Genomic DNA, 54,593 nt, shown 5'->3' on the forward strand with positions numbered 1-54,593 from the left:
CTGCTAGAGGCGCCTAAGCAGTGGCGCGGGTGCAATGTCTATAATATCGCGAAGCTATTTTTAAACGAAGCGGAGCAGACGGAGCTACAGGCTCGCTACGAGCGCGGAGGCGAGGGGCATGGGCATTTCAAGGCGTATCTAAACGAGCTAGTGCAGGGCTATTTCAAAGACGCGCGAGATAAATTCGAATACTATCAAAGTCACCGCGAAATTTTAGATGAGATGCTAAGACAGGGCGCGCAAAGAGCGGCTGCGACGGCTGCTTCATTGATGCAAAAGGTTCGCGCCGCCGTAGGGATTTATCGCTAAGGAGGGTGAGATGACGGATTACGCTAGAGAAATTTTATCTGACGGTAAGCTGCTTCGACAGAAGCTGGAAATTTTCTTGCAAACTCCTAGCAAGGTTGAAATTTACGCACGCGCCTGCGAGAAATTTTTCGCCGCCGGCAAGCAGCGCGAGCTAAATTACGTAAGCACGTGGAGTTGGTGGGCCTTTTTCGGCACGCTGTTCTTTTTTCTGTACCGCAAGGAGTATAAAATTGCCGCAGCCCTATTTGCCGTTATGGTGGCTAGCTGCTTTATTCCGTTTTTAGATGGGCACGACAGAACCATAGGAACGGCGATTAGCGTCAGTAGCGGGACTATGGCGAAATATTACGTTTGCGATAGTTTTGTTTCTTTGCTGGATAAACAGGACGATGAAGCCCTAAGAAAGGGCGGCGGCGTGAATAGATGGGCGATATGGCTCGCGGTAATATTTTACGCTTTGGTCGCAATCGTGTTTGCGCTGATAATTTCAAACGGCGGCAAAGCTTAGTCATTTTAAACGGCTTCCGCGCTCAAAAACGCTAAATTTTAAAAAGGAGTAAGAATGAAAGCGATCGTAACGGTGATCGGTAAGGACAAGGTCGGCATTGTGGCGGGCGTTTCGGCCAAGCTTGCGCAGCTTGGGCTAAACATAGACGACATCAGCCAGACGGTTTTAAACGAGTTTTTCACGATGATGGCGGTGGTTTCCAGCGAGGAAAAGCAGGACTTCACGGCTCTAAAAGGGGAGCTAAATGAGCTAGGCGAAAAGCTAAAAGTAAAGATCAACATCCAAAGCTCGGCGATATTTGACGCCATGCACAACATCTAAGGTGCCGATATGGACATCAAAAACGTAACCGAAACGATCGCGATGATCGAGGAGCAAAATTTCGACATCCGCACGATCACGATGGGCATCAGCCTGCTTGACTGCATCGATCCCGATATGGGCAAAGCCGCGGAGAAAATTTACGCCAAGATCACCGATAAGGCGCGCGATCTGGTAAAGGTCGGCAATGAAATTTCAGCAGAGCTCGGCATCCCGATCGTAAATAAACGCGTCTGCGTAACGCCTATCGCCATCATCGGCGCGGCGACGGATACCGTGAGCTACGTCCCGCTGGCAAAAGCGATGGACGAGGCGGCGCAAAAGGTAGGTATCGACTTTATCGGCGGCTTTTCGGCGCTAGTGCAAAAGGGCTACGCAAAGGGAGATAAAATTCTAATCAACTCCATCCCCGCCGCGCTCGCCGCGACGCAAAAGGTCTGTGCGTCCGTTAATATCGGCTCGACCAAAACGGGCATAAATATGAGCGCGGTCGCCGACATGGGGCGCGTGATCAAAGAGACGGCGCGGCTTTCCGATCTGGGTGCGGCAAAACTCGTCGTATTTGCCAACGCCGTCGAGGATAACCCCTTTATGGCGGGCGCATTTCACGGCGTGGGCGAAGCCGAGGTCGTCATAAACGTGGGCGTCAGCGGCCCCGGCGTCGTTAAGCGCGCGCTTGAGAAGGTGCGCGGAGCGAGCTTTGACGTGGTCGCCGAGACCGTGAAAAAGACGGCGTTTAAGATCACGCGCATCGGACAGCTCGTCGGTCAAATGGCGTCCGAGCGGCTGGGCGTGAAATTTGGCATCGTCGATCTATCGCTAGCTCCGACTCCTGCGGTGGGCGATTCGGTCGCGCGCGTACTTGAGGAGATGGGACTAGAGCGCGTCGGCACGCACGGCACGACGGCAGCTCTAGCGCTGCTAAACGACGCGGTCAAAAAGGGCGGTGTCATGGCGTGCAACCAAGTAGGCGGGCTTAGCGGCGCGTTTATCCCCGTTTCCGAAGACGAGGGCATGATCGCCGCGGTGCGCGCAGGCTCGTTAAATTTGGAAAAGCTCGAAGCGATGACCGCGATCTGCTCGGTGGGGCTCGATATGATCGCGATCCCGCAGGATACGCCCGAGCAGACGATCGCCGCGATCATAGCCGACGAGGCCGCGATCGGCGTGATAAATCAAAAAACGACCGCCGTGCGTATAATCCCAAAAGGCAAAGAGGGCGACACGCTGGAATTCGGCGGGCTTCTGGGCAGCGCGCCCGTGATGAGCGTAAATAAAAACTCATCCGCCGATTTCATCGCCCGCGGCGGCCAGATACCCGCGCCTATTCATAGTTTTAAAAACTAAATTTAACCGGCTTAAGGAGGAAAGATGAGAGCGTTTGCGTTATTTGCGGCAGCTTTGCTTTTTAGCGGCTGTTCCATAATCTCTGCGTTTTATAGCAAGGAGAAAAAATTCGAGCTGGCGGGCTTGGGGCAAGACGGGGTCTATAGGACCTCGGACGGCAGCACAGACACGCTAATAAAAATAATGTCCGCCCGCACAAAAGAGGGCGAGCCGTATCGGATAATCCACACGCTGGAAATTCCTAAAAATTCTACCCAGACGGATTTTGATAGCAACGATAAAGAGGTATTTAAAATAGACTGCTCAAAGAATTATTGCGAGCCCAAATACGACGAGGAGCCGAAAAGAATTGCCATTTCTTGGCCTGCGCCGAATGGGGGCGGCGTTTTTGACGGCGTCATATATCTAAAAAATTTACGGCTCGTAAAGGCGTATTAAATTTGCAGATTTAAAAGCGGACAAATTTATAAAATTTAACGAGTAAAATTCTAAGTCGCCGCGATGGAATTTTTTGGGTTTTAAATTCTGTGCTACAGGCGTGGAATTTTGAGTTAGAATTTCAGCGTGAAATTTTACGGCGTGCTGTTTCTACGACGAGCTAAATTTTAAAATTTCGCCGTAAGACGCGGCGTTAAAATTTCATCTCCGCTCACGGCAGACAGCGGCAGGTCTTTTGAAATTTTAAATTTTTAAAGCGGCTTTCATTGAAATTTTAAAATTTAAAAGTAATTTACTTCGTTATCATTGCTCGTCCGCTTAAGAAGCGAGCGGGATTCTATTTCGGCGCGGATTTAAACACGGCGCGCAAAAACGGGCGCAGCATCAAAATTTTAAAAGACGACACGCAAATATGAGGCGGAAATAAAATGCAAAAAATAGCTTGGAAATTTGGCGAACTTGAAAAAGTCGCGACGAACGAGGGCTTTATTTGGTACGCGGAGCTAAAAAGCGAAAGCTCTAGCGAGGTGCCATTTTGTCTCGTGTCTGCAGATACGGCGGATGTGGACGATGCGGGGTCTTGCTCGCGCAGCGACGCCTGGGACATCGATCGGCACATAAAAGACGCTCTTGTCTTCCTGCGAGACGAGCTTAGGCGCGAGTATCGTTTGGGCGAGGATGAGCTTGGGCTGCTTGACGTGCCCGTTTGCGATCTGCCGTTTGAGCTTCCGCAATGCACGTTTTACGCGCGCGATACGCAGTGGCTACTGAGATTTGCCGAGGATGCGCTTGATATTTGCGAGCCTTTCGGCATCGGGGTGATTTTCGAGGGTGAAAAACCGCTGCGCGTGGAAAATTTAGAGCTTTGCGGGGAGTATTAACCGCGAAAATTTTAAATTTAGAGGCGATTTTAAAATTTATACAGCGCGCAAATCGGCGCGTTATAGCGCGCTCCCGCAGGTAAATTTAATCGCGGCTCTTACCATTTTAAAATTTTGTAGCGCACCGCAGCGGCGAAGACACGCTTCGATAAACGCCGTCTAAATTTCATTTCCTGCGCCGTGTCGCGCAAATACTTCGTTTGTGCCCTTAAACGAGCGTTTATGACCGCGGCGCGAATGTAGGTGCAGGCAGTCTTGGAATTCTGCGTAAAATTTTGAAAGTATCCGCGCACAACGGTGCGTAAAAAACACGCGAAAATTCGGCGTCTGGGCGCATGTCCGCTCATAGCCGCTACGGATTGAGCGAGAGAAGCGACAGAATTTAAACGCGGGGCGCGCGCGGGAAAAAGTCGAAGATGGGTGCGGAGAGATGCAAAAAAGCGAGAAAAAAGCGTAAAGGCGCGCGGCGGTATAGAGTGCGATAGTGCGGGCTGCCGTAAATCGGGCTCGTAAATTGCGGATCGAAAGCGGGCTGAAATCAAAAGCTCGGTGCGTAGATTTGTGGATAAGGCGTCCGGTGCAGCAAGGGCGCGGAGTGCAAATTTAGCGAGAAAATCGATATATAAATTTCGCGCGTAAACCATCCTAAAATTTAACGAACAAATTTTAAAACTCGCCTCGCAGAATTTCACGCCCAAATTTACGCTCTATTTTGCGGCATTTAACGCGCAGATCGCGCAAATTTAATGCTCTGCCTGAGACGGCATTTGGCGCGTGAATTCTGCTCTGTGTTGCGCCTGCAAATTTCACGCTCCGCCAGGTGGAATTTAACGCGCAAATTCCGCGACGAAATTTCACGACGTTTTGAGCCTTGTAGCTTACAGCTTCCTAAGCTTTGCGATCTCATCGCGCAGCGCAGCGGCCTTTTCAAACTCCAGCGCGGCCGCGGCGTCGAGCATCTGCTTGCGAAGCTCCTTTACGATCTTGGCGCGCTCGGCGGCAGGCATCTTCTCTAAATTGGCGCCCTTTCTTAAAATTTCGGTGCCGTCCTCGATCTTTAGGCTCTCTTCGATATTGCGGCTCGCAGAATGCGGCGTTATGCCGTGAGCGCGATTGTATTCATCTTGAAATTTACGGCGCTTTTGGGTGATGTCGATCGCCTCTTGCATCGAGGCGGTGATCTTTTTGCAAAACATTACGACCTGCCCGTTCACGTTTCGCGCGGCTCGCCCCATCGTCTGAATGAGGCTCGTGCGCGAGCGCAAAAAGCCCTCCTTCTCGGCATCCATGATCGCGATAAGGCTTACTTCGGGCAGATCGAGCCCCTCGCGGAGCAAATTTATACCGATTAGCATATCGTATTCGCCGCTGCGTAGGCCGCGGATGAGCTCGTTGCGCTCGATTGCGTCGATGTCCGAGTGCATATATTTGACCTTAAGACCAAGCTCCAAATAGTATTTGCTCAGCTCCTCCGCCATCTTTTTGGTTAGCACGGTTACTAATATCCGTTCGCCGCGCGCGATGACCTCCTTTGCCATATCGTGTAAAATTTCGACCTGGTTGTCGCTGTCTTTTAAGATAATCTGCGGATCGAGTAGTCCCGTCGGGCGCAATATCTGCTCATATACGGCTCCGCGGCTAAGATCCAGCTCGTAATCATTAGGTGTTGCGGAGACGAATAGGAATTTAGCCTTTTTATTGATAAACTCATCAAACATCAGCGGGCGGTTATCAAGTGCTGACGGCAGGCGGAAGCCGTACTGCACGAGCGTCTCCTTACGGCTGCGATCTCCTGCGAACATCCCGCGAAACTGCGGCAAGCTCACGTGGCTTTCATCGACGATGACGAGGTAGTCCTTGCCCTTGCTCTCGTAGTAATCAAAGAGCGAATAGGGCGTTTCGCCCGGCTTTTGGCCGGTCAGATAGCGCGCGTAGTTTTCGATCCCCTTGCACATCCCCGTAGCGCCCAGCATCTCAAGGTCAAATTCTACTCGCCCTTTCAGCCGCTGCGCCTCTACGAGCTTGCCCGCATCCTCGAAAAATTTCAGCCTCTGCTCAAGCTCATCCTCGATCCCTTTGATCGTCGATTTCAAGCGCTGCTCGCCCACGATGAACTGGCTCGTCGGGTAGAGAATAAATTTTTTGACGCTCTGCGTCTTTTTATTTTCGAGCACGTCCAGATGATACATCGCCTCTATCTCGTCGCCGAAAAATTCGATCCTAAACGCCTCGTCGTTAAAATACGCAGGGTAGATGTCGATCACGTCGCCGTTTACGCGAAAATTTCCGCGATCAAAAAAGTCGTCGTTGCGTTTGTAGCCCATATCGACGAGCTTGCGAAGTAAAAATTTAGTGCTAAATTTTGATCCGATCTCAAAAAACAGCACCATGCCTTTGTATTCGGCGGGATCGCCCAGGCCGTAGTTTGCCGAAACCGACGCTACTGTGATGACATCGTCGAAGCTTAGCAGGCTCGCCGTGGCGCTTAGTCGCAAGCGCTCGAGCTCTTGGTTTACGTCGCTGTCCTTTTCGATGAAAAGATCCTGCCTGGGGATGTAGGCCTCGGGCTGATAATAATCGTAGTAGCTGATGAAATACTCGACGTGGTTTTGCGGGAAAAAGCCCTTAAATTCGCTATAAAGCTGCGCCGCGAGAGATTTATTATGCGTCATTACGAGCGCCGGAATTCCAAGCCTCTTAATAATATTTGCCATGGTAAATGTTTTACCCGAGCCGGTGACTCCGAGAAGAGTTTGGTATTTGTTACCGCTTTGAAAGCCCGCGACGATGCCTTCGATCGCTTTTTCTTGATCCTCGCTTGGGGAGAATTTGCTCTCGATTTTAAAATTTTGCAAAATTTTTCCTTTTTTAAAGCCAAAATTGGGTAATATTTTCATTTAAATTATATCAGAAAAGGCGAAATAATGGAATCAATCTTTGACGAAGAGAAAAAGGTCGAGGGCTTAAGCAATAAAGTAGCTGAGCTGATTAGACGATACACCGAGGCTAGAGACGAGAATGAAAAGCTACGCACTGAGCTAGCGACGGTCAAGGCGCAAAACGAGGCTTTGGGAATGCAGCTTGGCACGCTTGAAAACGATCTGGCGTATCGCAAGATGAGTGATGAGGATCTAAGCAAGCAGATCGACGATATTTTGGCAGGCGATAATTTAGGCGAGAAATGAAAGAAATTTCCGTTCAGCTGACGAGTAAGTCTTTGACGAAAAAATACGCGATAAGCCTGGATGATGACTTTGCAAAGGTCTTCGGCAGAGACTGGCGGATTTTAACTCGTGGCAGCGATCATCTGGATGCGGGCGAACTACTTGAAGCCTATATCCAAAAAAGCTATGAAAATTTTATGCTGAACAAAAAAATAGATGCCTTGGTAAAGGACATCGACGAAGGAGTAAAATGATGAAAATGAGAAAAGGTGCGGCAGTAGGCGGCGGCGTAAGCGGGATAATATTTTTAGCTATTATAATCTTCGTGATAGTAAAAATAATATATCCTAAATTAAGCGGTGCTAAGGATGAGGTTTTAGTAAAAGCTTATGCAGTCGAGCTTGAAGGCGTATTTAAAGATATACAACGCGACTACTTAAATCAAGGAAATTTTCGCGAGCTAAAGAGCATGACGGGCTCCAGACAGTTTAGTGATAGTGATCTAGAAAAAACCGTCACTTTAAATCAATCCTTTGATTACGGCGTAGGACCGAAACTCAAAAACGATATGATCTTTTGCGCGACGATCACCTTACGTCAAGATAGTGATGGATATTTTTTCGAGACCTCGAATATCAATCGCAACAGGGAGCGATGCGAAGCATTTCATAAAGATACGACTTATATGAAGTTAAATGGCTTTAGGATAGGCAAATAATTTTTAAAATTTAATCGCGCGACTGCTATGGATTCGTAAAGCGTCCGTGTAGCAAAAGCGCGATAGTGCTAGTGAAGTGCGATAAGCTGTCATTGGCTCGCACCTCGTGCCAAAAACATGCTAATATTTCAAGAATTCATCTTTATAGGTATTTTTTAAAATTTAGCTTTAAAATTGGCATTTTTACATTTATATTGACAGCTTATCGGCTAAATTTTAATCATATTTTAGTTTGTAATTCATATCGGTCATGATTTATGCTATTGCGGTTAAATTTATGAGATGGGTGCTTTGAAGCTATGCCCCTCGCCGTGACGCGATGCGAGCTGAGATTTACGAAAAGCGCCTTATAAAACAAGCGTATTAAAGCAAAATATCAAGATCATCTTAAATTTATGAAATTTGTACCCCGAAAACGCGCGGAATTTTATCGGCGCGGGCTTGGGCGCGAGTTTTAAAATCTCTCATAGAATTTTATCGCCGATTCTCAACCGCCGATTTGATCCATTTGCGCAAATAATCTAGCTGCTGCGGTGTATGGAACCAATGCTCGCCGTTTTTCATAATGCTTAAGGTGCAATCAAATTGTTGCGTAAAATTTTTAGCGATGTAAAGAGGGGTCATATCGTCGTTTTCTGCGTATAGAATTCTACTGGGCGTTTCCCACTTAGTGATCGGATTATTCAAAACAAAACTCCAATATTCCCAAAAAAGCGGTTGCCCGACATGAGTCAAAATCATCCGCTCTTGCTTCAATCGCTCCTGGCTGATGCCAGCCCTACGCATTATATTTGAAATAACGCATTTCATATCAAGTATCGGCGAGACGAAGAGGCAGTCGCTAAATTTTTCATCGCGGAAGCTTTGCAGGCTGAACCAGGCTCCTATGCTAACGGCAAACAGCGCGATTTCTTCCCAACGCTTCTTTGCATACGATAAAATTTCGCGAAATTCAAAAATAGCGCGTCGCGGATCGCAAGAAGCGGGCTCGTGCCGCCTCTGTCCGTGACCGGGCAGGTCAAAGCTAATTACCTGCCAGCCTTGCTCACAAACGACGGAAGCCAAAAGCTCCGCATCATCTTTGCTTCCGCCTTGCCCGTGAGCGTAGATATAAACTTTTTTCGAGCAGCTCCCCCAAACGGCGGCGGGAATGCCACGTATCTCGATCGTGCTCTTTTGCATTTTTCGTTCCTTTAAATTTTTTGCGCCGCTTACCCGCATTTTGCGGCAACGTCGCAAACTTGAGTAATAAATATTGCTAAAAATTTAATAGCACGCCCTGCTAGACTGTCTGCGATTAGCGATAAATTTTAAAATTTTACGCGCGAGCTGCGCCTGCCGCTTTGTTTTAAAATTTAGCCGCATGAAATTTCAGGTGGCATAATTTTTATTCTTGCAGCGCAATTAAATTTTTATGTCTTAGATTTCTGCAAGCTGAGAAATTTAAAATTTAAGCTCACGCAAATTTTATCGCGACTCGTGCAAAATTTTAAAATTTTACGCCTGCTTTATTTGCAGGCTGCGCGAATAAATACCGCTTAAATTTTAAATTCCAAGCGGACTCACGCCTTAGAAGTTAAAATTTGCACTAATTTCATAAGCCCCGCTTAAGATGCGGTTTTTAAAATTTCGGTGCTCGATAGCGCCCGCAATCGCGCCGTGTTCGCTACAATCGCGCCTTAAAAGCTTAAAAAATCAATCCCGCGGCGCCGAGCTTGACCCCTAAAGAGATAACTATCAAAACCCCAAGCCCCGCGAAAAAGCCCGCCAGCACGTCATCTAGCATCACGCCGAGCCCGCCCTTTACGTCGCGATCCACGCGCCCGATGATCGAGGGTTTGCGGATGTCAAACGCCCTGAAAAACAGCAGCGCCAAAATCATCGAAAGGATCGATATCCTGCTGCTCTCAAAGCCCGCGATCAGCTCTCGTAGCGGCAGCGAAAAGATCTCGCCCGCGGGCGCGGCGACGCACATCGCGATCCACACCCCCACGACCTCGTCGATGACGATCTCGCTGTTATCGTGTGCGCCTACCCGCCTTTCGTAATCGCTTACGATCTTAAGCGAGACGAAAAAAACGAGACCGGCGCACAAAAACAGCGTCACCTCGCCCGCCAGCATCAAGACCACCAGCCCCACTATCCAGCCTGCGATGCTGCCCCAGGTGCCGGGCGCAGGCTTTAGCAGCCCTGCGCCGAAAAATGTAACGAAAATTTTATCCATAATTGTCCTTTTAAATTTTGCTTTTTAAAATTTTACCGCTTATTTTAATTAGAGCATCTGCTCGCGTGCGAAAATTTTAAATTTCGTTCGTGCATGTAGAATTAATTTGTCCGCCTACACGAAATTAATTTTATCCGCTCTCCACAAAATTTTGCTCACTAACGTAGGAATTTTAAAATTCTACTCATTTGCGTAAAAATTTTAAAATTTTGCTCGCCTGCGTGGAGATTTCAAACCCGTCCGCAAACACACGGCATTTTGCGTGGGCGAGCAGTCGTTGCGCTGCATCCGAGTTTTGCGCTGTAACTCGCAGCAACTGCTTAATTTTAAAATTTTAGGTTCGCTTGTCGAAAACTTAAAATTTAGATTTGCCGTACTGCTTTACATATCCATCGCACCTTAAAATTTTAAATCCGCTTCGCCGCAAAATTTTACTGCGCCGTTATAAATTTTCTACGAAGCCAAGACTTTAAAATTTAAAGCTCGTTTTATCGTACCGCTGCTAATGCTCCAACAATTTAGTTTCATTGTACCGCAAAATTTTATGCCAAATCTGCATTCGCCGCTCTTTATTCTACAAAATTCCGCGCAGTCCTTTCTTTCTGCACTATGAAATTTTACTTTACGTCTAGCCGCCGTAAATTCTAACGCCGCGAAATTTTACCTTTTGCCTAGATGCCGCAAATTCCACGTCATTTTTGCGTTGCGCCCTCAAACGCTACGTCTTTAGCGCGCTGGTTTGATACAGCTGCATCAGCTGCTCGTAAAACTCGCTCTCGCCGTGGCTCTGTAAGATCCCGCTGTTTGGAAAAAGCTCGTCGTAGAGCTTTTGCAGATCTGAAAACCGCGCGGGAAAGAGCTCGCTTAAAATCATCGCCGAGATCTCTTTACGCATAAAAATCGCGGGTGGCAAAATCCCCGCGCGCAGCAGTGCTTTTAGATTTTGCGTGCGGTAATGCACGTGATGGTGAGCGCCGTGAGGGCAGTTTTTCGTGCTTACTAGCACCTTACACTTCTCGCAATAGACGTATTCGGGCATCAGCAAAATCTCGATTTCGCCGCGCTTTTGATACTCGTCTAGCACCGAATGCACGCCGCCACCTTCGAAAAATAGCTCCATATTTGCGTGATTTTGCCCAAAAATTATTTTGTTTATACCTAAATTTTTCGCAATCGTGCACTGTAGGGCGGGCTTGCCGTCAAAAATCGCAAGCGAGCCCAGATCGATCATCATGGCGCGTTGCGCAACCAAAAAATTTTGCAGCAAATAGCTTAGCGTTTTTTTGCGTAGCTCGTAGGGTAGGGCATCCGCACTGTTCGTACCGGTTAAAAAAATCACCACGAAATCCGCCTTATCGATCATATGCCTAATCAGCCGCTCATGCACGCGGTGGATCGGATCGGCGCAGGTAAAAAACGCTGAAATTTTAGGCGCGGCAAGCGAGCTTGCGACTTTTTTTATGCGCGCGATTTGCTCTGCAAGACCATTTTTTAGCAGCGTGATGCGCCCCTGCACCGCAGTTTGCTCTGCGTATGCGTTTTGAAACACCGAGTCTACGACCTCGCTTGCGCTTGGGGCATAAACGTCGCTAACGTCTATGCGCGCGACAAGCTCACAATAGGCGGGATTTGCAGCGGAATTTTTGATGAAATTTTCGGTGGAATTTGAGATAAAATTTCCCGCCGAATTTGCTACGGATTTTGCATCTGCGCTGCAAACGCGATTGAGTGCGGAATTTTCGGCAAAGCTCTGCGCGGAATTTACCGCAGATTTTTCACTGGAGCTTTTCTCCGAATCCAAAGCGGCGTTGTTTGCAGATTTTACATCTGTGCTGCGAGTAAAAGTTTGATCATGGCACGCAGCAAGGCTTTCTATATGGTCTAAGCCCTCGCTTGTGGCGTTTATAGCGCTTTGCGCACTTGCAGTGCGCGCAAAATCCGTGCCGCTTTTCGCAAAGCTCTGCTCGTTTTGCGCCGCGGCAGAAACTCCATCCTGCAAGTTGCGCGATTCTTTAGCTAGCAAATACGCACCACTTTCGCCGCTAAGCGAATTTTTGGCGCGTTCGGCTATGCCGTCCTTGCTAAGATAAAGCTCTAAAATATCGCCCTTTTTTGCGTCCGCGCAGGAAAAAACGAAATTTATGCCACATACGCTTAGCTTGCTTGGGCGCAGTAGCTCGCAGTTCTTGCCGAAAGCGCCGTTTGCGAGCAGGCTCAGGACATTTAGGTCGGAGCGCGAGATCACTATCTTGCGGATTTGCGTTGCGCTATTATTTGCGCCTTTGCTCTCGCTTCCGGCTTGCTCTGCTTTTAAATTTCTTGCCGCGCCCTTAGCTCGCGCCTCGTCTTTTCTGGCATTGCTCGTCTTTGACATTTTTAAATTCCGCATCGTTTTTAAATCACGCTTTGCTTTTGAGTTCTGCGATGCTTTTAAATTTTGCTTTGCCTTTAAATTTAGCGCCGCATCGCTCGAAGCTCTTGTAGCATTTAGAGTTTTTGTGCCATTTGAAATTCCTTCACTTTCAAGCGGTTTTATTTCGTGCAAATTGTCCGCATCGCGCGAAAATCCCATCTCGCCTGCGATCCGTACTGGATGCGCGCGGCTATTTTTTTCTTGCGATACCATATTTTTTCCTTTTCTCCCAAAGCGATTTTCGCGAAATCCCAAGTGCCGCCGCCAGATCGGAGTCGAAATACTCGTCTTGGTGCGCTACGATCGTGAGCTTTACGTATTCTTCGATACTTAAAATTTCACTGCGTTCTTTGTTGCTGCCAAGCGTAATTTCGTCGTTAAAGCCCTTTTGCGCGCCGATGGATCCGGCGATTATACGCATGGATTTGGTTTTGCTTAGAAATTTTTCCTTCTGTGCGCCGCTTAGGCTATCGAAATCTGGTGCGTAAAAAATCTCCGCGCCGCGTTCTAGCGGCTCAGGGCTTTGCGCGGATAGAATTTTAAGGCGCGATTTTAGCGCGAGTGCGATCTTAAATACCGTCGCAGCTCGCGCTGCCGCATCGCCGCGCAAAAGAAGCGGGAATTTTATCTGCGCTAAACGCGTGGTCGGTATTTCGCACGAAAGAGAGATCTCTTTAAGCAACGCTTCGTAGGCTTCATTTTGCGATTTTAGCGAGCGAAACTGCGCGTAGTGCTCGATCTTTTTTATGAGCTCCTCTATCATAAAAGGCTTTTGGATATAATCCGTAGCGCCCGCTTTTACGGGGTTTAGCACCGTTTCGCTATCGACGTAGGCGACCATCAAAATTATGATCGAGCGCCTAAATTGCTCGATCAGCGGATAAAAGCTCGCGCCGCTCCAGCTCGTAGAGAGTAGCACCGCCTCAAACTCCTCCGCAAGGCCCGCCGCGGCTGCTAAACTCGCCGCGTTAGTGCATTCATGCCCCAGCGCGCCAAGCTTGTTTGCGATACTTTGGGCGAGATAGCTTTCGCTCTCGATTATTAAAATTTTCATACGTCCTGCGCCTTTGCTGCGTGCTTTTGCCAGTCGTAAAATTTTAAGCTTACCGCAGCCTGCGCGGCGATGCCTTCGCTTCTGCCCGTAAATCCCAGCCCTTCGGTCGTGGTCGCTTTGACATTGACGCGGGCACAGTTTAAAATTTCGCTCAAAGCCTCTTGCATCTGCGCTTTGTGGGCTCCGATCTTCGGGCGTTGTGCGATGATCGTAATATCGGCATTTACGAGCTCGTAGCCGTAGTCTCTGACGCGCCGCATTACATTTCGTAACAGCTCCTTGCTGTCCGCGCCTTTAAATTGAGCATCGCTGTCGGGGAAAAGCTCGCCGATGTCTCCCAGCATCGCTGCGCCGCAAATAGCGTCGATTAGGGCATGGATTGCTACGTCGCCGTCGCTGTGCGCGATCAGCGCGAACTCGCATGGAATTTGCACGCCGCCGAGCACGATGCCCGCGCCTTTTTCAAGCGCGTGTACGTCGTAACCCGTACCGCAAAAAATATCGCGCGAGCATGGTTTTAAATTTAGCGCCGCCAGATCTCTTGCGCGCGTGATCTTAAGCGCGCCCGCTTCGCCTTTTATAAATTCCAACCGTCCGCCCGCGCTGCCGATCGCCGTGCTGTCGTCGGTAAAAATTTCGCTTCCCTCAAGCGCCTTTTTAAGTAGCGCCGTGCGCGAAAGCTGCGGCGTTTGGATGAGGCGCAGCTCCTCCCGCTTTACTACGTCCTCGCCGAGATAGGTCGTGTCGTTTACGCCAAGATATGGGCTGATGCAGTCTGCGCCTCCTAAATTTCGTATCAGCGAGGAGATTAGCTCTGGCGAAATTTGCGCGCGTGCTACGTCGCTTACGAGCACGAGCTCGCTCTCTACGAGCCGTAGCGCGTTTTTTAGCGAGCTTTGGCGATTTGCGCCGCCCGGGACGAAGTGAAATTTTAAATTTGCAGAGCCGCATTCATACGCGTTGCATTCGATCCCGCCTCGCTCGCTTTGAAATTTATGCTCGCTCGTGTCGCACTCCGCGCTTTTGCCGCGCGCCGAGGCCAAGCTGCACGCATAGAGGCGCTCGCAATAGCTCACGTCCTCCTCGTTTACGGCGATTATGATTTTTTTAAATGGGTGCGCCCGCGCAATGCTCTGCGCGACGTATTGCCAAAGCGGCAGCTCTCCCACGCGCAGCCACTGCTTTTTGACGCTCAGCTCAAACCTGCTCGAATCGCCCGCGGCGAGCAAAATCAGCGATATATCTTTCAAATTTTATCCTTGAAATTTTGTTACGAAATTATACGTATTAAAAATGAAAGCAAAATTAATTGCGGCTTGCACTCTAAATTATCTTAAGCTTAGGTGTAAATTTACGCGGTGCGGCGGTAAAATTTCATCCTACGTTACGAAAATAAACGGCAAAAGAAAAGTAAGGATTAATGAAATTTGTTATATTATACGCGCATTTTTAAGAAACGAGGCGAAAATGACCGAAAGCTGCGTATCACAGATCTATTTTGCAAAAAGAGGTGAGCCGACGCCGCAGATGGGAGAGGTCGCGCAAAGCGAGCGCATGGACGTGCGGGCTTTGTGCGATCTGCTCGCGCAAGGAAGAGCGATCATCCCCGCAAATGTTAATCACAAAAGCTTAAAGCCCGTCGGTATCGGGCGCGCGCTGCGGTGCAAGATCAACGCCAATATCGGCTCTTCGGGCACGACGAGCGATATTGAGGGCGAGCTGGAAAAGCTTGAAGCTTGCTTAAAGTACGGCGCCGATACGGTGATGGATCTAAGCACGGGCGGCGATCTGGACGAGATCCGCGCCGCGATAATCGAGCGCTCGCCCGTACCCATAGGCACGGTGCCGATCTATCAGATGATTCATGAGCTGGGCGATATTAAAAATTTAAAAACGAGCGCTATTCTTAGTACGATCGAGAAGCAGGCGCGGCAGGGAGTGGATTATTTCACGATCCACGCGGGCTTTAAGCTCGAGTTTATGCCGTTGCTGTCCCGTCGCAAGATGGGTATCGTAAGCAGAGGCGGCTCGCTGATAGCGTCGTGGATGATGAAATTTCATAAGCAAAACCCCTTCTACGAAGCGTTTGATGAAATTTGCGATATCTGCGCCGCCTACGACGTATCGCTATCTCTGGGCGACGGCTTGCGCCCGGGTTGCTTATACGACGCGACCGATAGGGCGCAGCTTAGCGAGCTTGAAATTTTAGGCGAGCTAGCCCTGCGCGCGAATGAAAAAAACGTGCAGGTGATGATCGAAGGGCCGGGACATATCCCGTTTAATGAGATCGAGCTTAATATGCAGCTAGAGCGCAAGCTCTGCCGCGACGCGCCGTTTTACGTGCTGGGGCCGCTTCCGACCGACATCGGCGCGGGCTACGATCACATCAGCTCGGCTATCGGCGGGACTATGGCTGCGTATTGCGGCGCCAGCATGCTCTGCTACGTAACGCCCAAGGAGCATCTAGGCCTTCCCAATGCAAAAGACGTCAGAGAGGGCATCATCGCGCACAAAATCGCCGCTCACGCCGCAGACGTCGCGCTAGGTAAAGCAGGCGCGATAGAGCGTGATCACGAGATGAGCGATGCGAGGTATAATTTTGATTGGAACAGGCAGTTTGAGCTTAGCTTCGATCCTGCGCATGCGCGCGAGCTGCATGATGAGAGCCTGGGCGATGAAATTTACAAGGGCGCGGAGTTTTGCTCGATGTGCGGGCCGAAATTTTGCGCATATAAAATCAGTAGAAATTTAACCGAAAATAAGGAGAAAGAATGAGTAAAGACGAAGTCTTAAATTTGCTTAAAAGCGTGATCTATCCGGGCTTTTCTAAAAGCATCGTGGATTTTGGATTTGTAAAAGAGGTCGAGATCGGCGATAGAATTTTCGTAGGGATCGAAATCCCCAGCGCCAAGCCGGAGATCGCAGCAGAGCTCAGATCGGCGGTGCAAAAGGCGCTCGGCGCGGACGTAGAAATTTTAATCAAACAGCCCAAGATCGCCGAGGAAAAGAGCAACTCTCGCAGTGGCAAAAATATCGCGCCGCAGATCAAGCATTTCGTGATGATCAGCAGCGGCAAGGGCGGTGTAGGCAAGAGCACGACGACGCTAAATTTAGCTATCAGCACGGCAAAGCTCGGCAAGAGAGTAGGGATTTTGGATGCCGATATCTACGGACCGAATCTGCCGCGAATGCTAGGCGAAGACAAAACGCAAGCAAGCGTCGTGGGGCAGAAGCTAAAGCCGATCTTAAGCCACGGCGTGGAGATGATGAGCATGGGCGTGCTGATGGAGGAGGGCGCGAGCCTTATCTGGCGTGGCTCTATGATAATGAAAGCGATCGAGCAGCTGCTAAAAGACGTGGCGTGGAGCGATCTGGACGTGCTGTTTTTGGATATGCCTCCGGGTACGGGCGATGCGCAGCTTACGCTCGCTCAGAGCGTGCCGGTGACGGCGGGCGTGTGCGTTACGACGCCGCAGACGGTCGCACTGGACGACAGCGCCCGCGGGCTTGATATGTTCGAAAAGCTCCACATCCCGATTGCAGGTCTTATCGAGAATATGAGCGGCTTCATCTGCCCCGATAACGGCAAAGAGTACGACATCTTCGGTCGCGGCGGCGCGCAAAAGCTGGCACAGCGATACAATACCGAAGTAATCGGCGAGATTCCGATCGAGATCGCTATCCGCGAGGGCGGCGACAGCGGTAAGCCGGTAAGCTTCTATGCGCCAGATTCTTTGAGCGCAAAGCGCTACGAGCAGGCCGCGCGCAAGCTGTGGGAAAAGATCGAGAAGATCGACCGCGAGGAGCTCGCGGATAACTCCGCAATCCAGCCGGTGATGGACGGCAAGAGCGCCTGCTCGAATTAGGGCTTTGGCGGGCACAGCGTCAAATTTCGCGCGGAATTTCTCTTGAATTTTGCAGATTGAAATTCAACGCGGAATTTCATAATTTGGAATTTTACGCCTAATTTCGCTGTAAATTTTATAATGCTCGCAAAATTTTGGTATGCAAATTCGCCATAGAATTTTGCCCGTAAATTTAGCGGGCAAAATTTCACGCGGGTTTCGCGGCGCGGAATTTCACGCTGAGTTTTGTAGCTCGAAATTCTGCGTTAAAATTTCGCCACGAAATTTCGTAGTTTGAATTTTCGAGCTAAAATTTTACCAATCTCCGTTGTGTGAGGGTTCAGATAAAATTCTAAGCGCAGAATTTTACGGCGAAAATTAAATTCTAAACGCGCAATTCAGCGAGGTAAAATTTGCCGTAGAATTCCGCCTTGGAGTTTTAAATGTAAAATTTTAAGCATAAAGCTTTGCCGCAGAATTTTAAAATGTGAAATTTTATCGCTAAAGCTCTGTTTTAAAATTGTAAGATGGGGCTTTAATATAAATTTTAGGCTTGAAATTTATCGCGTCTAGCTTTTTAGCGGTAGCCACAGCATTGCGCTAGTTTAAAATTTTTATTTCGCCGGGCCTTATGGCGGTGGAGTTTATCTGCGAAAGCCTCTGTAGAGTTTATTTGGGATGGAATTTTATCTGTAGTGATTGCGGAAGTAAATTTCTCGCGCAGCTGAAATTTAAGCAGCTGAAATTTAATTCGTATAGGCTGTGGAGCCAAGGCGGCAAAATCCCTAAGCCTAGGGCTTTTAGGTTTAGGGATTTTACTTTTATACGAAATAAGAAAGGTCGGTAATGAGGTTTTTGATTATTTTGGTGCTTGCATTTGCGGCGTTCGCGCAAGAGAGCAATATGCAAAAATGGGCGAAAGAGATTACTGCGGACGCACAGATCCCGCAGGATAAGTTTTTGGCGTTTTATCTGAATAAAGATGAGCCTAAGAAAGTGGTTTTCTCTGAAAACGTCGATCGCATCAGCGTCAATTACGAAGGAAATTCCTTCCATGAAATTCCATCTCCAAATCTTATGGCGTATTGGGTCGGCGAGTTTAATTTTGACGCCGATATCGAAAAGATGGTGCTAGGAGATTACGGCTGGTCTACGCTGGTAATCGCCGTGGATGGCACGGACGTGCTAGGCGGAACATCTAGCAATCAAAAGCGCCCGCTTACGTATAAATTTAGCAAGGGCAAGCACAAAATAGAGGCGTGGTTTCTAAACGACGCGCATTCCAGCGAGCTTTTCGTGGATTTTAAAGATGTAGAGCCATTTTATCGTCAAAAGGACGCCGTAGCCAAGATCCCTGCGGATAAGGACTACGATCTGTGGCTCGGCGCGATCTACGAAAGCGCGCAGATGAATAATCGCGTCAAGCTAAATTTAGCCAAATCCGATAAGCCCATCGTGCTACTGCTTAGCTCATATCGCGCCGTGGAGTGGGAGATCTCAAATCCGCAAAAGAATGAAATTCTAGCCGTGTTAATTTACAACCCCATAAGTAGCGTCCGTGGCGTAAGCGGTGCGCTTTACGTCGAGGACTACAGATACACAGAGGCTGCGGATGGGCTTAAATGCGAGTGCATCTCCGGCAATGTCTTTCACTGCGACGGCAGCGAGATTTATGATATGAACGGGCGCGTAAACGGGATATTTGGCAGAGGCCTGGGGGCGTTTGCCGGCAAGCACGCCGTAAATTCCTTAGATCTGCCGGGGCTTGTTATTACTCCGAAAATTTTAGACGAAAGCAAAGCTCGCCTGCTCTCTGTAGAAGCGGACCGCAAGAAATGCGAAAGCACGCCGATGGATGATGTGTTTAGATAGGATGAAATTTAAAATTTGGAGGAAAAAATGAGTAATAAAGATAAAAGCAAGATTGAGCCTTTAAGTACTTCTGAGAGCAATAAGTTAGAAGGTAAAACTGATTTAAAAAATGTTTCAGATAAAAGTGACTTAGTAGAAAAGAGAGTAATGCGAATGTTTAAAGTATGTTCTTTGATAACATCCATATTTGCAGTAATCGGTATTATTACATTTATTTTTTCGTATATGCGATATTACGGATTTTTTACATACGAAGTATTTAGTGCGAATCATATTTTGTTATTTGCTTTTTTTACATTATTAATTTTTCTAACTATTTTAGCATTATACGGTTCGACTATAATGTATCTATATTATAGTTTAAGTAAAGATGAGTATAGCGAAATAAGTAAAAAATTCTTTGTGATATTGGCGACGCTCGTTTTTTTTGCAATGATGATAACTCTGTGCTACACTACAAATCAAGAAAATATTCTTATACGTTTTGTATATATAAGTAACTGGATAGTAGGTATAATATTATTTATATCGTTAATAGCGTATCCTCGTATTCGTAAGTTTTATAATTATATAAAAGACAAAAATCTCTGTATTCGTAAGTTTTATAATTATATAAAAGATAAAAATCTCTTTAAAAAAGTATTAAGATGGTTATCAAAATTCATATTTGAACCTATATCTAAGATTGAAAAAGATGGGAGAATTTGGTTTATAGCTACTGTTTTTGGTCTTATTGTTGTAGGATATATGATGTTATTAATATCTTATCAAAATGTTTTTGTAAGTACCTATAGCGGTTTTTTAAAATTTTGTGGTTTGGCTGATGATAGTATCGAAATATATCTGAAAAATGAAAATAAATCCGTTCGCGGTAAGTTAATTTTCGATGACGGTAAATACGCTTATGTGGAATTTAATCGCACGGATAGCAATTGCGGCGGTATCGGCGTCGCCTGCGAGCAAATAATAAGAAAGAAAGTCCCGAGCGAGGATGTGAGTATTTTTGTTTCGCCGGAGCAACAGCAAGATAAGAAGTCCGCAGCAAAACTACAAGAAACCAAACAATCTAAAGCAAAATAATCAAGAATTTAAAAACGCGTGTTTTCGCTTTTAAATTCCATTCATGCGCCTTTTCAAATCCCCTTTTAAATTAAATTTAGATATACTCCCGCGCAATTTTGCGATTAAGGATTAAATATGAAAGAGATTAAAAGCCTAAGCGAGCTTCAGGCTTTTGCGGATAAAGTTCGCGCCAAAAAGGGCTATCGCGATCCGATCATGTGGGCGGTCGGGCGCGTATTTAAGGGGTGCGCAGAGGGGCACAAAAGCCTAAGCGTAAATTACGCGCACGTAAATTTTAAAGATGGGCTAACAAGCGCAGCAGTGCTAATTCATGCTCTAACCGAATGCGGCGAGGTCGTGGATTTTAGCGGTAGTGAGTGCGTCCTTCCGCTAACGTACAAAGCCCTAAAAAAGGCGATCGAGGCTTTAAAATTTCTACAGCCAGACGCCAAAGAGGGCGCGCACAAAAATCTGCAGGTGCTGCTTGCGGTTAAAGAGGCGATGAAATCGGACGAGCACGCGAGCTTTTGCGCTAGTTTTATCTTTGAGGATGCCGCGCCAAAAAGCGTCGAGAGCGTCTATCTTAAGCTTTATGCGCTTTCACTAAATCTCTGCGAGCCGCGCACGCTCAATCTAGACGGCGCATTTAGCGTGCTTCCGAATGTCGCATGGGACGAAAACGCTCGCCCAATCGAGCTTTGGTGGCTGCGTGAAAACGAAATCCATTTAAAAATGCAAGGCCGCTATCCGCGTATCATCAGCGTTGATAAATTTCCGCGCTACCTAAGCCACGTCGTACCGTCGCAAAACGTTCGGATTTTAGACGATGCGAAGGTGCGTTTGGGTGCGCATATCGCTGCGGGTACGACCGTGATGCCGGGTGCTGCGTATGTGAATTTCAACGCAGGCACGACCGGCAGCGTTATGATCGAGGGGCGCGTCAGCAGCTCGGTCGTCGTGGGCGAGGGCAGCGACATAGGCGGCGGCGCGTCGATTTTGGGCGTGCTAAGCGGCACCAATGGCAATGCTGTGAGCATCGGCAAGCACTGCTTGCTGGGCGCAAACTCCGTAACGGGTATTCCGCTAGGCGACCGCTGCATCGTGGATGCCGGCATCGCGGTACTTGAGGGCACGAAGGTTTTTATCGCGCAAAAGGATCGCGAGGCGCTAGCAGCGCTAAATGCGGGCTTTGCATTTGATCGTGAAATTTATAAAGGGCTTGAGCTTGCCGGGCTTAGCGGACTGCACTTCCGTCAAAATAGTCAAAGCGGGCAGATTACGGCAAGCATTAGCAAGCGTGCGATCAAACTCAACGCGGAACTGCATTAAATTTATAAATTTAATGCGGGCGCAGATCGGCTGGAGCTTTTTTAAGCTGCGTTAAATCTATAACTTAAACGGCGAGTTTGAAAAAGATACGGACGATCTCGCCGCACGCCGCTTTGAGCGAGCGCATGCGATCCGCCACAAAATTTCCGCTCATAGAATTTTGCGCGGAATTTAAAGAATTTTTGCCGCGATTTGGAAAATTTATAGCGGTGATTTATGGAATTTACGCCGCTATTTTAACGTAAGTAATTTTGGCGGCTCGCGGATTTGCGCCGCGCAAATAGGTCTTTAAATTTCAAAAAATAGATTGAATTTAAAATTTTAATATGATAGATTTCAAATAAAAATAAGGAGATGAAAATGAAAAAATTTATACTCGTCCTGTTAGGCGTATTTATCTGTAGCGCGGCGTTTGCGGGAGATGCCGATGCCGAGCGCTGCAAGGCTTTGGCGGACGCCGTAAATGGGCGCAGTCACCCAGAGACTGAAGATATAAAGTTGGGTGCGGCTACGTGCGAAGGCGATAAATTTATAGTTTCCATGACCCTAAAAAACATAATTTGGGATAAAGTAGATCCTAAAATAAAGCAAAATTTTGAGAGAGTTTTGCGCGCCGATAGGCAAAAGGACGTTTGCGCGACGATGAAAGCGGGCGGTCTAAAACGCATAGGCGTGCGACAATTTCTGCAAAGCGGCGAAAAAATCGCCGATCTGACCTACACGCGCAGCGATTGCGGCTTAGAATAAAATTTCAAAGGAAATAAATAATGGAAGTGCCTCAAGCGGCGTATAGCAGAGATAAAATTATCGTTCGCACCGGTGTGATCGGTATCATTTCAAATGTAGTTTTAGCAGCATTTAAGGGCGTCGTGGGACTGATTTCGGGCTCGATCGCGATCGTGCTTGATGCCGTAAACAACCTAAGCGACGCACTTTCATCCGTCATTACGATCGTGGGCGTGCATCTTGCTAGCAAGCAGCCCGATCGCGCGCACCCCTTCGGGCACGGCAGGATCGAGTATCTAAGCGCGATCGTAATCGCCGTCATCATCCTCTACACCGGCGGCGTCTCGCTAGTAGAATCGATCAAAAAGATCATCCATCCGCAAGCGGCGAATTATAATGCGGTTTCGCTCGCCATCATCGCCGTGGCGGTCGCGGCGAAATTTAGCCTGGGGCTCTACACGCAAAAGACGGGCGAGCGCGTAAATTCCGACTCGCTCATTGCTAGCGGCGTTGACGCCAAATACGACGCGCTCGTATCGCTAGCCACCCTCGTAGCGGCTTTGATTTCGCTTATTTTCGGACTGAGCTTGGAAGCGTATCTGGGCGCGATAATTTCGGCGCTTTTAATCAAAACGGCGTATGAAATTCTGCGCGATACGATCAGCAAGCTTTTGGGCTCGCGCCCGAGCTTGGAGCTTACGAATGAAATTTACGATGTCGTGCGCGGCTTTGAGGGCGTCATAGGCGCGTATGATCTGATGTTTCATGACTATGGGCCCGATAAGATGGTCGGCAGCATCCACATCGAGGTCGCAAGCGACACCACCGCAGCGCAGATCGACGCTCTTACGCGCCGCATCCAAAACGCCGTTTTTGCGAAATTTAATATCATCCTAGACACCGTAGGAATTTACGCGTTTAATAAAAATGATCCGCGCGCCGCCGAGATCTACGAGCATATCAAGCAGATGGCGCTTTCGCACGAGTTCGTCTCGCAGATACATGGATTTTATCTCGACGAGAGCAAGCGCACGATCAGCTTCGACGTTATCGTCGATTTCGCAGCACCCGATATGGAGGCGACGTTTCGCGCGGTCTGCAAGCAGGTGCGCGCGGCGTATCCGAACTACACGCTCATCATCACTCGCGATAGCGATTACAGCGGCTAAAATTTAAATTGCTCTAGCTTTGGCGGTCTAAATTTAATCGTGCCCGCCCGCGCTCCTTCGGCGAAATTTCAGAATTTTAAGCTACAATAGGAGAAATTTATCGCGGCTCCGCGCGGCGCAAAAGCTGCAATAAACCGCGAGATGAAATTTACGCGCAAAACTTAGCAGAAGCCTACGCGCAAGGCAATGCAAATAGAAATTTAAAAGGAAAAATATGGTTGAAATCAAAGATCTAACGATGCGCTTCGGCAAACAGCTGCTTTTTGAAAACGTAAATTTAAGCCTCGATAAGGGCAGGCGCTACGGTCTCATCGGCGCAAACGGCGCGGGCAAATCGACGCTACTTAAAATTTTAAGCGGGCAGATCGAATCTAGCAGCGGCGAAATTTTGATTGAAAGCGGGCTTAAAATCGGCGTTTTGGGACAGGATCAATTCGCCTTTGAAAGCTTCAGCGTCAAAGACGCCGTACTCTACGGCAACAAGCGCCTTTATGACGCCGTGCGCGAAAAGACGCAGCTTTACGAAGCGGGCGAGTTTAACGATGAGATAAACGAGCGCCTCGGCGAGCTTGAGATGATCTGTGCGGAGGAGGACCCCGCCTACGAATACGAAACGCGGATCGAGAAAATTTTAAGCTCGCTGGGGATTAGCGACTTTGATAAAAAGATGAGCGAGATCGAGACGAGCGATAAATTTAAGGTTCTGCTCGCGCAGGTGCTCTTCCCGCGCCCCGACGTGCTGTTTTTGGACGAGCCGACCAATAACCTCGATATCGACGCCATTTCGTGGCTTGAGTTTGAGCTAAATCGCCACGCCGGCACGCTCGTAGTCATCAGCCACGACCGCCACTTTTTAAACCGCGTCTGCACGGACATCCTCGACGTAGATTTTAGGCGGGTGCGCGAATTTAGCGGCAATTACGACGACTGGTTCATCGCATCCAATCTCATCGCCAAACAGGCGCAGTTTGAGCGCGAGAAAAAGCTCAAAGAAAAGGCGGAGCTTGAAAAATTTATCGCTCGCTTCAGCGCCAACGCAAGCAAAGCGAAGCAGGCCACGAGCCGTCAAAAACAGCTCGACAAGCTCGATCTTAGCGAGCTTGCGACCTCTTCGCGCAGAGAGCCTAGCATTTTATTCAAGCCCGCGCGCGAGATCGGCAATGAAATTTTAGAGCTAAGCGGCGTGGATATGAGCTTCGGCGATATTCAGATTTTGAAAAATTTTAACCTCAAGCTCGCTCACGGCGATAAGATCGCGATTATCGGGCGAAACGGCGTGGGCAAAAGCACGCTTTGCAAGATCATCATGAGCGAGCTCGCGCCGCAGCGCGGCAAGGTGCACATGGGCGCCACGATCGAGCCCGGGTACTTTGCGCAGGATACGAATAATAAAATTTCAGGCGAGCTCAAGCTCTACGAATATCTGCAAAGCCCGCAAAATAGGGATCTGGATGAAATTCGCAAATGCCTTGGACGTATGCTTTTTAGCGGCGCGGAGCAGGAGAAAAGCGTAGGCAGCCTAAGCGGCGGCGAGAAACACCGCGTGATGCTAAGCAAGCTAATGCTGCAACGCCCAAACCTGCTAGTGCTCGACGAGCCCAACAACCACCTCGATCTTGAGGCGATCATCGCGCTTGGCGAGGCGCTGTATAACTTCGCGGGCTGCGCGATCTGCGTGAGCCACGACCGTGAGCTCATCGACGCGTTTGCAAATAGAATTTTGCATCTCAAAGGAGACGGCGAAATTGTCGATTTTAGGGGTACTTACGAGGAGTATCGCGAGAGCTTGGGGGCGAGCGATGATTGAGATCTGCGTAAACGGCGAGCCTCTGCAGCTGGCGCAGGATATGAGCGTGAGCGAGTTTTTGCGCTCGCGCGGACACGATCTGCGCTTCGTGGCGCTCGAGCGCGACGGCGAAATTTTAAAAAAAGAGGCGTGGGAGCGCACGCAGATCTCAAGCGGCAAAAAATATGAGATCGTCGAGTTCGTAGGCGGCGGCTAAGGTCGGAGCTTCGGGTTATGTTAAATTACGGCAGCCTAGGTTTAAATCTGCGCGAAGGTCACTAAGGAAGCCGTTAAATTTTAAGCGGCATGGCGACACAGCGGCTGGGGCTTAAAATTTGCGCGCGCGTCGTTAAAATTTTAAGCGATACGGCGGCGCAGGGACATAGCGTGTTTGGGATTTTTAAATTTATGAGGAAGCCGCGGCGACCGAATGCAGGAGTTTTAAAATTCGCTCCGCGGCGATAGAGTTTAAATTTTTATTGTGGTAATGGAACGCTAATTTGCGTTGCCAGCTGCGGTGGCATGATATGGGCTTTAAAACCGCATCGGCGCCGTAGATTTGAGCGCGGGAATTAAAATTTACGCCGAAGTTGCGGGGTCTGGGCGCGGGGTTTTAAAATTTACCCCGAGATCTCTGCCGCTATGTACGCTACGACGTATGTTGCTGCGTGCCGCTTTTTCGTCGGTTCGGTTCGGCTTGAAATTTTAAATTTAGCTGCAGCATGGATTTATTCGTGCGTTTAAGCTTTTAAATTCGGCGGATCGCTCTAGCGCTTCGCGGCTTTAAATTTAACCGATAAGTTGGGTTAATGCGCTAAAATTTAACGGATTTAGTGTGCATTGCGCTGCCGTACGGGACCTCTACGACGCGCCGTATTAGCTGAATACAATGCGCGCAGTAGGCTTGAAACATGACGCGTTAAAGCAAGATGAAATTTTTAGATCAAAATCGCGTGCGATGCGCCAGGTACGTCCGCTTGCGCCGTAATTCACGCGAGCGTTTGCGCGGTGCGTAGTAGCCGCGCAGATTTCTGCCGCAACCGCGCCGCAATACCGCATCAATGCGCGCTATGTTCGCGCAGATGCAAGGCGCCGCGCGCTTAAATTTGCGCGATAAATTTAAACGGCAAAAAGATAAAATTTAGGATCAAAATGCAGATAAAATTAAACGGCAAAGCTTACGAAACAGCCGCGAGCGATCTTGACGGGCTGAAGCGCGAGGTTAAATTTAGCGGCGAGATCGCCGTGATAAACGGCTATGCGAGCACGCAGAACTGCGAGCTAAAGGCGGGCGATGAGCTCTTTTTGCTTGCCCGCGGAGCGGAGCTGGCGCCTCAGGAGCTTCGCGAGCTGATGCTTGCTCGCAACGCTCCTTCAGTAAACGAGGCGCTGCAAGGCTCGCGCGTGGCGATCTGCGGGCTCGGCGGGCTCGGCTCCAACGTCGCGATCCTGCTTGCGCGCGCAGGCGTGGGCGAGCTCTTTTTGATCGACTTTGACGTCGTCGAACCGACCAACCTCAACCGCCAGCAGTACGAGATCGGCGATCTCTACAAGCCCAAAACGGCCGCTCTGCGCGAAAAAATCGCGCGCATAAACCCGTTCGTGCGCGTGCAAACCTTAAACGAGCGGCTTACCGCGCAAAACGTAGCCGAAATTTTAAAAAACGAGCGTATAATTTGCGAGTGCTTCGACGACGCGGCGGCGAAGGCGATGATTTTCGACGCGCTCAGCGGCACAGATCGCTTTTTGATCTGCGCTAGCGGCATGGCGGGCAGCGGCGACGCCAACGAGATCCGCACGACGCGGCTCGGCAAAAACGTCTTCGTCTGCGGTGACCGCAAAAGCGCCGCGGCTCAGGGCGTGGGGCTGCTCGCGCCGCGCGTGGCGATCTGCGCCGCACATCAGGCAAACGTCGCGCTTAGACTGATTTTGGGCGAGGAGGGCTAAGCCTGGCCGCTCATCGCGCGCCTGCATTTCTAAATTTACGCGCCTTTATTTATTTCGCCGATTAAATTTAGGTCTCGCGCGATTATTTTTGAGAAGCGGCGAGCATTTTGGCGGCATACAGCGCGCGTTTTTAAGACAGCGTGAAATTTGCTGCGCGCTATGTAAATTTAGCCGCAGAATTTAGTCGCGAGATCTAAATTTAAACGACGAAATTTAAACCCTTTGCCGTGCCTGGCTAGCGGGCAGGTAGAATTTTAAAATTTATTCAGCGCGAGCTAGCTACTTTTGAACGTAGGATTTAAAATTCTGCGCAGCGAAGCGAGCCGCAGTCTGCGCTGAAATTTTAAAATTTTGTGTCGTGGTATAAAATTTTGACGAAAAATTTTAAAACTTGGGCGCAGCGTCGCGCAGCGCGTAAAGCGACGAATAGAAGCAAGCAAAGCGCGCATATCTCGCGCTGTGTATAATCACCGTGCGCCGATATGTGCCATTTTGCGCTGCGCATAAAAACGAAAATTTAAACTAAAGAGGATAGAATGGACGATAAACTGATCTTAGGCGGCAGGGAGTTTGGCTCGCGCCTGATAATGGGCTCTGGCAAGTTCGATCACGCGATGATCGACGCCTGCGTGCGGCACGCGGGCTGCGAGATCGTCACGCTTGCGCTGCGTCGCGTGAACGAAAGCAAGAGCCGCAATATCTTGGATTTCATCCCTCGCGGCGTCACGCTGCTGCCGAATACCAGCGGCGCGCGAAACGCCGCCGAGGCGCTGCGGATAGCACGGCTCGCGCGCGAGCTGGGCTGCGGCGACTTCGTAAAGATCGAGATCATAGGCGACAGCAAATACCTTCTGCCCGACAATGCCGAGACGATCAAGGCCTGCGAGGCTCTGGCGCGCGAGGGCTTCGTGCCGCTTGCCTACATGCACGCCGATCTGTGCGTAGCTCGCGATCTAGTAAGCGTGGGGGCTGCCGCCGTGATGCCTCTGGCCGCGCCGATCGGCTCTAATCGCGGGCTGATGATGCGCGGGATGATCGAAATTTTGCTGGGCGAAATCGACGTGCCGATCATCGTAGATGCGGGGCTCGGCGCGCCTAGCGAGGCCTGCGAGGCGATGCAGATGGGCTGCGCTGCGGTGATGGTAAATACGGCGATCGCCACGAGCAGGGATCTGGCGCTGATGGCGCGGGCGTTTGCTCTGGGCGTGCAGGCGGGGCGCGATGCCTATCTGGCGGGGCTCGGCGCCGTTTCTAAGACAGCCAGCGCAAGCTCACCGCTAACGGGATTTTTGAGATAGCGGTTAGAATTTTAAGCGCGTTTGATTGCGCGAGCCGTGTTTTTTTGTGCGGAATTTGCATTTTTGAGCTATAGATACATATCGCGCAGGCTCGGCGTAGCGGCCGATAGATGCGGCGTGGAATTTTAAAATTTCGCGCCGTGCAAATTTGCGCCATGTGAGTTAAATCTCAGCACACTTTGTTAAGCCCTATGTCGAACGACGTAAATTCCGCACTTCGCTAGGCGTCTTAAAGCACTGCGGCGAAAAGTAATTTGGTAGCGGTGCAAAGCGCGGCAAGCTCGGCGATGAAATTTTAAAATTTAATCGGGCTGAAAGTAGCCCGATTAAGAGGAGCTAGATCGATCAGCGGGCTATTTTAGTATGTCGTATTTGTCGCAGTATTTTCGTAAATAGTCTTTTTCATAGTCTAATAGCACCGGGTCCTTTTTGCCCATTTCGCAGGCTTTTTGATAGTATTGCACCGCTCTTGCTTTGTCGCCATCGGCTTCGAGACCTGAAGCAAAATTCCCGCACGCTACCCAGCTCCCCGCATCGCAAGCTCTTCCGGTATATTCCATAGCCCGTGTCATATCTCTTTTTACCCCTTTGCCATGCGCATACATATGACCTAAATTGTTGCAGCCGTTCGCAAGTCCGCCATTGCAAGCTTTATCGAATAGCTCGACAGCCTTTTTATAATCTTTTTTTACCCCTTTGCCGTCGAAGTACATTACTCCCAAATCCGAGCAAGCTGCATAATCGTTTCCATCGCAAGCTTTTTTAAAGTAGTAAAGCACTTTTTTATAGTCTCTATCGGATGCGTTTCCCCCGAATACGGTCGGATTTTCATAAAGAGCGCCGGCGTCACCGCAAGCTTCAATATTGCCTGCTTCGCAATTTTGCTCAAATTGTTTAACTTGCTCTTTGCTAAAAGTTATGCCAAAAGCCAAAGAGCCCAACAGGGCTAAAGCTAAGATGATTTTTTTCATTACTTTTCCTTTAAATTTTACGAAAGTATATTCTTTCATCTTTTAATAATCACTAAAATTTAAAATACGAATAGGCGCCCCCTCGTTTTGCAATTTTTTATCTAAATCCTGCTAAAATGCACCTTTAGACCAAATGATGAGAAATTTGCGCGGCAAGAATTTTCGCACAAAAGCGTGCCGCGTGGAATTTAAATGAAAATTTAAAAGGAAAATTTTAAAGATGATGGGAACCGGCTATCTAGCGGGCATGGAGGATATCGGAAGCGAGACAATGGAGCGTACGCTTGCTCTGCGCGAGGGCTTTTGCGAGGAGGCGAGCGAGGTGGACGTGCAAAGGGCGATCGGCGCGAAAAATAGAAGTCTGCGCGATTTTGCGGCGCTACTAAGCGTGCGCGCAGGCGAGCATTTGGAGCAGATTGCGCAAGCCGCAGCGCGCGAAAAAGCGGCGCATTTCGGCAGCAACATTGCCGTTTTCACGCCGATTTACATTTCAAACTACTGCGACAATCTCTGCGTTTACTGCGGCTTTAACTGCAAGAACAAAATCGCGCGCGCAAGGCTCGATGAGGCGCAGCTAAAGGCGGAGTTTGAGGCGATCGCGGCAAGCGGGCTAGAAGAAATTTTAATCCTCACCGGCGAGAGCGAGAAAAACAGCCCCGTGCGCTACATCGGGCGCGCCTGCGAGCTTGCGCGGCAGTATTTTAAGGTAATCGGCGTTGAAATTTATCCGCTAAACTCTGCCGATTACGCCTATTTGCACGCTTGTGGCGTCGATTTCGTCACCGTTTTTCAAGAAACCTACGATCCCGCACGCTACGCGCAGCTGCATCTTGCGGGCAATAAGCGCGTTTTTGCGTATCGCTTCGCAGCCCAAGAACGCGCGATTAGAGGCGGTATGCGCGGCGTGGGCTTCGCGGCGCTTTTGGGGCTCGGGGATTTCCGCCGCGATGCCTTTGCCACGGGCGTGCACGCATGGCTGCTTCAGCGCAAGTACCCGCGCGCCGAGATCTCCTTTTCGGTGCCGCGCCTGCGCCCGATCATCAACAACGACAAAATAAACCCGAAGGACGTCGGTGAGCGCGAGCTGCTGCAGGTCATGTGCGCGTATCGAATGTTGCTGCCAAGTGCGCAGATCACGATCTCCACGCGCGAGAGAGCGGGCTTCCGCGACAATGCGATCAGGATCGCGGCGAGCAAAATTTCGGCGGGCGTGAGCGTGGGTATCGGCGGGCACAGCGAGCAGAGGGGCGACGAGCAGTTCGAGATCAGCGACGCGCGCAGCGTAAGTGAGGTCTGCGAGGCGATCCGCGGCGGCGGGCTGCAGCCGCTGATGAGCGAGTATATCTATGTGTGAGGCGCGAAATTCTGCCGCGTGCGTGGATGAAATTTACGGCGCCGGACGCGAGATTTATAGCGTCAAATATGAGATCAAATTCCACAGCGCCGCACATGGCGATAAAATTTATGGCGTCATGACGGATAATAAAATTTTAGGCACCGCGTTAGCGGGCGTTAGGAATTCTGGACTCAAAAATGCGCGTGTAAATTTGAGGCCTAGGAACACATACGAGGATTTAAAATTTAAAGGTAGCGCAAATTTCGAGCCCGCGGGTGACGTAAATTTTAAATTTAAAAACGGCGTGAGCTTTGGGTTCTTATGCAGCGGCAACGTAAGGTCGCTAAAATCGAGGAGCTGGGCGAACGCTTTGAGCCTTAGCGCTGCGGCGGAAATTTCAGCCCTTGTTAAGGCGGGCGAAATTTTGAAATATGGCGTGACGGCGGGGATTTCGGCACTCGCTCTAGCAAGTAAAATTTTAATTCCTAGCGCTACGGGCAAAATTTTAAGCCTCAGTGCTGTGCCGCGTACGGATTCTGGGCTAAAGGGGGCAAGCGGATGCTAGATTTTGAGCTTGCTTCGCGCATTACGATCATCACAAATCGCGCGCTCTGCGGCGGCGAGGCGGCACTGCTTGCGCGTATAGCGGATTTTGCCGCAACGGGTGTAGGCGAGATCGTCGTACGCGAAAAAGACCTGAGCGAGAAAGCTTACGCAGCGCTGTTTGGTAAAATTTTACTCGCCTGCGAGAGCGGATTTTGTGCGGATAAGGCTTTTGCAAACGTGATTTTTGCAGATGAAGCTTGCACTGCTAAATTTGGCAAAATCCAAGCTCTTGAGGGCGAATTAGACGTGAGCGCGGCCTACGCTGATAAAATTTTGCTCTGCGAGCGCGACGCAGACGAAGTTTCTCCAAAAAAGCTCCATTTGGGCGGCGGCAAGAGCGAGATTTGCGCGGATGCGGCCCACAAGTACGGTGTCGCTACAGATGAGACACGGCCTAAAAATTCCGCTTGCGTTTTAGATGAAATTTTGTCTGAAAATTTTACCGGTACCGCAAACTGCGCGGACGATAGCGCGCCTGGCGAAATTTCGCTTCGTGGTGCCGCAAGCGAAACAAAACCCGCGGATGGGACTATACAGAGCGCAGAAGACGCCGAAATCGCGCAGGGCAGAGGAAACACAGAGAGCATGGAAAGTGCGTATGGCGCAGAAAAGGCAAACGGCACAGAGAGCGTGAAAGAGGCGGAAAACTCGCAGGGTGCGAAGGGCACGCAGAGCGCAGAGAGGGCAAGGCGCCCGCCTACGATCTTTGTGCATAATTTCGCAGATTTTACGCTGCGCAAGGGCGAGAGAAATTTATGGCTGCCGCTCGGGGTTTTGCGGAGCTTCAGCGCGGCGCACGGCGCGGAGTTTTTGCGCGCAAATTTCAAAAAACTGGTCGCTTCCTGCCACAGCGAGGCGGAGGCGCGCGAGGCGCTGGAACTGGGCGCGAGTGCGATCTGTCTGAGCCATATATTCGCGACCGATTGCAAGGCGGGGCTAGCGCCGAGGGGGCTAAATTTGATTCGCGCCGTGCGGGAGTTTTTCGCGGGCGAAATCTACGCGCTGGGCGGCATAACGCCGCGCAATTTCGCCTCCGTCCTACGCGCGGGAGCCGACAGGATCGCCGTTATGAGCTCTGCGATGGCTGCGCGGGACGCGAGCGATTTCATAAGAAAATTTAAGAAATGAATCAATCCGAAAATGTGCTCCGTTTCTTTTGTCGCGCCCTTGTTGCCGTCATTTCGCGCATGCGGCGCAATGCAAAAACGCGCGAAATGAACGCGATTTATTGCGATTTAAGCCCAAAGTTATAAAATACGAGCGATTTAAGCTTAAGGATATTTTTTGGATAAAGTGCGGCTTGAGGAATCAAAAAAGCTTCTAAACGAGGGGCGCCAGAACTTAAAACAAAAGCTGCGAAAAGGCGCTAGCGCCGACATCTTTGACAATGCGGATTTAAGCGATGCGGCGGATCGCAGATCATTAAATTTAAACGATGCAAATTTGAATAGCGAAAGCCCTAAAGATACGAATTTTAATCAAACAAACCCCGAATCGCAAGCCGATCATCTTTGCGGCGCAAATTTCCGAGATACAAATTTAAAAAGCACGAATTTAAACTCACAAGCCGAGGTAAAATTTCAAAATTTAAACACAGGCGGTGTTTCATCGCGAGGCGTTAAAACTCGTGATTACGACAAAGAGCCGATAATCATAAAAGACCACGCTATAATTTTAAATGCTATCATCGGCGCGATCTATATCATTACTACGATATTGATGGCGATATGCGGTAAATTTTCCGCCCAGCAAATTTTATTTCTCGTTTTGCTGGATTGCTATTTTCCGCTCAGAGCATTAAATAAATTTTCAAATTTCGGCAAGTGCTATATATGCTTTAAAAATGACGATATAACCCTATATTCTAAAAAGACGGAAGCCATTTTATATGAGACTAAAATTTCCAATATAATTGGTATCAAAAGAACCACGGGACCGTCATATCCCGAAATATCAAAAAAGACAAAATGCCTTATGCTGCTATTTGCTTTTATATACTTGCTTTTGGTTTTTTTCGTAGCGGTAGTGATAGACGGAAGGGAGGAAAATTTTTGGATAATTTTTGCGGTAATTATATCGATTAGCTTTTTTCCTTTAGTGCTATATAGGCTTTTTAACGGGCTAGGCTTTGATATTATAAATGACAGCATATTGATATATGACAAAAATTCTTTTATAGAGGTTTCGTTTCTAAGTAGCAAAGAATACAGGGAGCTAAAAGCCTATTTTCTACTCAAAACAGGGAAAAATTTAGATAAAATCCCGCCGCAAATTTTTGTGTAGACCATAAAAGCGGACTCTATTTGAAATTTATATTAAATTATGATCGATCAAATTTGCCTTTTTTCGGCGATATGAAAACGATGACGTTTGAAGCGAATAAGGATAAATTTGAACAAAATTTTACCTCGTAAATTTACGAAGTCTCATTCCACAAGCCGCGCGCGGATGTCGCCGAAGAGCAGCACGTCCTTCAAAACGGCGCGATCGGCGTAACCGCGCTCGTTTAGGCTCAGGTGCAGCTCGCCTCGGCTGCTCGAAAATATCGGCTGGTTGATGAAAACCACGTAGATCGCCGCAGCCTGCTTATCCGCGCCCGCGCCGCGCCCTTTAAAATTTACGTCCGTTGTGCCGGTTTTCGTATCTGCTCCGCTAGAGCTTGTGCTTGCCGCTGCGCCGGAGTTTGTGTCCGCATCGCTAGGCGGCGCGACGCCAAGCTCACTCGCGATATTTGCGGCGGCGCTTCCGCGCGGTATTTGAATGTCGATCCTTCCATCGGCACTTTTTGCGCCTGCGGCTCGGACGAAAAATTTATCGCCCGAGTGCGGAATTTTAGAGAAATTGAAAAACAAACTCAGCAGGTCGTTCGTCGCAAAATAGGGCAAAATTTCGTCGCTTACTAGCTGCAGCTCGCCGCCCGAACCTTTGAACTTTTGAAATTTTATCGTTTTGCGCGCGTAGTCGAAGGCGTAGGTTTTGCGCTCGTTTTTCGTCGTTTTGCCCTTTTTGCGCGAGACCTCGTGGACGTAGAGATCGGGCATCAAAAGCCCCGCCACGACGCGCCCCTTTGAGCAGAAGCTCTCGCGCCTTTGCCCGCTCAGGCTGCCCGCGACGCCCTGCGCAACGGCGTCCATGACGATCTCGTAGCGATCGCCCTCGCGCACGAGCCGCGTATTTGCGCTGCCGACCGCGCCGAAAACGCCGAACGAAATCTCATATTTCGCGCTGATCGTCTCGCCCAAAAGAGCGCTCGCGCACAAAATCAAAATAGCAAAAAATTTCATCCCTACCGTCCTTCCGCTTTGCGGCGCCCCATCATACGACGCCCGTAAAATTTACGCTCTTTGCGCCGCTTGTAAAACTTGCGCATAAAATTTGCGCCGTCGCCATTAAAACGCTTGTTAAATTTACGCTTTTTACTCGGCGCTATTTTGTGCTGCAAATACAGCACGTCGATCGTTAGCAAATCCGCTCAAATTTAAACGACTCGGCGCGGGTCAAATTCGTAAATTTAGTCCTTCCAAAGCCACCATTTCAGCTTGGCTTTGTCGGGATGAGGCGTATTTGCGTAGTGGCTGGCCTCGGCAAACGTAGAGGATGTACCTGTCGCTGCCGCGCTCGAGGGCCTTTGTGCGTTCAAATATCTCGTCCGGATCCGCGCCCTTTAGCGAAGCGATGTCCTCGTAGCCCAGCACCAACAGATCGCCCTCGGTCGCCTCGCCGACATAGGGGATTTTCTTAAAATCGCTCGCGCCTTTACTCAAATTTTACTCCAATCTTTATTCAAATTTCGCTCGGCTCGCCATTTGGATAAAATTTTAAAACCCCTTGAGAGTGCGGAATTTTAAAATTTCACTCGTGTGAGGCAAATTTTAAAATTTTATCCACGCGATGCGAAAAATTTTTAAAATTTTACCTCGCCGCCGGGCCGCCGCTGCGCTTATGCGCGCCGCTTTTTAGTGTTAAGACGCCCGCCGCTGCGCCCATTGTCGGAAATTTTATCTGCAAGCTAGCAGGGAGCTTGGGCGCGGCAAAGCTTAAACGTTTTTAATCCCAAACGGAGTAAATTTACGCTTCCGCCTTGCGCCAAATGCAAAAATCTGATACGTTTGTTTCAAACTCCAACGGATTTTGTAAAAAGACGACAGCGGCGCTTCGACGTCATCCGAGCCGCCTTTGTGCGATGATTTAATTAAAATTTCTTTCGCGCTAAAACCATGCTTAAAATAATTTTTCACCAAATTCTACGCAGGCTCGAGCGCTAAATTTGACCCAAAATTCGCTCGCAAATTTCGCACGGATCGGCACTTTGATAGATCGGGCGGCCGACTACGATAAAATTAGCCCCTGCCTCGCGCGCGGCGCCCAGATCCGCCACCCGCTTTTGATCCCCAGCACTCTCGCCAAACGGCCTTATGCCAGGGCAGAGCGTGATAAAATTTGCGCTCGTAGCGTCCTTTATCGGGCGGCTCTCGAACGCCGAGCAGACCATGCCGTCAAGCCCCGCTTCGTAGCTCATCACGCTAAATTTTCGCACGGCATCGCTTAAATTTTGCTCGTAAACCGCGCTAAATTCGGTCTCGTCAAAGCTCGTTAGCGCCGAAACTGCAAGCACTAGCGGACGCGAACCGAGTTTGTCCAGCCGCTCCATTACGGTAGCCATCGCGCGCTTGCCGCTGCTTGCGTGCACGTTTATCATATCTACGCCGATTTTAGCGATCTCCTCGGCGGCGTCAGCCATCGTGTTTGGGATATCATAAAGCTTTAAATCGAGGAAAATTTTAAAATTTCCAAGCTTTTTTAGCTCCTCGATAAAGCCCGCTCCGTCGCGCAAATAGGCTCGCAAGCCAACTTTTAGCCAAATTTTATCCGCAAAGTCCGCAAGCCCCTCCGCTAGCTGTAAACACTGCTGCTTCGAGCCCAAATCAAGCGCGACGCAGAGCTTCACCGTTTATCCTTGCCACGTACTGCGCCTTTGCTGCCTGCGGGTCTTTCCGAGAGAGCGCCTTTGTTGCCTGCTGGTCTTTTTGAGACGGTGCCTCTGCTGCCCGCAGATTTTTTCGGCGCGGTAGAGATTTTGCGCCCCGTGCTACTTTTCGGCGCAGTATTTTTACCAGCAGTGCCCTTTTTCGGTGCTGTGCTTTTGCCGACTCTGAAATTTCTATCCGCGCCCTCTTTTTTCGGCGCGGCGTCTTTGCCTCGTTCGCCTGCCTTAAAATTTTTACCTCGCTCGCCCGTTTTGAAATTTTTGCCCGTTTTCTCCGTCTTAAATTTATCTCCGGTCTTGAGATTTCTCTCCGTTTTAAATTTTTTGCTCGCGGTGGATTCGGATTTTTTTGCGGACGCGCTGCGAGTTTTCAAATTAGCGGGCTTTTTAGATGGTCTGCTTCTGCTCGCCGTAGAATTTTTCGGCGCGCCGCCCCTCTTTGCTCTCGTAAAATTTTTTGTCTCGCCGTCCGCGCCTGCGGGGATGAAATTTTTCGCCGTATCATCGCTGTCCGAAACGGCGGAGTTTTTCGCCGCAGCAGGCTTAAAATTTTTGACTGCCTCCGTGGTTGCTTCGGGATTTACGCTTGCCGTCGCAGTCGGCTTGGAAATTTTATCCGCCGCGATGTTTACGGGGCTGTCTTTTAGCGCATCCAGCACGCCGTTTATAAATTTAGACGAGATGCCAAGCTCCTTGGCGGAGTTGATCGCTTCGTTGATGACGATGCCTGCGTCGGTGTCCGTAAAGCGCAACTCATACGCCCCGAGCCGCAGTATCGCGCGCTCCAGAGCTGAAATTTCGGCGAGTTTAAATTCCTTTAAATTTTCATCTATCAGCGCATCGACCGCGGCGAGATTTTCGCTAGCACCGCGCAGAAGCGCCAGCGTCCAGTTGCGCTGCTCGTTGCGAATGCGCTTTTCTTCCAGATATTCGTCCGCAAAGTCCTCGCCGCCGCCGTTCATATCCCGGGAGTAAAGCAGCGAGATCGCAGCGAGCCTGGCTTGGTGTCTGGTAGCCATTTTAAGCCTTTATGTTGCGAAATAGACTTAGAAGCTCGATCGCGCCGCTCATCGCCTCAAAGCCCTTGTTGCCTGCCTTCGCGCCTGCGCGCTCGATTGCCTGCTCGATATTATCGGTAGTTAGCACGCCGAAAGTCACGGGCGCTCCGTATTTTAGCATGGTGTTCGCAATCCCCTTGCTTACTTCGGCGCTTACGTAGTCAAAATGCGGTGTAGAGCCGCGGATAACCGCCCCTAGGCAGACGACGGCGTCGTAGAGCTTGGAGCTTAGCGCCTTTTCAAGCGCGAGCGGGATCTCAAAAGCGCCAGGAACAAGCATTAGGCTTAAATTTTCCTCCTTGCCGCCGTGGCGCAAAAACGCATCATGCGCCCCTTCGACTAGGCGATCGGTGATGATGTGGTTGAAGCGGGCGTTGATGATTAGAATTTTTTCGCTGCCCTTAAGAGCAAGCGAGCCTTCGATGATTTTCATGGTTTTCCTTTGCGTTAAATTTAGCGCTAAGCTTAGCTAAATTCGCCAAAATTCTAAATTAATTTAAACATCACGGCGCTTGAAATTATGAGAAATAAGAGGGTGCTTTGCGCGCAGAAATTTTCTCGCAGCGGACGAATATTCTCAAGATCACGGCACCGATTGTGTCGATGCCTGTGCATAAGCTTAGCGTGAATATGAAAAATATACGAAGCAGGTTAATCTCTGCGCCCTCTTTTAGCGCGACGATCGTTTAGAGTGAAGCGATAAAAAGCGTGCCGAGCCCCGTATATAGGACGTATGCGAGCGCAGCGCTATGTATTTAAAAGCAAGCATAAATATAAAAAGTTCGCAATCGCGCAGATGACGGTAAGTAGCGATTTATGCGTACCGGTAGCGCGCTTAAATCCGTACGCCCGGTCGCACACAAAAAGCGCTCCGATGAGGGTAAAGCAAAGCTTCGGCGTTCATAAACCGCCTAAATTTTAAATTTAAAGCGCGATTGCAATGGCTTAGATTAAAATTCGCCTTAAAATTAATCCTAAATAATAAATTTTATTATTTGTTTAGAAATTTTTGGCTATAATCGCTCCAAATCATTTCAAGGAGAGAAAGATGTTTAAACTTAGAGAGTTGCCGTTCGATGCGGCGCACAACGCGGTCGTAAGCAAGCAAACCTGTGATTATCACCACGGCAAGCACCACGCGACCTATGTGGCAAATTTAAATAAACTTACCGAATCGGGCGAGTTTGCGGGCAAGGGGCTTTACGAGATCGTAACGGCGGCTAGCGGCGGGCTTTTTAACAACGCAGCGCAGGTTTACAACCACGATTTTTACTGGGATTGCATCGCAAAGCCTAGCGAGCCGTCTGCGGAGCTAAAATCGGCGCTAGCGGAAAATTTTGCGGATTTTAAAAGCGAGTTTTTGGCTGCTGCTACGGCGCATTTCGGCTCGGGCTGGGTGTGGCTCGCTTACGATCCGAAATCGGGCAAGCTTTGCATTAAAGCGACCCAAAATGCCGCCACGCCGGTGACCGAAGGGCTCGTGCCGCTTCTAGTCGTGGACGTTTGGGAGCACGCGTATTACATCGACGAGTACAACGCGCGCCCGAAATATCTGGAGAAATTCTACGCAGGCATCAACTGGGAGTTCGTCTCAAGCGCCTACGAATGGGCTAAAAAAGAGGGTCTCGGCTCGGTGAAATTTTACATCGACGAGCTTCACGGCAGAGATTAAATTTTAAAATTTAAGCGGACGTGGCGAGGCGATGCTACACAAAGCCAAAACCGCCTAAACGCGCTGTAGGGTTCGCTACGGACGATAATTGCCGCGTCGTTTAGCGTACGCGGTCGATCGCTTAAAATTTTAATTCAAAGCTAGCGGCTAAATTTCGGAATTTGTCTCGGAATTTAGCCGCGGCAATATCGCTTTTCAATCTATCTTTTAAATTTAATAAAATTCTATCAAAGCTCGGGCGCTAAATTTAATCAAAATTTTAGCCCAAAATCATCCAGAGCCCGATCGCGCACATCAGCACCGAGCAGAAAATTTCGAGGTATTTCAAATGGGTTTTCAGCAGATTTTTTAGCACCGCTCCGCCCAGTGCGTAGATGCTAAGGCAGATACTTTCGCTGGCGCACAAGATCGCCACGAGGGCGAAAGTGCGCGCGCCGAAAAGATTGTTCGCATCCAAAAACGGCGGAAAGAGCGCGGTGAAAAATATCCACGCCTTGGGGTTTGAGACCGCGACTACGAAGCCTTGCAGAAAGATATTTTCGCTGCGCTTCTGTTTTTGCAGCTTAAAATTTCCGCGTGCTAAAAAAGTCACGACGCCCAGATAGAAAATATACGCGCCGCCTAAAATTTTAATCGCGCTAAGCGCCGCAGGGTGTGCAAGCAGAATGCCCGCGACGCCGAATATGCACGCAAGCGCCACGGCCGCGACGCCCAGCACCTGCGCCAGCGGCGCAGGCAGAGCTCTAAGATAGCCGCGCGCGATGCCGAGATTTAGCGCGTAGGTCATGTTGATGCCCGGCATCAGCGATATCGGGAAGATCGTAAGAAAAAACAGAAGCATTGCAAACCCCTAAATTGTGGCTAAATTTTAAATTTTATCTCTCGCGATACGGCTCCGCTGTAATAGATTTTAAAATTCTAAAATTTAACGCGCTGCGCTGAGGCGAATAAAATTTTAAAATTCCGCCGCACCGCGGAACTGCACATTGCGAGCTGTCATCTAGAATTTTGCACATCGCTTTATTGCGCTTCATCATTGCGATATGCCGTGCGCCGCGCCGCACCCAAACTTTTCTTGGGGCGGGAAGGGGGGGCTTGAATTGCGAGGTCGCTCCCCCTCCCGCCCCAAACCCCACCTAATCCCCGACGACGCCTTACAAGAGGCAGGACGCGCTTGCGTTAAATTTATATTATAGCTGCGGCGTAGCGTGCAGTATCGCGTAAAAACTCATGCCGCAGTGCGGGTAAGACAGCGAATGAAATTTTAAAATTCCGCCGCGCCGCCGCGGGTAAATTTAAAATTTAAAACTCTCGCGGCTTTAAATTTAGCCGAAAATCCCGTATCCGAAGATCAACGCGATGATGAGCGGCAGGATAAATTTGACATACAAAAACCAAACTCCTGCGAGCCTCGCGCCGAGATCGCCTTCGTTGGTGAGCTCGTAGATCGCGTCCTTTTTCAGCACCCAGCCCGCGTAGACGCAGCACAGAAGCGCCGTTAGCACGAAAAATACGTTCGCGCTTACGAAGTCGAAAGCGTCGAAAACCGAGCGCCCTAGAATTTTAACATCCGCAAGCACGCTGCTTGAGAGTATGCAGGGTAGGTTGCCGAGCACGAAGACGCCGCCGAGCGTTAAATTTACCGCCTTTAACGTTGAAAAGCCAAAGCGCTCCTCGACGAAATTTATGATGACCTGATAGATCGTGATTGATGTCGTAAGCGCGGCGATGAGCAAAATCGAGAGAAAGACTACCGCGACGGCGTTGCCGAAGGGCATGTGCGAAAACGCGATCGGCAGGCTTTTAAAAACTAGCGACGAGCCGCTGCTCGGCTCAAGCCCCGCGCTAAAGAGTGACGGGAAGATCATAAAGCCCGCAAGCACGGCGATGAGCGTGTTTACGACTGCGGTGATGGTGGCCGTTTGCATCAGCTTCTCGTCTTTGTTTAAAAAGCTCGACAGCGTGATCATCACGCCGAAACCGAGCGAGAGCGCGAAAAAGACCTGACCCAAAACGTCGATCAAAAGCTTGGGCGTGATCTTGGCAAAATCGACGCTGAGATAAAATTTCACGCCTTCCTTTGCGCCCTCAAGCGTTAAATTTGTAAGGATCACCGCGATGAAGCACAAAAATAACGCGGGCATTAGAAATTTTACGAATTTTTCGATCCCCTCGATGATGCCGTTTTTCAAAATGTACCAGTTGATCGCTATGAAAACGAGCGTGTAAGCTCCGACGCCGAGCGGGCTATTTTCGATGTGATCTACGTAGAATTTCTGCGTAAATGCGGGGTCTGTGATTCGCGCGGAGAGGTCGAAGTTGCCGCTTACGATGTTTACGATATAGGTTAGCACCCAGCCGCCGAGGACCATATAGTAGGCTAAAATTCCAAACGCGCCAATTACGCCCATGATGCCTACGATTTTCCATGCTGGCTTTATGCGCGAGCCGTCCTTTTTAGGCGCCGTGAAGGCATCAACGCAGTTTCTTAGCGCGCGACGTCCGATGACGTTTTCTACCAAGATCATCGGGATACCAAGCACGATCATTGCGATGCAAAATATGAGCACGTAGGCGCCGCCGCCGTTTTCCCCGACTAAATACGGAAACCTCCACGTGCAGCCAAAGCCGATCGTGGCGCCTGCGACGGTTAAGATATATGTGAGCTTGCTGCTCCAGGTCTGTCTCGGCACGCTCCCTCCTTAAAATTGCTCTTTTTTGAGCTTGTCGAGGAAGTCCTCGATATTATATTTGGCGCGGTAAGTCTCGCTGATGAGATGGACTATGATGTCGCCGAGATCGACGACGCTCCACTCATCGCCGCTTTCGATAGCCAAAAACTCCTCGCCGAGCGGCTTAAGCACGCTTTTTAGCTCCTCGATGAGCGAGGCGGCGTGGCGGGAGGTCAGCATAGTGGCTATAACTACGAATTTCGCGATATATTCGCGCCCCTCCATATCGATGATCTGGACGTCTTCGGCTTTCTTTTCGTTTAAAATTTCGGCGATCCGCTCCGCCCTTTGCTTTGGATCTTGCATATCTTTCCTTTTATAAAATTTTATGACCTCTGCTGCGATCTTGGGCGGGATTTCGCCTTTGAAATCTCGCCTAAAACCGCTTGAGCTCGCATCTACGGCAATCTCGATCCGCTTTAGGCTCGCCCACTGCCGCGGGATCTCGTAGCCGGGCCGCGTAAGCACGACAAACTCCGCTAATTTCTGCATCTCGCTAAAGTCGCGCCATTTATGAAGCTCTGATAGGTTGTCGGCCCCCACGACGATGTAGAGCTTTGGTGCTATGTCTGCTCCGCTCGCATCGCTTGCGTCATCCATGTCATTTGCGTCACCTGCGTCACCTGCGCTATTTGCGCTATTTGCGCTACCCACGCAATTTGCGCCGCCTGCGTCAGCCATGCAATTCGCATTACCGCTTGGAATTTCGCTTGCGCTTGAAAATTTGCCTGTGACGGCGTTTAAAATTTCACTTGAGGCGGCACTTGAAATTCTGCCTGCATCTGAAATTTCGTTCCGCCCAGCATTCGGAATTTTGACAACGTCTGAAATTTCGTTCCGGGCGGCGTTCGGAATTCTGCTCGCGCTTAAGATTTTATCTCCGGCGGAGTTTGAAACCTCGCTCATGACGACATTAGACATTCTATTTGCGGCGACATTTGAAACTTCGTCCGTATTTGAAATTTTATCTACGCTTCGTGTTTCGCTAGCATCTCCTGCGCTGCCCGCCTCACTCGTGCCGTCGCGAGGAATTTTACCTACCTTACTTTGTGAAATCCCGCCCGTTTCGCTTTCACTGCCGACCGAAATTTGATCCGCCGTGCTGCCTTGCAGAATTTTACCCATTTCAACCGCCGTCTCTGCTGCGATTTTGCCGTTTGCGCCATGTTTTTCGAGCAGAAATTTCACGCTTTGTATCGTGGGTACCGGCACGTTTTGCGAAATTTCATAATCGCTCACCTCCACGTGCGGGGTGTCGCCCCACAGCGCGCGGCACCATTTTAGCCGCAGCTGCGGCGGCGCCGAAAAGCTCTTTTTAAACGGGTTTAGAAACGACGGCATTATGACCAGCAAATCGGGCTTTAGGGCGGATAAGATCGCCCCTACCGCGGCGTCGTGTCCTGCGTGCGGCGGATCAAAACTGCCGCCGAAAAGTGCGATCTTCACGCACCTGCTCCGCGCCGTTTCGCGCCGCAAAATTTCTCGCCCTTCGCCGCAAATTCCGCGGCATAAAATTTTGCTCGGCGCAATCTTGCTTTATGAAATTTTACGTCGCAAAATTCCGCTTCGTCAAATTTTGTTTCAAAAAATCCTGCGTTTTGCAGCGCAGTAAATTTAAAAGGCGCAGCGGCGCAAAGACTAGGACTGCGTCGTAGCCCTTTTGCGGCGATAAATTTAAAAAGCGCGCCGCTACGAAATTTTACCCCGAGGAATTTCGCTGCGTTAAATTTCATTTTAAGCTCTAAATTTGGCGCCTGGAACTTTGTCTCCTGAAATTTCACGCCGTGAAATTTGGCCGCATAAAATTTCGCAGCGCGAGCTAAAAAACCCGTCTCGCGCAATCTTGCTTTGTAAAATTTAAAACCGCGCGCCCTAAATTTCGACTTGCAGAATTCCGTGCTACGGAAGTTCGCTCCTAAAAATTCCGTTCCGCAGGTCGTAAATTTCGCGCCATTAAATTTCTCGTCGTGAAATTTAAAATGCGAGTGCCGTGATTGCCGAATTTGTCGCTTATGACAAAGCGTTTCATTGCAAAATTTAAAACCGCGAAGAGCTGCATTGTGCGCTCCGGGCTCTGTGCCGCAAAATTTTGTACTACCAAATTTTGTTGCAAAAAATCCTGTGTTTTGCAGCGCGAAAAATTTAACGCCGCGCTTTCTAAATTTTTCCGCGCAAAATCCAGCGGTTGCGAAGCGTGCGTTAGAATTCGGGTCTTTGTAAGGCTTTCGCACGGGCCGCCTACATATATTTTTCTAAAACGCGCGGGATTTCGATGCTGCCGTCCTTGCGCTGGTAGTTTTCCATCACCGCGATCAGCGTGCGGCCGACCGCGAGCGAGGAGCCGTTTAGCGTGTGAACGAGGCTGTTTTTCTTGCCGTCTTTGAAACGGATCTTGGCTCTGCGCGCCTGAAAATCGCGACAGTTGCTGATCGAGCTGATCTCTCGGTATTGGTTCTGTCCCGGCAGCCAAACCTCCAAATCCACGGTTTTTGCGGCACTAAAGCCTAGATCGCCGCTGCAAAGCAGCATGTGTCTGTGCGGAAGGCCAAGGCTAGCTAGCAGATCGCTCGCGCACGAAATCATCTCCTCAAGCATCTTTGCGCTATCTTCGGGGCGCGTGATGGCGACGAGTTCGACCTTTTCGAACTGGTGCTGGCGGATCATGCCGCGCGTATCGCGCCCCGCCGAGCCCGCTTCCTTGCGAAAGCAGTGGCTGTAGCTGGTGAGCTTGATCGGCAGCTCCTCGCTGCGTAAAATTTCATCGCTGAATAGATTCGTCGCCGTAACCTCGCTCGTAGGGATGAGATAGAGGTTTTGCTCCTCGTCGTCAACGCGGTAGAGATCGTCTTTAAATTTGGGCAGCTGACCCGTGCCGTAGAGGATCTGATCGCGCACCAAAAACGGCATATTTACGAGCTCGAAGCCGCGCGAGTTGTTAAATTCGATCATGTAATTGATGAGAGCCATATTCAGTTTTGCGCCAAGACCTCGGATCGCGGTGAAGCGGCTGCCGCTGAGTTTGACGCCGCGCTCGAAATCAAGCCATCCCAGCGCCTCGCCGAGATCAAAGTGCTGCTTGGGCGCGAAGTCGAACGTGCGCGGCTGCAGGACCTTTTTGATACAGACGTTTTCGTTCTCGTCCGCACCGATCGGCACGTCGTCGTCGATGATATTCGGCACGCACGCGGCGATCGCTTCTAGGCTCTGCTCGCGCTCGTTTACGAGCTCGCTTAGGCTTTGGATCTTTTGCTTGTTTTCCTCAAGCTGCGATTTTAGCGCGCCTACGTCTTTGCCCTCGCGCGCGGCGAGGCCGAGCTCCTTACTCTTTGCATTTTGCACGGCTTGAAGGTTCTCTAACTCCGTCTTTTTGGATTTTAGCTCGTTGTAGACATCTAGTAGCGTTTGCAGGGTTTGCGGCGGGACTTTTTTGGCGATGAGTTTTTTATTAAATTCGTCGAAATTTGTCTCGATAAGTTTTAAATTTATCATTTTTTACCTCTTTTTGGTAATTTAAATTGCGACATTTTAACCAAAGTTTGCTTTAAATACTCAAAATAAACCTACATTTAAGCAATACGGATGAAAAAAAGTGATACAATTCCGTAATATTTTATTATGAAAGGTATTACATGAAGGCAAAATTTGCTTTTTTAGGAATTTTCGCGGCGAGCCTTGTGTTTGCGCATTTTGGCGTTCTTACGACGGATAAAAATGTCGTAGAGGATCAAAAAGACGCTATCGTAAAGCTAAATTTGGAATTCTCCCATCCGTTTTTACAGGAGACTATGAATCTACAAAAGCCCGCAGAATTCGGCGTTTTTATTGACGGCGAGAAAAAATCGCTCCTAAGCGGTCTAAAAGAGCAGAAAAAGGGCGAAAATTCCTATTTTGCGGCGGAATTTAAAGCCGACAAACCATCGCTTTTGGCGTTTTATTTCGATCCGAAACCCTATGCCGAGCCGGCTGAGCGCAAGATGATCCGCCATATCACCAAAACCTATGTTGATGCTTACGGCGCGGGCGAAGGCTGGGATAAGCCGCTCGGGCTAGAGGCGGAGATCGTACCGCTCGTGCGGCCTTATGCGCTGTATGCGGGCGAGATATTTAGCGGAGTTTTTTTATTGCACGGAAGGCCCGTCCCAGGCGCGGACGTGGAGATCGAGCTATATAACGATAAAGGCTACAAAGCCCCTAGCGAGGCGCATGTCACGCAGGTCGTTAAAACCAACGGCGCGGGCGAGTTTAGCTTCGTGATGCCGGTTGCCGGCTGGTGGGGCTTTGCGGCTCTTAGCGAGGAGGAAGCCGCCAAAGGAAGCGAGCAGCCCGTAAATGAGCTGGGAGCCGTGCTTTGGATCAAAGCAGACGAGTTGAAAAAGTAGCGGAGCGGCTCGGTGAGATCTCTTTTTTCGGGCGAAATTTGCGCGGCTGCGGATAAATTTAAATTTGCGTTTGAGCGGAGTTTTGAAATTTTATTTTCGTACGTTTTGCTTGGCGATGTAAAATTTCCATCGAATTCTGCGGCTGAAATTTTACGGGGCAGAATTTTGTCGTTTCGCACCCGCGCGCAGTCTGCGTCTCGGGGTTTGGTTAAAACTTTACGGAGCAAAATTTCGCCGAGCAAAATTTTAAGAAACGTAGCTCTGCTGCGTGGAATTTTGCTTGGTAGAAATCCGCGCTTAGGAGCTTCGAGCGATGGTATTGCTCTGCTCGCGATTTTTCGCAAGCGTAGAAATTCGCTCTTAGTAGCTTCGAGCCGTAAAATTCCATACCCGTGGATTTACGAGCGTAAAATATCAGCACGTAAAATTTCGTTTTTTGAAATTTTAAAAACCCCGACTTTTAAAATTTCGCAAGCTCTGTTTTGCCGCGCGAGCACTGCGCCGAGATCGATCAGGGCTTTAAATTTTGCGTTACAAAATCCGCTCGCTGCTCCCGCAAATACGGAAATTAAAATTTATTGCGCCGTGCGAGCCGTAAAATTTATCAAATTTGCCGGTTCCGTAAGCGGTTTTGAGACCGCTCCGAGTCTTGCGCTGACAGCCGCCGCGGATAGGACGCAAGTCTTGAGTTTTACAGCCGCAAATTTTGCCGCGACTAAAGCCGTAAAAGCAAGATCTGTAGCAATCAAGGCAATTATCGCAAAGGTCGCAAATGCCTTAAATTTAGCCACTTCGCGCGTTTTTGCGCATCTAAAAAACGGGAGCGATTTAAAGGAGGCGAGCCGTGCACATTAGCGAAGGAGTTTTGAGCGCGCCCGTACTGCTTGCCGGCTGGGCGGTTACGGCGCCTGCAGTAGCGGCGATTTTATGGCGTGTAAGGCAGGCTGAGATCCCTAGGATCGCGTGTTTTAGCGCGCTGTTTTTCGTCGCATCTTTCGTGCACCTGCCCGTGGGTGTCAGCTCCATGCATTTGATGCTAAGCGGGCTCGTGGGCGCATTTTTGGGCTCGCGCGCGATCTTGGCGATTTTCGTCGCGCTATTTTTGCAAGGGGTATTTTTCGGCTTCGGGGGGCTTAGCGTGCTCGGCGTAAATACCGCAGTCATCGGCTTTCCAGCGGTTTTGGGCGGGCTCTTTGCCGCCGCCGCAAAAGCGCAAGAGCTAAAAGCGCGCACGCAAAAAATTTATCTATTTTTGGCGGGTTTCGTGCCGATCGTCTGCTCGATGCTGCTTCTTGATCTCGTGCTTTTCATCAGCGGACGGGAGTTTTTTGCTATCGCGACGCTCATCTCGCTCGAAGGTGCGATCCTGGCTGTTTTGGAGGGGATCATCACTCTTTTTGCGCTTAGCTTTATTGCGAAATTTTACGGCGGACAGAGGCGATGAGAGCACTATTTTTCTTAACGGTTTTGATCTCTTTTGCATTTTCGCATGCGCTTCATCTTTTCGCGACGCAAGAGGGCGATAGAGTGGCGATTTATAGCTATTTTTATAAAAATTCTCCCTGCATGGAGTGCGAAGTTTTAATCAGTGCGGACGGGCGCGAAATTTTGCGCACTAGGACCGATAAAGAGGGACTTGCGAGCATACGAATACCCGCTAAAAATTTTACTATTCAAATTTATGGAGGTGCAGGACACGGCGCGCAGATGGAATTTAGCGCCGATAACTTTGCGCCGCAGAATTCCGGTGATCCTGAAAATTCCACGCCACAAAATTCTGACGTTTCTGAAAATCCTATGCCGCAAAATTTGAACGCCGCTAAAAAATCCGCGTCCAAAGGCAGCGCACCCGAAAATATCGCGCCGAAAGCTAGTACGCCTGAAAATAAAATTTCAAGCACTTCCGAGCCTTTAGAAAATTCAGCCTCGCAAAGCATCTTGCCGAAAGAAAGTCCTAAGGGCGATATTAGGAGCATGGCATTTCAAAGCCAGTCCGCCGAGGCGCCTAAAATCGCGCTTTGTTTGGCCTTGATTTTCGGCTTTTTTGGCTTAATGTGGCTAGCGAAAAGAGCGCGCAAATGAGCCCCGCCGTATCACTGCTCGCGTTTTTTATCTTCAGCTTCGGCGTCGGACTTAGCGGGCAGCTTTATGCGGCGTTTTTTGCCCCGCCGCTACTTCTTTTTGCGCTTAAAATTTCGATTGCGCGCGCGGTCTGCACAAGGCTTGCGGTATTAAATATCTTTGCGATTTTAAGCGCGTTAAGCCCCGCCATAGTCGGCAACTACGAGCTTGCGGGCGTGATATTTTTGCGCGCAAATTTGATAATGGCGTTTGCAATTTTGCTATTTTACGGCAAGGACGAATATTTTTTCGCGCGCGGATTTTACGGGCTGGGACTCGGCGAAAAGCTAAGCTCTTTGGTGTATTGCTGTGGGCGATTCGTAAATTTTTTACGCTCGGATCTGGCGAGACTGCAAGCACTTTTGCGGATGCGCGGATTTGTAGGGACGAGCGGAATTTTCACCTATAAAATTTATGCAAATTTAGTCGGGATTTTAGCGATTTCGGCGCTTGAGCAAGCAAGAAATTTAAGCTTGGTGATGAGCGCGCGAGGGTTTTGCGGTAGGCTATTTTACGAACGTCGCGAAGGCTTGAGCGTCTTGGAAGCCTCGTTTTTGGCGTTCGTGCTGGCGTGCGTATCTGTTAAAATCGGAGCTATCTTATGAGCTGTTCGCTTAAGGCACTGGGTTTAAGCGCTAAAAACGGCGAGCGAGAAATTTTTCGCGGTGTAAATTTGAGCGTAGGGCATAAGGAAAAAGTGGCGATTTTGGGCGCGAACGGGCAGGGCAAGACGAGCCTGCTTCAAATTTTAGGCGGCCTAAGGCAATGGGGCGAGGGCGAGATCGAGCTTTTCGGTGAGAAGCTTGAGTGTGCGGAGGATTTTGTAAAATTTCGTCACGAGATCGGGTTTTTGTTTCAAAACAGCGACGATCAATTTTTGTGCGCGAGCGTGTTTGAGGACGTCGCATTTAGCCTACGTGCGCAAAATGAGCGGCTAAAACGAGCACGAAATGTGGAGAAAAGACGTGGAATTTTTTCTAAATTTTTTGGTCGTAAGGCGCAAATTTTAAGGCAGGGCAGCGAAAACGATCATCTAAAAAAGCTTGAAATTTTAGGTGAAGAGCAGATCGAGCGCAAGGCGCTGGAGACGCTGCGACGCTTGGGAATCGAACATCTACGCGAGCGGGTGCCCTTTCATCTAAGCGGCGGCGAGAAAAAGCTAGTGGCGCTTGCGGGCGCGCTGGTATGCGAGCCTAGGATACTGCTACTGGACGAGCCTACGACGGCGCTTGATGAGGCGATGCAGGAGCGTGTGGCGGGGATTTTGGCGGAGCTTGACGTAAGCGAGATCATCGTCTCGCACGATAAAAGTTTCATCGATAAAATCGCAGATAAAATTTATTATTTAAAATCTGACGGGCTGTATGAAAGTCCATGATAAAATCATGGATAAATTTATCGTTTAAAATCAAGAGACTTGTATAAAAGTCCATAATGGCGACCCTTGCGGGATTTGAACCACGCGTTTTCGCACTGAGAATGCAACGTCCTGAGCCACTAGACGAAAAGGTCAAGAAGCCGCATTATAGCGACAAAAACAAAATTTTAGATAAAGATACAAAATAAAGCGCAGAATAGCGGTTTGATATCCTTGCGGTTAAATTTCGATATGTGTGATGAGTAAAAAATTACTAACCTATGCAGCAAAAATTCTATATATTAAGTAAATTACTTATAAATTTATATTAAAAAACCATCATAATTTTAAGTCAAAATTTAAGAGAGAGAGAGAGAGTATCATTTACCTTAAATTTAATTTTAAGGATTTGTTATGTATTCCAGTCTAGACGCCGCTATTTCAGATATAAAGCAATTTTCGCGTTGCAAAAATTTTCACTATCCAAATATCCCTAAATCTAGTAATATCACAGACTTTAAATCAGAGCCTAAATTTAATTTGAGCAAGGATGAAAATTACCAAGAAGCTCGAGCTTTTATTAAAGACAATTTTGAATACGAGGATAAATACTACGATTTTATCCATTTAACAAAACTTTCAAATTTAAGCTCCATTATAAAAATGGGTGGAATTTTTTGTATGAACTATTTAAAAAATAATGGCATAGGACCAAATTTATTAACTAACGAGCTATCCAATGAGCTAGATAATAGACGCAATTTAGGGGATTATGTGCATTTATCTGTCATAGGCGATAATTGTATGCTTAACACTTTTATCGATAGGCATAAAAATGAAAACCTTGCTATTATTTTAATATCTCCGATCGTGTTATTTTATCATGCCTTTATTATGAGTGATCAAAACGCCACGGCAAATGCAGCGCATATTGGAAGGTATAGCACTATCAAAAACTATTTAAATTTTGTAAGTCTTTATTCTATACAAGAATTTCCGTCATACGACGTAGCTCAAAATAGTTTATACAAAATTTCACAAGCTGAAGTTATGATTTACGAAAAGATTCCGCTAAAATTTATAAGCGAAATAATACCGCTAGTTAGGAATTAGAAAATGCAGGCTATTAGACCGATTTTTTATGCGATAGATAAAAGTCCTTTTGTAAAAAGTGTAGATATAAAATTTGAATTTTTTAGCGGCTTTGCGTTATCTCAAAAGATAAAATCAATAGATAGCCTTTTAAGCAACGCTAGAGCCGAGCTTAAAAGCGAAAAAATTCTAGAAACCAGTAAGGCATCGCCAAATCCTCTCGGCAAAGCATTAAGCGCTTTTAATTTAAAGCTTCGTTTAAAAGATGAAGATCAAAATTTAATAGAAGCTAGCGTTGAACGGTTTTTTCAAGGGTCAAAATTTTTTGAGCGAGGCGGTCCGTTTGAAGAGATTATTTTTAGTGCTAAAGTTCATCCTAAAAAATATTCGCCGTTAAAAAATAGTGGAAATTTTTGTGGATTTGAGCTTTTCGGTGAACGTTTTAGTACCGAGCCAAAAACGTATTTTTATGATTTTTTATATCTAAGCGCTCTAAAACAAAATCCAAATTTAGCGGATGAAGTTTTAAAATATGATTATTTCAGCGATATAGAATTTAATCCTAAAAAGTCATTTTCCGCTCAATCTCGTGCTGCCGCGCTCTTTGTAGGATTAAGCCGAAACGGAATTTTTAAAGAAATTTTTGCAGATAAGGATACATTTTTTGATTTTTACTGTAAAAATTTTAAAAGAGAAAGTTTATTTTAAAGGAGAAAATATGGAAAATTCAACAGCACTTCTTTGCGGTATAATCGCATTACCATTAACTGTATTTATAGCTCTTGCACTATTTGGGTCTAAAAGTAGATCTGCAAATAGCAAAGAATTTATCCCTGAAAAGAAAGCTGCAATAAAAGAGAAAGTTTCTTTTAACGGAGGGGATATCGAAAGATTATTAAAACTAGTCTTTAGCGGCATAACCGCGATATCGTTATTAACGATAGCTATTATATTGTTTGGGGTCTGCGTGCATTACGTAGAATATCCTTACAGCTCTGACAAAAAAGTTAGATTTTATTTAGATACAGATGTTTATGTCCCAGACATTCCGACAACGATAAGCATTGATGGGATCGGTCACATAGGGGAAATAGGTTACATAAGAGAAAATATAAACGCAGATGTTACTATAAAAAATCTTAGATAGCCGCTAAAGCATCGAGCTGAATTTACGATGATAAAATTTATAAATTTATCTGGTGATTTTAGAATTTTGCGTGCTTTTGTAGTTACAAAATGGCTAATTGCAAAATTCTAAAATATTTGCGTAAGGGGTCACCGTAAGCTTTATTTCAGCATCTTACCCAAAATTTCTGCGCCTTTGCTGATCGTATAAAATGAATGATAGAAGTGGTCTAGCGTTTTTAATAGTCTTAGCGACTGTCTCTCTGCCCTTTGCGAGATTGATTTGACAATCCGTTTCGTACCTTGTGGAATAAAATAGAAGTACATTATACGTCCCCTGAATTTTTACTTAAATTTAGTCTAAAAATATGAAATTAAAGATAGGGAAATTTTGCGAGATAGAGCCATGCTCACGAATTTTAAGCGCAAAATTCGTGAGCATTGGCGTGAGGTTTAAATTTAATCCAAGGTATCGCGAGCTAAAATCCGAGCGCTTTTTGAATCGCAAGCGTCTGCGCGACGACGTGCTCAAGCTGCTGTAAATTTAGCATATTCGGCCCGTCTGATAGCGCGTGGGCGGGATCAGGGTGCGTCTCGTAAAAAAAGCCGTCCACGCCCACGGCCGCCGCCGCTCGCGCGAGATACGGCACGAAGCGCGAATCGCCGCCGCTCGTAGCGCCGATACTAGGCATCTGCACGCTGTGAGTAGCGTCGAAAATGACCGGCGCAAACTCGCGCATAATCGGCAGCGAGCGCATATCGACGATCAAATTTCCGTAGCCGAAGGTACTGCCGCGCTCGGTGAGCCAAACGCCGTAGCGGCGCGCCAGATCGTGCATCCCTTCGCCGCTCGGCTGCGCGGCACTTATCGAGCCGTCTTGTGCATTGCAAGTATGAGAGAAGTTTGGCTGCGAGACGCTTTGCGTTTCGCTTTTGTTATCGCTTTGTGCGGCACAAGGCGTCGCCGTACCTTTAACGGCATTTTCGGCACCGCTTTTAGCGCCGCAAGTATGAATAAAATTTTGCGCGTCCAATCGTGCACCACAAGAATTTTGCGCTGGTAGTGCCAAAGATCGGTCATTCGCACCGCCTCGGGCGCCGCTTTGCGCGCCGCAAATTTCGGCATCGCCGGAGCAGGCGCCATTTTTTGCGGCGTTTGTATCGCTAGATGCCGCGCCGCTTTGCGGAGTATAAGCCCGTGCGCTGCGGGTTTGCAGCACCTTTTCGACACTGTGTTTCATCGCCTGCGGCGATAGAAACTGACCTTTTTTGATGTTTACTACCGCTTGCGTGCTGGCTGCGGCGACGAGTAGGTCGGTTTGGCGGCACAAAAACGCCGGTATCTGCAGCACGTCGGCGACGCGCGCGGCGGGCTCCGCCTGGTAGCTCTCGTGGATGTCGGTTAAAATTTTATAACCGAACTTTTCCTTTACTTCGGCTAAAATTTCGCAGCCGCGCTGCAATCCCGGGCCGCGGAAGCTTGAGATGCTTGTGCGGTTGGCTTTATCGAAGCTGCTTTTAAAGTAAAATTCCACCCCGTCCATTTCGTTAAATTTGCGCAAACTTTCCGCGACTTTCATTATTAGCTCGCGACTTTCGATCACGCAGGGTCCTGCGATCAGTATCATGAAATATCCTTTTTTAAAATTTGCGCGATTTTAGCGAAATTTTACTAACTCTTAATAGGGCTTACCGAAAAATTTCTCGTAATGCTCATAAAAGCGCTTGTAGTAGGGGTTTGAGTAGCGTTTGCGCATACCGTAGTTGTAGCACTCGATCGTGTCTTTGATATTTTTGTCTTTGGCGTTCCAACATTTGCGCAGGATTTTAGCGCATTTAGTGAGGTTGTACATCGGATTAAATATATAATCGATCTCGTTTTGGCTGAAATTTACGGCGTTTAGCTGCCCGAGCCCCACATCGATGCTAAAGCCGTCCTCGTACAGGTACTTGGCGATCTGCACGGCGTAAATTTCGTTTGCCGGTATGATAGTAACGACCCATTTGCTGGAATTTAGGCTGTAGTTGCTCGTCTTGATGCGGATATTTTGATTGCGCAGGCCTGCGAAGTAATCGGCGTTTGCTTTGTTTGTCAAAAAGGAGATCGTGTAGGGCTCGAAGTCGCTTTCGATTTTGACGATGGTGTATAAAATTTCAGGCTTTACGCCTTCGTTTTGCGCTACTGCGGCGATGGCGTTTACGATCTCGTTCGGCGAGTAAGCGGGGGCTTGAAGCGCTAAAAACAGGGCGAAAACCAACTTTTTCATCTAAATTTACCGAGCCTTTGATAAAATTTTATGTCGCAAGTATAGCACAATTTCAGTCTTTTCATCATTGTTTAAGTGAAAATTAATCGTATTAGATATATAATCACATTTCTTTTTTAAACCCAAATGGTCGCTTAGCTCAGCTGGTAGAGCGCCACCCTTACAAGGTGGATGTCGCAGGTTCGATCCCTACAGCGACCACCATTTTGAAATCCTTGGATTTCATACTTCTTTAGCACTTGCGCTGCGAGTGTGATTTTTGGTGCGACGGTAGTTCAGCTGGTTAGAATGCCGCCCTGTCACGGCGGAGGTCGTGGGTTCGAGCCCCATTCGTCGCGCCACTTCTTACGATGTCTTGCTAGCTCAGTAGGTAGAGCATCTCACTTTTAATGAGGGGGTCGTTGGTTCGAATCCAACGCAGGACACCATCCACCAAATTTTCCCCCTATTTTTAGTTTTTTGATTTTTTTGAAGGCCCT

At 48.6% G+C, this 54,593-nt stretch carries 51 protein-coding genes, 4 tRNA genes and 4 pseudogenes (1 of these 59 cut by a window edge); 38 read left to right on the forward strand and 21 right to left on the reverse strand.

Features of this window, described 5'->3' with window-relative positions; translation table 11 throughout:
- From trpS to Q0174_RS10660, 6 genes are all read left to right on the forward strand, one after another.
- Positions 1-309 carry the 3' end of a tryptophan--tRNA ligase gene (trpS, locus tag Q0174_RS10635; protein ID WP_298043904.1) on the forward strand. Its footprint begins 660 nt before the window's first position, so only the last 309 of its 969 coding nucleotides appear in the window; the start codon falls outside the window, past its left edge; the stop codon is at positions 307-309.
- Positions 310-319: 10 nt separating this feature from the next.
- On the forward strand, positions 320-817 hold the full coding sequence (locus Q0174_RS10640; protein ID WP_298043907.1) for a DUF2628 domain-containing protein: 498 nt from the start codon (positions 320-322) through the stop codon (positions 815-817).
- 54 nt (positions 818-871) lie between these two features.
- On the forward strand, positions 872-1,138 hold the full coding sequence (locus Q0174_RS10645; RefSeq protein ID WP_298043909.1) for an ACT domain-containing protein: 267 nt from the start codon (positions 872-874) through the stop codon (positions 1,136-1,138).
- Between the two features lie 9 nt (positions 1,139-1,147).
- On the forward strand, positions 1,148-2,485 hold the full coding sequence (locus tag Q0174_RS10650; protein ID WP_298043912.1) for a PFL family protein: 1,338 nt from the start codon (positions 1,148-1,150) through the stop codon (positions 2,483-2,485).
- 24 nt (positions 2,486-2,509) lie between these two features.
- The gene (locus Q0174_RS10655; RefSeq protein WP_298043914.1) at positions 2,510-2,923 is read left to right on the forward strand and encodes a hypothetical protein; all 414 of its coding nucleotides are present in this window, start codon (positions 2,510-2,512) and stop codon (positions 2,921-2,923) included.
- Between the two features lie 428 nt (positions 2,924-3,351).
- The gene (locus Q0174_RS10660; protein ID WP_298043915.1) at positions 3,352-3,804 is read left to right on the forward strand and encodes a hypothetical protein; all 453 of its coding nucleotides are present in this window, start codon (positions 3,352-3,354) and stop codon (positions 3,802-3,804) included.
- Between the two features lie 878 nt (positions 3,805-4,682).
- Here the strand turns inward: Q0174_RS10660 and uvrB are convergent.
- Positions 4,683-6,659, reverse strand: a complete 1,977-nt coding sequence (gene uvrB, locus Q0174_RS10665; RefSeq protein ID WP_298043917.1) for an excinuclease ABC subunit UvrB — start codon at positions 6,657-6,659, stop codon at positions 4,683-4,685.
- A 69-nt stretch (positions 6,660-6,728) separates the two neighbouring features.
- Here uvrB and Q0174_RS10670 point away from each other — a divergent pair, with 69 nt between their 5' ends.
- Genes Q0174_RS10670 through Q0174_RS10680 form a run of 3 tightly spaced genes read left to right on the forward strand, consistent with a single transcriptional unit; the run spans position 6,729 to position 7,686 of the window.
- Positions 6,729-6,989, forward strand: a complete 261-nt coding sequence (locus Q0174_RS10670; RefSeq protein ID WP_005871316.1) for a hypothetical protein — start codon at positions 6,729-6,731, stop codon at positions 6,987-6,989.
- A complete protein-coding gene (locus Q0174_RS10675) occupies positions 6,986-7,222 on the forward strand; it encodes a hypothetical protein (protein WP_005871317.1) in 237 nt (78 codons plus the stop codon). Before Q0174_RS10670 ends, Q0174_RS10675 begins: the two co-directional genes overlap by 4 nt.
- A complete protein-coding gene (locus tag Q0174_RS10680) occupies positions 7,219-7,686 on the forward strand; it encodes a hypothetical protein (protein ID WP_177388005.1) in 468 nt (155 codons plus the stop codon). Before Q0174_RS10675 ends, Q0174_RS10680 begins: the two co-directional genes overlap by 4 nt.
- 474 nt (positions 7,687-8,160) lie before the next feature.
- Here Q0174_RS10680 and Q0174_RS10685 read toward each other — a convergent pair whose 3' ends face one another.
- The 5 genes from Q0174_RS10685 to ispF all read right to left on the reverse strand — a co-directional run bounded on the left by Q0174_RS10685 (position 8,161) and on the right by ispF (position 14,627).
- Positions 8,161-8,868 (reverse strand): alpha/beta hydrolase, encoded by a 708-nt coding sequence (locus Q0174_RS10685; RefSeq protein WP_298043918.1) that lies wholly within the window; start codon positions 8,866-8,868, stop codon positions 8,161-8,163.
- Between the two features lie 505 nt (positions 8,869-9,373).
- Positions 9,374-9,910 (reverse strand): phosphatidylglycerophosphatase A, encoded by a 537-nt coding sequence (locus Q0174_RS10690; protein WP_298043920.1) that lies wholly within the window; start codon positions 9,908-9,910, stop codon positions 9,374-9,376.
- A gap of 718 nt (positions 9,911-10,628) precedes the next feature.
- Positions 10,629-12,536, reverse strand: a complete 1,908-nt coding sequence (locus tag Q0174_RS10695) for a hypothetical protein (protein WP_298043922.1) — start codon at positions 12,534-12,536, stop codon at positions 10,629-10,631.
- Positions 12,514-13,377: a hypothetical protein gene (locus tag Q0174_RS10700; protein WP_298043924.1), complete on the reverse strand. Its 864-nt coding sequence runs from the start codon at positions 13,375-13,377 to the stop codon at positions 12,514-12,516. The genes Q0174_RS10695 and Q0174_RS10700 overlap by 23 nt, the downstream gene beginning before the upstream one ends.
- Positions 13,374-14,627 carry a 2-C-methyl-D-erythritol 2,4-cyclodiphosphate synthase gene (gene ispF / locus Q0174_RS10705; protein ID WP_298043925.1) on the reverse strand — a complete coding sequence of 418 codons (1,254 nt, stop codon included), beginning with the start codon at positions 14,625-14,627 and terminating at the stop codon, positions 13,374-13,376. The genes Q0174_RS10700 and ispF overlap by 4 nt, the downstream gene beginning before the upstream one ends.
- A gap of 217 nt (positions 14,628-14,844) precedes the next feature.
- Here ispF and thiC point away from each other — a divergent pair, with 217 nt between their 5' ends.
- From thiC to Q0174_RS10765, 12 genes are all read left to right on the forward strand, one after another.
- Positions 14,845-16,152: a phosphomethylpyrimidine synthase ThiC gene (gene thiC, locus Q0174_RS10710; protein WP_298043926.1), complete on the forward strand. Its 1,308-nt coding sequence runs from the start codon at positions 14,845-14,847 to the stop codon at positions 16,150-16,152.
- Positions 16,149-17,243: an Mrp/NBP35 family ATP-binding protein gene (locus tag Q0174_RS10715; RefSeq protein ID WP_298043927.1), complete on the forward strand. Its 1,095-nt coding sequence runs from the start codon at positions 16,149-16,151 to the stop codon at positions 17,241-17,243. The genes thiC and Q0174_RS10715 overlap by 4 nt, the downstream gene beginning before the upstream one ends.
- An 825-nt stretch (positions 17,244-18,068) precedes the next feature.
- Positions 18,069-19,094, forward strand: coding sequence for a hypothetical protein (locus Q0174_RS10720; RefSeq protein WP_297948580.1), 1,026 nt, complete (start codon positions 18,069-18,071; stop codon positions 19,092-19,094).
- A gap of 27 nt (positions 19,095-19,121) precedes the next feature.
- Complete coding sequence (locus Q0174_RS10725) at positions 19,122-20,174, forward strand: hypothetical protein (protein ID WP_298043930.1); 1,053 nt, start codon at positions 19,122-19,124, stop codon at positions 20,172-20,174.
- 117 nt (positions 20,175-20,291) lie between these two features.
- Positions 20,292-21,485, forward strand: a complete 1,194-nt coding sequence (locus tag Q0174_RS10730; RefSeq protein ID WP_298043932.1) for a tetrahydrodipicolinate N-succinyltransferase N-terminal domain-containing protein — start codon at positions 20,292-20,294, stop codon at positions 21,483-21,485.
- Between the two features lie 77 nt (positions 21,486-21,562).
- Entirely contained in the window at positions 21,563-21,730 is a 168-nt protein-coding gene (locus Q0174_RS10735) for a hypothetical protein (protein ID WP_298043935.1), read from the forward strand.
- A gap of 115 nt (positions 21,731-21,845) precedes the next feature.
- On the forward strand, positions 21,846-22,232 hold the full coding sequence (locus tag Q0174_RS10740; RefSeq protein WP_298043937.1) for a hypothetical protein: 387 nt from the start codon (positions 21,846-21,848) through the stop codon (positions 22,230-22,232).
- Between the two features lie 20 nt (positions 22,233-22,252).
- Positions 22,253-23,380 carry a cation diffusion facilitator family transporter gene (locus Q0174_RS10745; protein ID WP_298043939.1) on the forward strand — a complete coding sequence of 376 codons (1,128 nt, stop codon included), beginning with the start codon at positions 22,253-22,255 and terminating at the stop codon, positions 23,378-23,380.
- Between the two features lie 214 nt (positions 23,381-23,594).
- Positions 23,595-25,187: an ABC-F family ATP-binding cassette domain-containing protein gene (locus Q0174_RS10750; protein WP_298043940.1), complete on the forward strand. Its 1,593-nt coding sequence runs from the start codon at positions 23,595-23,597 to the stop codon at positions 25,185-25,187.
- The gene (gene thiS, locus Q0174_RS10755) at positions 25,180-25,383 is read left to right on the forward strand and encodes a sulfur carrier protein ThiS (RefSeq protein ID WP_005871344.1); all 204 of its coding nucleotides are present in this window, start codon (positions 25,180-25,182) and stop codon (positions 25,381-25,383) included. Before Q0174_RS10750 ends, thiS begins: the two co-directional genes overlap by 8 nt.
- Positions 25,384-26,318: 935 nt before the next feature.
- Positions 26,319-27,113, forward strand: a complete 795-nt coding sequence (thiF, locus tag Q0174_RS10760) for a sulfur carrier protein ThiS adenylyltransferase ThiF (protein WP_297922186.1) — start codon at positions 26,319-26,321, stop codon at positions 27,111-27,113.
- 536 nt (positions 27,114-27,649) lie between these two features.
- Entirely contained in the window at positions 27,650-28,411 is a 762-nt protein-coding gene (locus Q0174_RS10765; RefSeq protein WP_298043942.1) for a thiazole synthase, read from the forward strand.
- 353 nt (positions 28,412-28,764) lie between these two features.
- Here Q0174_RS10765 and Q0174_RS10770 read toward each other — a convergent pair whose 3' ends face one another.
- The gene (locus Q0174_RS10770) at positions 28,765-29,382 is read right to left on the reverse strand and encodes a tetratricopeptide repeat protein (protein ID WP_298043943.1); all 618 of its coding nucleotides are present in this window, start codon (positions 29,380-29,382) and stop codon (positions 28,765-28,767) included.
- 220 nt (positions 29,383-29,602) lie between these two features.
- On the opposite strand from Q0174_RS10770, the gene thiH reads away from it, so the two are divergent.
- The 4 genes from thiH (at position 29,603) to Q0174_RS10790 (ending at position 33,607) form a co-directional block, all read left to right on the forward strand.
- Positions 29,603-30,736, forward strand: a complete 1,134-nt coding sequence (gene thiH, locus Q0174_RS10775; RefSeq protein ID WP_298043946.1) for a 2-iminoacetate synthase ThiH — start codon at positions 29,603-29,605, stop codon at positions 30,734-30,736.
- The gene (locus Q0174_RS10780; protein WP_298043947.1) at positions 30,729-31,283 is read left to right on the forward strand and encodes a hypothetical protein; all 555 of its coding nucleotides are present in this window, start codon (positions 30,729-30,731) and stop codon (positions 31,281-31,283) included. The genes thiH and Q0174_RS10780 overlap by 8 nt, the downstream gene beginning before the upstream one ends.
- Entirely contained in the window at positions 31,277-32,452 is a 1,176-nt protein-coding gene (locus Q0174_RS10785) for a thiamine phosphate synthase (protein ID WP_298043949.1), read from the forward strand. The genes Q0174_RS10780 and Q0174_RS10785 overlap by 7 nt, the downstream gene beginning before the upstream one ends.
- Positions 32,453-32,608: 156 nt before the next feature.
- On the forward strand, positions 32,609-33,607 hold the full coding sequence (locus Q0174_RS10790; protein ID WP_298043950.1) for a hypothetical protein: 999 nt from the start codon (positions 32,609-32,611) through the stop codon (positions 33,605-33,607).
- Positions 33,608-33,750: 143 nt separating this feature from the next.
- Here the strand turns inward: Q0174_RS10790 and Q0174_RS10795 are convergent, their stop codons facing one another.
- From Q0174_RS10795 to ribH, 5 genes and pseudogenes are all read right to left on the reverse strand, one after another.
- Positions 33,751-34,608 carry a DUF3108 domain-containing protein gene (locus tag Q0174_RS10795; protein WP_298043953.1) on the reverse strand — a complete coding sequence of 286 codons (858 nt, stop codon included), beginning with the start codon at positions 34,606-34,608 and terminating at the stop codon, positions 33,751-33,753.
- A gap of 227 nt (positions 34,609-34,835) precedes the next feature.
- Positions 34,836-35,088 (reverse strand): annotated as a pseudogene (locus Q0174_RS10800) (helix-hairpin-helix domain-containing protein).
- Between the two features lie 497 nt (positions 35,089-35,585).
- On the reverse strand, positions 35,586-36,272 hold the full coding sequence (pyrF, locus tag Q0174_RS10805; protein WP_366112753.1) for an orotidine-5'-phosphate decarboxylase: 687 nt from the start codon (positions 36,270-36,272) through the stop codon (positions 35,586-35,588).
- A gap of 683 nt (positions 36,273-36,955) precedes the next feature.
- Positions 36,956-37,330: pseudogene (gene nusB, locus Q0174_RS10810) on the reverse strand (transcription antitermination factor NusB); the annotation flags it as partial.
- Between the two features lies 1 nt (position 37,331).
- Complete coding sequence (gene ribH / locus Q0174_RS10815) at positions 37,332-37,802, reverse strand: 6,7-dimethyl-8-ribityllumazine synthase (protein WP_177388134.1); 471 nt, start codon at positions 37,800-37,802, stop codon at positions 37,332-37,334.
- A gap of 615 nt (positions 37,803-38,417) precedes the next feature.
- On the opposite strand from ribH, the gene sodB reads away from it, so the two are divergent.
- Positions 38,418-39,041 (forward strand): superoxide dismutase [Fe], encoded by a 624-nt coding sequence (sodB, locus tag Q0174_RS10820; RefSeq protein ID WP_298043955.1) that lies wholly within the window; start codon positions 38,418-38,420, stop codon positions 39,039-39,041.
- A 259-nt stretch (positions 39,042-39,300) separates the two neighbouring features.
- Here the strand turns inward: sodB and Q0174_RS10825 are convergent, their stop codons facing one another.
- The 5 genes from Q0174_RS10825 to serS all read right to left on the reverse strand — a co-directional run bounded on the left by Q0174_RS10825 (position 39,301) and on the right by serS (position 45,262).
- Positions 39,301-39,882 (reverse strand): LysE family translocator, encoded by a 582-nt coding sequence (locus Q0174_RS10825; RefSeq protein ID WP_298043958.1) that lies wholly within the window; start codon positions 39,880-39,882, stop codon positions 39,301-39,303.
- Between the two features lie 484 nt (positions 39,883-40,366).
- On the reverse strand, positions 40,367-41,734 hold the full coding sequence (locus Q0174_RS10830; RefSeq protein WP_298043960.1) for a sodium-dependent transporter: 1,368 nt from the start codon (positions 41,732-41,734) through the stop codon (positions 40,367-40,369).
- A gap of 9 nt (positions 41,735-41,743) precedes the next feature.
- Complete coding sequence (gene rsfS / locus Q0174_RS10835; RefSeq protein ID WP_298043963.1) at positions 41,744-43,219, reverse strand: ribosome silencing factor; 1,476 nt, start codon at positions 43,217-43,219, stop codon at positions 41,744-41,746.
- The gene (locus tag Q0174_RS10840; RefSeq protein WP_298043966.1) at positions 43,216-44,004 is read right to left on the reverse strand and encodes a pentapeptide repeat-containing protein; all 789 of its coding nucleotides are present in this window, start codon (positions 44,002-44,004) and stop codon (positions 43,216-43,218) included. Before Q0174_RS10840 ends, rsfS begins: the two co-directional genes overlap by 4 nt.
- A gap of 7 nt (positions 44,005-44,011) precedes the next feature.
- The gene (gene serS, locus Q0174_RS10845; protein ID WP_298043969.1) at positions 44,012-45,262 is read right to left on the reverse strand and encodes a serine--tRNA ligase; all 1,251 of its coding nucleotides are present in this window, start codon (positions 45,260-45,262) and stop codon (positions 44,012-44,014) included.
- 140 nt (positions 45,263-45,402) lie between these two features.
- Here serS and Q0174_RS10850 point away from each other — a divergent pair, with 140 nt between their 5' ends.
- Genes Q0174_RS10850 through Q0174_RS10875 form a run of 6 tightly spaced genes read left to right on the forward strand, consistent with a single transcriptional unit; the run spans position 45,403 to position 49,651 of the window.
- Positions 45,403-46,152 carry a DUF4198 domain-containing protein gene (locus Q0174_RS10850; RefSeq protein ID WP_298043971.1) on the forward strand — a complete coding sequence of 250 codons (750 nt, stop codon included), beginning with the start codon at positions 45,403-45,405 and terminating at the stop codon, positions 46,150-46,152.
- A gap of 12 nt (positions 46,153-46,164) precedes the next feature.
- Positions 46,165-47,007, forward strand: coding sequence for a hypothetical protein (locus Q0174_RS10855; protein ID WP_298043974.1), 843 nt, complete (start codon positions 46,165-46,167; stop codon positions 47,005-47,007).
- Complete coding sequence (gene cbiM, locus Q0174_RS10860) at positions 46,997-47,596, forward strand: cobalt transporter CbiM (RefSeq protein ID WP_298043976.1); 600 nt, start codon at positions 46,997-46,999, stop codon at positions 47,594-47,596. The genes Q0174_RS10855 and cbiM overlap by 11 nt, the downstream gene beginning before the upstream one ends.
- Positions 47,593-48,234: a hypothetical protein gene (locus Q0174_RS10865; RefSeq protein ID WP_298043978.1), complete on the forward strand. Its 642-nt coding sequence runs from the start codon at positions 47,593-47,595 to the stop codon at positions 48,232-48,234. Before cbiM ends, Q0174_RS10865 begins: the two co-directional genes overlap by 4 nt.
- Positions 48,231-48,878, forward strand: a complete 648-nt coding sequence (locus Q0174_RS10870) for an energy-coupling factor transporter transmembrane component T (protein WP_298043980.1) — start codon at positions 48,231-48,233, stop codon at positions 48,876-48,878. Before Q0174_RS10865 ends, Q0174_RS10870 begins: the two co-directional genes overlap by 4 nt.
- Positions 48,875-49,651 carry an ABC transporter ATP-binding protein gene (locus Q0174_RS10875; RefSeq protein WP_298043981.1) on the forward strand — a complete coding sequence of 259 codons (777 nt, stop codon included), beginning with the start codon at positions 48,875-48,877 and terminating at the stop codon, positions 49,649-49,651. Before Q0174_RS10870 ends, Q0174_RS10875 begins: the two co-directional genes overlap by 4 nt.
- A 57-nt stretch (positions 49,652-49,708) precedes the next feature.
- On the opposite strand, the gene Q0174_RS10880 is transcribed toward Q0174_RS10875, so the two are convergent.
- Positions 49,709-49,785 (reverse strand) — tRNA-Glu (locus Q0174_RS10880).
- Positions 49,786-50,044: 259 nt separating this feature from the next.
- On the opposite strand from Q0174_RS10880, the gene Q0174_RS10885 reads away from it, so the two are divergent.
- The 3 genes from Q0174_RS10885 to Q0174_RS10895 are packed head-to-tail and all read left to right on the forward strand — an operon-like array spanning position 50,045 to position 51,869.
- Entirely contained in the window at positions 50,045-50,743 is a 699-nt protein-coding gene (locus tag Q0174_RS10885; RefSeq protein WP_298043984.1) for a DarT ssDNA thymidine ADP-ribosyltransferase family protein, read from the forward strand.
- Positions 50,744-50,746: 3 nt separating this feature from the next.
- Entirely contained in the window at positions 50,747-51,430 is a 684-nt protein-coding gene (locus tag Q0174_RS10890; RefSeq protein ID WP_298043985.1) for a hypothetical protein, read from the forward strand.
- Between the two features lie 10 nt (positions 51,431-51,440).
- A complete protein-coding gene (locus Q0174_RS10895) occupies positions 51,441-51,869 on the forward strand; it encodes a hypothetical protein (protein WP_298043986.1) in 429 nt (142 codons plus the stop codon).
- A 457-nt stretch (positions 51,870-52,326) separates the two neighbouring features.
- Here Q0174_RS10895 and Q0174_RS10900 read toward each other — a convergent pair.
- The 3 genes and pseudogenes from Q0174_RS10900 to Q0174_RS10910 form a co-directional block, all read right to left on the reverse strand.
- Positions 52,327-52,683, reverse strand: a pseudogene (locus Q0174_RS10900) (3-deoxy-8-phosphooctulonate synthase); the annotation flags it as partial.
- Positions 52,684-53,052: 369 nt separating this feature from the next.
- Positions 53,053-53,475, reverse strand: a pseudogene (locus Q0174_RS10905) (3-deoxy-8-phosphooctulonate synthase); the annotation flags it as partial.
- A 51-nt stretch (positions 53,476-53,526) separates the two neighbouring features.
- Positions 53,527-54,114, reverse strand: coding sequence for a transglycosylase SLT domain-containing protein (locus Q0174_RS10910; protein WP_297942060.1), 588 nt, complete (start codon positions 54,112-54,114; stop codon positions 53,527-53,529).
- Positions 54,115-54,242: 128 nt separating this feature from the next.
- Here Q0174_RS10910 and Q0174_RS10915 point away from each other — a divergent pair.
- The 3 genes from Q0174_RS10915 (at position 54,243) to Q0174_RS10925 (ending at position 54,542) form a co-directional block, all read left to right on the forward strand.
- Positions 54,243-54,318, forward strand: a tRNA-Val gene (locus tag Q0174_RS10915).
- A 60-nt stretch (positions 54,319-54,378) separates the two neighbouring features.
- Positions 54,379-54,455 (forward strand) — tRNA-Asp (locus Q0174_RS10920).
- Between the two features lie 11 nt (positions 54,456-54,466).
- Positions 54,467-54,542: transfer RNA gene (locus Q0174_RS10925), tRNA-Lys, on the forward strand.
- Positions 54,543-54,593: the final 51 nt, after the last annotated feature.

It is taken from the genome of uncultured Campylobacter sp. (assembly GCF_937996225.1).
GTDB lineage: Bacteria > Campylobacterota > Campylobacteria > Campylobacterales > Campylobacteraceae > Campylobacter_B.

Coding starts and splice junctions, on each gene's coding strand:
- Q0174_RS10640 (WP_298043907.1), top strand. CDS start 320: ATGACGGATTACGCTAGAGAAATTTTATCTGACGGTAAGCTGCTTCGA.
- Q0174_RS10645 (WP_298043909.1), top strand. CDS start 872: ATGAAAGCGATCGTAACGGTGATCGGTAAGGACAAGGTCGGCATTGTG.
- Q0174_RS10650 (WP_298043912.1), top strand. CDS start 1,148: ATGGACATCAAAAACGTAACCGAAACGATCGCGATGATCGAGGAGCAA.
- Q0174_RS10655 (WP_298043914.1), top strand. CDS start 2,510: ATGAGAGCGTTTGCGTTATTTGCGGCAGCTTTGCTTTTTAGCGGCTGT.
- Q0174_RS10660 (WP_298043915.1), top strand. CDS start 3,352: ATGCAAAAAATAGCTTGGAAATTTGGCGAACTTGAAAAAGTCGCGACG.
- Q0174_RS10670 (WP_005871316.1), top strand. CDS start 6,729: ATGGAATCAATCTTTGACGAAGAGAAAAAGGTCGAGGGCTTAAGCAAT.
- Q0174_RS10675 (WP_005871317.1), top strand. CDS start 6,986: ATGAAAGAAATTTCCGTTCAGCTGACGAGTAAGTCTTTGACGAAAAAA.
- Q0174_RS10680 (WP_177388005.1), top strand. CDS start 7,219: ATGATGAAAATGAGAAAAGGTGCGGCAGTAGGCGGCGGCGTAAGCGGG.
- Q0174_RS10685 (WP_298043918.1), bottom strand. CDS start 8,868: ATGCAAAAGAGCACGATCGAGATACGTGGCATTCCCGCCGCCGTTTGG.
- Q0174_RS10690 (WP_298043920.1), bottom strand. CDS start 9,910: ATGGATAAAATTTTCGTTACATTTTTCGGCGCAGGGCTGCTAAAGCCT.
- Q0174_RS10695 (WP_298043922.1), bottom strand. CDS start 12,536: ATGGTATCGCAAGAAAAAAATAGCCGCGCGCATCCAGTACGGATCGCA.
- Q0174_RS10700 (WP_298043924.1), bottom strand. CDS start 13,377: ATGAAAATTTTAATAATCGAGAGCGAAAGCTATCTCGCCCAAAGTATC.
- thiC (WP_298043926.1), top strand. CDS start 14,845: ATGACCGAAAGCTGCGTATCACAGATCTATTTTGCAAAAAGAGGTGAG.
- Q0174_RS10715 (WP_298043927.1), top strand. CDS start 16,149: ATGAGTAAAGACGAAGTCTTAAATTTGCTTAAAAGCGTGATCTATCCG.
- Q0174_RS10720 (WP_297948580.1), top strand. CDS start 18,069: ATGAGGTTTTTGATTATTTTGGTGCTTGCATTTGCGGCGTTCGCGCAA.
- Q0174_RS10725 (WP_298043930.1), top strand. CDS start 19,122: ATGAGTAATAAAGATAAAAGCAAGATTGAGCCTTTAAGTACTTCTGAG.
- Q0174_RS10730 (WP_298043932.1), top strand. CDS start 20,292: ATGAAAGAGATTAAAAGCCTAAGCGAGCTTCAGGCTTTTGCGGATAAA.
- Q0174_RS10740 (WP_298043937.1), top strand. CDS start 21,846: ATGAAAAAATTTATACTCGTCCTGTTAGGCGTATTTATCTGTAGCGCG.
- Q0174_RS10745 (WP_298043939.1), top strand. CDS start 22,253: ATGGAAGTGCCTCAAGCGGCGTATAGCAGAGATAAAATTATCGTTCGC.
- Q0174_RS10750 (WP_298043940.1), top strand. CDS start 23,595: ATGGTTGAAATCAAAGATCTAACGATGCGCTTCGGCAAACAGCTGCTT.
- thiS (WP_005871344.1), top strand. CDS start 25,180: ATGATTGAGATCTGCGTAAACGGCGAGCCTCTGCAGCTGGCGCAGGAT.
- thiF (WP_297922186.1), top strand. CDS start 26,319: ATGCAGATAAAATTAAACGGCAAAGCTTACGAAACAGCCGCGAGCGAT.
- Q0174_RS10765 (WP_298043942.1), top strand. CDS start 27,650: ATGGACGATAAACTGATCTTAGGCGGCAGGGAGTTTGGCTCGCGCCTG.
- Q0174_RS10770 (WP_298043943.1), bottom strand. CDS start 29,382: ATGAAAAAAATCATCTTAGCTTTAGCCCTGTTGGGCTCTTTGGCTTTT.
- thiH (WP_298043946.1), top strand. CDS start 29,603: ATGATGGGAACCGGCTATCTAGCGGGCATGGAGGATATCGGAAGCGAG.
- Q0174_RS10780 (WP_298043947.1), top strand. CDS start 30,729: ATGTGTGAGGCGCGAAATTCTGCCGCGTGCGTGGATGAAATTTACGGC.
- Q0174_RS10785 (WP_298043949.1), top strand. CDS start 31,277: ATGCTAGATTTTGAGCTTGCTTCGCGCATTACGATCATCACAAATCGC.
- Q0174_RS10795 (WP_298043953.1), bottom strand. CDS start 34,608: ATGAAATTTTTTGCTATTTTGATTTTGTGCGCGAGCGCTCTTTTGGGC.
- ribH (WP_177388134.1), bottom strand. CDS start 37,802: ATGAAAATCATCGAAGGCTCGCTTGCTCTTAAGGGCAGCGAAAAAATT.
- sodB (WP_298043955.1), top strand. CDS start 38,418: ATGTTTAAACTTAGAGAGTTGCCGTTCGATGCGGCGCACAACGCGGTC.
- Q0174_RS10825 (WP_298043958.1), bottom strand. CDS start 39,882: ATGCTTCTGTTTTTTCTTACGATCTTCCCGATATCGCTGATGCCGGGC.
- serS (WP_298043969.1), bottom strand. CDS start 45,262: ATGATAAATTTAAAACTTATCGAGACAAATTTCGACGAATTTAATAAA.
- Q0174_RS10850 (WP_298043971.1), top strand. CDS start 45,403: ATGAAGGCAAAATTTGCTTTTTTAGGAATTTTCGCGGCGAGCCTTGTG.
- Q0174_RS10865 (WP_298043978.1), top strand. CDS start 47,593: ATGAGAGCACTATTTTTCTTAACGGTTTTGATCTCTTTTGCATTTTCG.
- Q0174_RS10870 (WP_298043980.1), top strand. CDS start 48,231: ATGAGCCCCGCCGTATCACTGCTCGCGTTTTTTATCTTCAGCTTCGGC.
- Q0174_RS10875 (WP_298043981.1), top strand. CDS start 48,875: ATGAGCTGTTCGCTTAAGGCACTGGGTTTAAGCGCTAAAAACGGCGAG.
- Q0174_RS10885 (WP_298043984.1), top strand. CDS start 50,045: ATGTATTCCAGTCTAGACGCCGCTATTTCAGATATAAAGCAATTTTCG.
- Q0174_RS10890 (WP_298043985.1), top strand. CDS start 50,747: ATGCAGGCTATTAGACCGATTTTTTATGCGATAGATAAAAGTCCTTTT.
- Q0174_RS10895 (WP_298043986.1), top strand. CDS start 51,441: ATGGAAAATTCAACAGCACTTCTTTGCGGTATAATCGCATTACCATTA.
- Q0174_RS10910 (WP_297942060.1), bottom strand. CDS start 54,114: ATGAAAAAGTTGGTTTTCGCCCTGTTTTTAGCGCTTCAAGCCCCCGCT.